General features: G+C 58.8%; 60 protein-coding genes (1 of these 60 running past the window's edge). 45 read left to right on the plus strand and 15 right to left on the minus strand.

All coding sequences use genetic code 11. The features are described 5' to 3' along the window. The first annotated feature begins 99 nt into the window (after positions 1 to 99). The 5 genes from NSND_RS14470 to NSND_RS14490 all read left to right on the plus strand — a co-directional run bounded on the left by NSND_RS14470 (position 100) and on the right by NSND_RS14490 (position 4191). The gene (locus tag NSND_RS14470) at positions 100 to 1125 is read left to right on the plus strand and encodes an energy transducer TonB family protein (RefSeq protein ID WP_080879677.1); all 1026 of its coding nucleotides are present in this window, start codon (positions 100 to 102) and stop codon (positions 1123 to 1125) included. A gap of 2 nt (positions 1126 to 1127) precedes the next feature. Continuing rightward, positions 1128 to 1739 carry a YceI family protein gene (locus tag NSND_RS14475; RefSeq protein ID WP_080879678.1) on the plus strand — a complete coding sequence of 204 codons (612 nt, stop codon included), beginning with the start codon at positions 1128 to 1130 and terminating at the stop codon, positions 1737 to 1739. A 367-nt stretch (positions 1740 to 2106) separates the two neighbouring features. Next, positions 2107 to 2703 (plus strand): hypothetical protein, encoded by a 597-nt coding sequence (locus NSND_RS14480; protein ID WP_080879679.1) that lies wholly within the window; start codon positions 2107 to 2109, stop codon positions 2701 to 2703. A gap of 30 nt (positions 2704 to 2733) precedes the next feature. After that, the gene (locus tag NSND_RS14485) at positions 2734 to 3660 is read left to right on the plus strand and encodes a formylglycine-generating enzyme family protein (protein WP_080879680.1); all 927 of its coding nucleotides are present in this window, start codon (positions 2734 to 2736) and stop codon (positions 3658 to 3660) included. Positions 3661 to 3666: 6 nt separating this feature from the next. Beyond that, positions 3667 to 4191, plus strand: coding sequence for a hypothetical protein (locus NSND_RS14490; RefSeq protein ID WP_143833563.1), 525 nt, complete (start codon positions 3667 to 3669; stop codon positions 4189 to 4191). Here NSND_RS14490 and NSND_RS14495 read toward each other — a convergent pair. Further along, positions 4166 to 5008 carry a uroporphyrinogen-III synthase gene (locus NSND_RS14495; RefSeq protein WP_080879682.1) on the minus strand — a complete coding sequence of 281 codons (843 nt, stop codon included), beginning with the start codon at positions 5006 to 5008 and terminating at the stop codon, positions 4166 to 4168. The two genes, NSND_RS14490 and NSND_RS14495, sit on opposite strands and share 26 nt — an antisense overlap. Before the next feature lie 41 nt (positions 5009 to 5049). Continuing rightward, positions 5050 to 5886 carry a formylglycine-generating enzyme family protein gene (locus NSND_RS14500; protein ID WP_143833564.1) on the minus strand — a complete coding sequence of 279 codons (837 nt, stop codon included), beginning with the start codon at positions 5884 to 5886 and terminating at the stop codon, positions 5050 to 5052. 173 nt (positions 5887 to 6059) lie between these two features. On the opposite strand from NSND_RS14500, the gene NSND_RS14505 reads away from it, so the two are divergent. The 5 genes from NSND_RS14505 (at position 6060) to NSND_RS14530 (ending at position 11452) form a co-directional block, all read left to right on the plus strand. Further along, complete coding sequence (locus NSND_RS14505) at positions 6060 to 6491, plus strand: VOC family protein (protein WP_159450799.1); 432 nt, start codon at positions 6060 to 6062, stop codon at positions 6489 to 6491. 5 nt (positions 6492 to 6496) lie between these two features. Beyond that, positions 6497 to 8119 (plus strand): MBL fold metallo-hydrolase, encoded by a 1623-nt coding sequence (locus tag NSND_RS14510; protein ID WP_080879684.1) that lies wholly within the window; start codon positions 6497 to 6499, stop codon positions 8117 to 8119. A gap of 265 nt (positions 8120 to 8384) precedes the next feature. After that, positions 8385 to 9407, plus strand: coding sequence for an NAD-dependent epimerase (locus tag NSND_RS14520; protein WP_080880892.1), 1023 nt, complete (start codon positions 8385 to 8387; stop codon positions 9405 to 9407). A 491-nt stretch (positions 9408 to 9898) separates the two neighbouring features. Next, complete coding sequence (locus NSND_RS14525; protein ID WP_080879686.1) at positions 9899 to 10855, plus strand: IS5 family transposase; 957 nt, start codon at positions 9899 to 9901, stop codon at positions 10853 to 10855. Positions 10856 to 11065: 210 nt separating this feature from the next. Beyond that, positions 11066 to 11452 carry a hypothetical protein gene (locus NSND_RS14530; protein WP_080879687.1) on the plus strand — a complete coding sequence of 129 codons (387 nt, stop codon included), beginning with the start codon at positions 11066 to 11068 and terminating at the stop codon, positions 11450 to 11452. A 56-nt stretch (positions 11453 to 11508) separates the two neighbouring features. On the opposite strand, the gene NSND_RS14535 is transcribed toward NSND_RS14530, so the two are convergent. After that, positions 11509 to 12180, minus strand: a complete 672-nt coding sequence (locus NSND_RS14535; protein WP_080879688.1) for an HAD family hydrolase — start codon at positions 12178 to 12180, stop codon at positions 11509 to 11511. A 177-nt stretch (positions 12181 to 12357) separates the two neighbouring features. Between NSND_RS14535 and NSND_RS14540 the strand changes: the two genes are divergently transcribed. Then, on the plus strand, positions 12358 to 14382 hold the full coding sequence (locus NSND_RS14540) for a monovalent cation:proton antiporter family protein (RefSeq protein ID WP_080879689.1): 2025 nt from the start codon (positions 12358 to 12360) through the stop codon (positions 14380 to 14382). 9 nt (positions 14383 to 14391) lie between these two features. On the opposite strand, the gene NSND_RS14545 is transcribed toward NSND_RS14540, so the two are convergent. Next, positions 14392 to 15480, minus strand: coding sequence for an aromatic ring-hydroxylating oxygenase subunit alpha (locus tag NSND_RS14545; RefSeq protein WP_080879690.1), 1089 nt, complete (start codon positions 15478 to 15480; stop codon positions 14392 to 14394). A 244-nt stretch (positions 15481 to 15724) separates the two neighbouring features. Between NSND_RS14545 and NSND_RS14550 the strand changes: the two genes are divergently transcribed. The 5 genes from NSND_RS14550 to nth all read left to right on the plus strand — a co-directional run bounded on the left by NSND_RS14550 (position 15725) and on the right by nth (position 19172). Then, positions 15725 to 16255, plus strand: a complete 531-nt coding sequence (locus tag NSND_RS14550) for a DsrE/DsrF/DrsH-like family protein (RefSeq protein WP_080879691.1) — start codon at positions 15725 to 15727, stop codon at positions 16253 to 16255. A gap of 23 nt (positions 16256 to 16278) precedes the next feature. Then, on the plus strand, positions 16279 to 16521 hold the full coding sequence (locus NSND_RS14555; protein WP_080879692.1) for a sulfurtransferase TusA family protein: 243 nt from the start codon (positions 16279 to 16281) through the stop codon (positions 16519 to 16521). 139 nt (positions 16522 to 16660) lie between these two features. Continuing rightward, a complete protein-coding gene (gene ftcD / locus NSND_RS21040) occupies positions 16661 to 18223 on the plus strand; it encodes a glutamate formimidoyltransferase (protein ID WP_143833565.1) in 1563 nt (520 codons plus the stop codon). Between the two features lie 23 nt (positions 18224 to 18246). Then, positions 18247 to 18441: a 30S ribosomal protein S21 gene (gene rpsU / locus NSND_RS14565; protein WP_013250651.1), complete on the plus strand. Its 195-nt coding sequence runs from the start codon at positions 18247 to 18249 to the stop codon at positions 18439 to 18441. A 71-nt stretch (positions 18442 to 18512) separates the two neighbouring features. Next, a complete protein-coding gene (nth, locus tag NSND_RS14570) occupies positions 18513 to 19172 on the plus strand; it encodes an endonuclease III domain-containing protein (protein ID WP_080879693.1) in 660 nt (219 codons plus the stop codon). 66 nt (positions 19173 to 19238) lie between these two features. Here nth and NSND_RS14575 read toward each other — a convergent pair whose 3' ends face one another. Next, positions 19239 to 19658: a hypothetical protein gene (locus NSND_RS14575; protein WP_080879694.1), complete on the minus strand. Its 420-nt coding sequence runs from the start codon at positions 19656 to 19658 to the stop codon at positions 19239 to 19241. Between the two features lie 5 nt (positions 19659 to 19663). Continuing rightward, on the minus strand, positions 19664 to 20059 hold the full coding sequence (locus NSND_RS14580) for a hypothetical protein (RefSeq protein ID WP_143833566.1): 396 nt from the start codon (positions 20057 to 20059) through the stop codon (positions 19664 to 19666). A gap of 93 nt (positions 20060 to 20152) precedes the next feature. Between NSND_RS14580 and NSND_RS14585 the strand changes: the two genes are divergently transcribed. The 4 genes from NSND_RS14585 to NSND_RS14600 all read left to right on the plus strand — a co-directional run bounded on the left by NSND_RS14585 (position 20153) and on the right by NSND_RS14600 (position 24856). Further along, positions 20153 to 20584: a PGPGW domain-containing protein gene (locus tag NSND_RS14585; protein ID WP_013250647.1), complete on the plus strand. Its 432-nt coding sequence runs from the start codon at positions 20153 to 20155 to the stop codon at positions 20582 to 20584. Positions 20585 to 20641: 57 nt separating this feature from the next. After that, positions 20642 to 23287 (plus strand): DNA polymerase I, encoded by a 2646-nt coding sequence (polA, locus tag NSND_RS14590; RefSeq protein ID WP_080879696.1) that lies wholly within the window; start codon positions 20642 to 20644, stop codon positions 23285 to 23287. A 249-nt stretch (positions 23288 to 23536) separates the two neighbouring features. Further along, the gene (locus tag NSND_RS14595; RefSeq protein WP_080879697.1) at positions 23537 to 23923 is read left to right on the plus strand and encodes a metallopeptidase family protein; all 387 of its coding nucleotides are present in this window, start codon (positions 23537 to 23539) and stop codon (positions 23921 to 23923) included. Between the two features lie 114 nt (positions 23924 to 24037). Continuing rightward, positions 24038 to 24856, plus strand: coding sequence for a putative signal transducing protein (locus tag NSND_RS14600; RefSeq protein ID WP_080879698.1), 819 nt, complete (start codon positions 24038 to 24040; stop codon positions 24854 to 24856). Positions 24857 to 25018: 162 nt separating this feature from the next. On the opposite strand, the gene NSND_RS14605 is transcribed toward NSND_RS14600, so the two are convergent. The 5 genes from NSND_RS14605 to NSND_RS14625 form a co-directional block, all read right to left on the minus strand. Beyond that, positions 25019 to 25501: a nucleotidyl transferase AbiEii/AbiGii toxin family protein gene (locus NSND_RS14605; protein WP_080879699.1), complete on the minus strand. Its 483-nt coding sequence runs from the start codon at positions 25499 to 25501 to the stop codon at positions 25019 to 25021. Further along, positions 25480 to 25683 (minus strand): hypothetical protein, encoded by a 204-nt coding sequence (locus NSND_RS14610; RefSeq protein WP_080879700.1) that lies wholly within the window; start codon positions 25681 to 25683, stop codon positions 25480 to 25482. Before NSND_RS14610 ends, NSND_RS14605 begins: the two co-directional genes overlap by 22 nt. Positions 25684 to 25847: 164 nt before the next feature. Continuing rightward, a complete protein-coding gene (locus NSND_RS14615) occupies positions 25848 to 27101 on the minus strand; it encodes a hypothetical protein (protein ID WP_080879701.1) in 1254 nt (417 codons plus the stop codon). A 72-nt stretch (positions 27102 to 27173) separates the two neighbouring features. Beyond that, positions 27174 to 27731 (minus strand): LPP20 family lipoprotein, encoded by a 558-nt coding sequence (locus NSND_RS14620; protein ID WP_080879702.1) that lies wholly within the window; start codon positions 27729 to 27731, stop codon positions 27174 to 27176. Further along, on the minus strand, positions 27731 to 28912 hold the full coding sequence (locus NSND_RS14625) for a hypothetical protein (RefSeq protein WP_080879703.1): 1182 nt from the start codon (positions 28910 to 28912) through the stop codon (positions 27731 to 27733). Before NSND_RS14625 ends, NSND_RS14620 begins: the two co-directional genes overlap by 1 nt. A gap of 185 nt (positions 28913 to 29097) precedes the next feature. On the opposite strand from NSND_RS14625, the gene NSND_RS14630 reads away from it, so the two are divergent. From NSND_RS14630 to NSND_RS14655, 7 genes are all read left to right on the plus strand, one after another. Beyond that, positions 29098 to 30147: an alkaline phosphatase family protein gene (locus tag NSND_RS14630; RefSeq protein WP_159450800.1), complete on the plus strand. Its 1050-nt coding sequence runs from the start codon at positions 29098 to 29100 to the stop codon at positions 30145 to 30147. A gap of 7 nt (positions 30148 to 30154) precedes the next feature. Then, positions 30155 to 30646, plus strand: coding sequence for a hypothetical protein (locus NSND_RS21045; RefSeq protein ID WP_143833567.1), 492 nt, complete (start codon positions 30155 to 30157; stop codon positions 30644 to 30646). After that, a complete protein-coding gene (locus tag NSND_RS14635; protein ID WP_159450801.1) occupies positions 30627 to 31997 on the plus strand; it encodes a HEAT repeat domain-containing protein in 1371 nt (456 codons plus the stop codon). Before NSND_RS21045 ends, NSND_RS14635 begins: the two co-directional genes overlap by 20 nt. A 187-nt stretch (positions 31998 to 32184) precedes the next feature. Next, positions 32185 to 33267 (plus strand): HEAT repeat domain-containing protein, encoded by a 1083-nt coding sequence (locus NSND_RS14640; protein WP_080879706.1) that lies wholly within the window; start codon positions 32185 to 32187, stop codon positions 33265 to 33267. Between the two features lie 95 nt (positions 33268 to 33362). Continuing rightward, positions 33363 to 34463, plus strand: a complete 1101-nt coding sequence (locus tag NSND_RS14645; protein ID WP_080879707.1) for a HEAT repeat domain-containing protein — start codon at positions 33363 to 33365, stop codon at positions 34461 to 34463. Continuing rightward, positions 34456 to 35217 carry a HEAT repeat domain-containing protein gene (locus NSND_RS14650; protein WP_080879708.1) on the plus strand — a complete coding sequence of 254 codons (762 nt, stop codon included), beginning with the start codon at positions 34456 to 34458 and terminating at the stop codon, positions 35215 to 35217. The genes NSND_RS14645 and NSND_RS14650 overlap by 8 nt, the downstream gene beginning before the upstream one ends. Before the next feature lie 20 nt (positions 35218 to 35237). Further along, complete coding sequence (locus tag NSND_RS14655) at positions 35238 to 35948, plus strand: HEAT repeat domain-containing protein (RefSeq protein ID WP_080879709.1); 711 nt, start codon at positions 35238 to 35240, stop codon at positions 35946 to 35948. A gap of 21 nt (positions 35949 to 35969) precedes the next feature. On the opposite strand, the gene NSND_RS14660 is transcribed toward NSND_RS14655, so the two are convergent. Next, entirely contained in the window at positions 35970 to 37289 is a 1320-nt protein-coding gene (locus NSND_RS14660) for a UDP-glucose dehydrogenase family protein (protein WP_080879710.1), read from the minus strand. A gap of 229 nt (positions 37290 to 37518) precedes the next feature. Between NSND_RS14660 and NSND_RS14665 the strand changes: the two genes are divergently transcribed. The 3 genes from NSND_RS14665 (at position 37519) to NSND_RS14675 (ending at position 40282) form a co-directional block, all read left to right on the plus strand. Next, entirely contained in the window at positions 37519 to 37890 is a 372-nt protein-coding gene (locus NSND_RS14665; RefSeq protein ID WP_159450803.1) for a CBS domain-containing protein, read from the plus strand. Between the two features lie 93 nt (positions 37891 to 37983). After that, a complete protein-coding gene (locus NSND_RS14670; protein ID WP_080879712.1) occupies positions 37984 to 39528 on the plus strand; it encodes a fused MFS/spermidine synthase in 1545 nt (514 codons plus the stop codon). 274 nt (positions 39529 to 39802) lie between these two features. Further along, positions 39803 to 40282, plus strand: a complete 480-nt coding sequence (locus NSND_RS14675) for a hypothetical protein (RefSeq protein ID WP_080879713.1) — start codon at positions 39803 to 39805, stop codon at positions 40280 to 40282. A 106-nt stretch (positions 40283 to 40388) separates the two neighbouring features. Here NSND_RS14675 and NSND_RS14680 read toward each other — a convergent pair whose 3' ends face one another. Together NSND_RS14680 and NSND_RS14685 are read right to left on the minus strand one after the other, a co-directional pair. After that, positions 40389 to 40724, minus strand: coding sequence for a hypothetical protein (locus tag NSND_RS14680; RefSeq protein WP_080879714.1), 336 nt, complete (start codon positions 40722 to 40724; stop codon positions 40389 to 40391). A 204-nt stretch (positions 40725 to 40928) separates the two neighbouring features. After that, positions 40929 to 41276 (minus strand): 4Fe-4S dicluster domain-containing protein, encoded by a 348-nt coding sequence (locus tag NSND_RS14685; protein ID WP_013250628.1) that lies wholly within the window; start codon positions 41274 to 41276, stop codon positions 40929 to 40931. Between the two features lie 247 nt (positions 41277 to 41523). Here NSND_RS14685 and NSND_RS14690 point away from each other — a divergent pair, with 247 nt between their 5' ends. From NSND_RS14690 to NSND_RS14760, 15 genes are all read left to right on the plus strand, one after another. Further along, positions 41524 to 42021 (plus strand): DUF192 domain-containing protein, encoded by a 498-nt coding sequence (locus NSND_RS14690; RefSeq protein ID WP_080879715.1) that lies wholly within the window; start codon positions 41524 to 41526, stop codon positions 42019 to 42021. A 16-nt stretch (positions 42022 to 42037) separates the two neighbouring features. Then, the gene (locus NSND_RS14695; RefSeq protein ID WP_080879716.1) at positions 42038 to 42355 is read left to right on the plus strand and encodes a Rieske (2Fe-2S) protein; all 318 of its coding nucleotides are present in this window, start codon (positions 42038 to 42040) and stop codon (positions 42353 to 42355) included. Between the two features lie 38 nt (positions 42356 to 42393). Then, positions 42394 to 42726 (plus strand): protease inhibitor I42 family protein, encoded by a 333-nt coding sequence (locus NSND_RS14700; RefSeq protein WP_080879717.1) that lies wholly within the window; start codon positions 42394 to 42396, stop codon positions 42724 to 42726. A gap of 27 nt (positions 42727 to 42753) precedes the next feature. Continuing rightward, positions 42754 to 43593 (plus strand): D-amino-acid transaminase, encoded by an 840-nt coding sequence (dat, locus tag NSND_RS14705; RefSeq protein ID WP_080879718.1) that lies wholly within the window; start codon positions 42754 to 42756, stop codon positions 43591 to 43593. A gap of 90 nt (positions 43594 to 43683) precedes the next feature. Next, a complete protein-coding gene (rimP, locus tag NSND_RS14710; RefSeq protein WP_080879719.1) occupies positions 43684 to 44202 on the plus strand; it encodes a ribosome maturation factor RimP in 519 nt (172 codons plus the stop codon). A 42-nt stretch (positions 44203 to 44244) separates the two neighbouring features. Beyond that, positions 44245 to 45384 (plus strand): transcription termination factor NusA, encoded by a 1140-nt coding sequence (nusA, locus tag NSND_RS14715; protein WP_013250622.1) that lies wholly within the window; start codon positions 44245 to 44247, stop codon positions 45382 to 45384. A gap of 63 nt (positions 45385 to 45447) precedes the next feature. After that, the gene (gene infB / locus NSND_RS14720) at positions 45448 to 48045 is read left to right on the plus strand and encodes a translation initiation factor IF-2 (protein ID WP_080879720.1); all 2598 of its coding nucleotides are present in this window, start codon (positions 45448 to 45450) and stop codon (positions 48043 to 48045) included. Beyond that, complete coding sequence (locus NSND_RS14725) at positions 48042 to 48257, plus strand: DUF503 domain-containing protein (RefSeq protein WP_200810540.1); 216 nt, start codon at positions 48042 to 48044, stop codon at positions 48255 to 48257. Before infB ends, NSND_RS14725 begins: the two co-directional genes overlap by 4 nt. A gap of 75 nt (positions 48258 to 48332) precedes the next feature. Next, on the plus strand, positions 48333 to 48731 hold the full coding sequence (gene rbfA / locus NSND_RS14730; RefSeq protein WP_080879721.1) for a 30S ribosome-binding factor RbfA: 399 nt from the start codon (positions 48333 to 48335) through the stop codon (positions 48729 to 48731). Between the two features lie 3 nt (positions 48732 to 48734). Further along, entirely contained in the window at positions 48735 to 49766 is a 1032-nt protein-coding gene (gene truB, locus NSND_RS14735) for a tRNA pseudouridine(55) synthase TruB (protein WP_080879722.1), read from the plus strand. Between the two features lie 6 nt (positions 49767 to 49772). Further along, positions 49773 to 50042, plus strand: coding sequence for a 30S ribosomal protein S15 (gene rpsO, locus NSND_RS14740; RefSeq protein ID WP_080879723.1), 270 nt, complete (start codon positions 49773 to 49775; stop codon positions 50040 to 50042). 196 nt (positions 50043 to 50238) lie between these two features. Further along, a complete protein-coding gene (pnp, locus tag NSND_RS14745; RefSeq protein ID WP_080879724.1) occupies positions 50239 to 52356 on the plus strand; it encodes a polyribonucleotide nucleotidyltransferase in 2118 nt (705 codons plus the stop codon). Positions 52357 to 52362: 6 nt separating this feature from the next. Then, positions 52363 to 53616 carry a M16 family metallopeptidase gene (locus tag NSND_RS14750; RefSeq protein ID WP_080879725.1) on the plus strand — a complete coding sequence of 418 codons (1254 nt, stop codon included), beginning with the start codon at positions 52363 to 52365 and terminating at the stop codon, positions 53614 to 53616. A 374-nt stretch (positions 53617 to 53990) separates the two neighbouring features. Beyond that, positions 53991 to 54503, plus strand: a complete 513-nt coding sequence (locus NSND_RS14755) for a hypothetical protein (RefSeq protein WP_013250612.1) — start codon at positions 53991 to 53993, stop codon at positions 54501 to 54503. A gap of 60 nt (positions 54504 to 54563) precedes the next feature. Beyond that, a complete protein-coding gene (locus NSND_RS14760; RefSeq protein WP_080879726.1) occupies positions 54564 to 55238 on the plus strand; it encodes a hypothetical protein in 675 nt (224 codons plus the stop codon). A 105-nt stretch (positions 55239 to 55343) separates the two neighbouring features. On the opposite strand, the gene mutS is transcribed toward NSND_RS14760, so the two are convergent. Beyond that, positions 55344 to 55936: the final stretch of a DNA mismatch repair protein MutS gene (mutS, locus tag NSND_RS14765; RefSeq protein WP_080879727.1), read on the minus strand. Its footprint extends 2056 nt past the window's final position; 593 of the gene's 2649 nt are visible here — the last part of the coding sequence; the start codon falls outside the window, past its right edge; its stop codon occupies positions 55344 to 55346.

Here is a 55936-nt window from a genome sequence, read left to right on the forward strand (position 1 = left end):
AGTTTAGGCGGTTTCCTGCCTGAATGTGAGCATGCCGTTCGTCCGAATGGCGGGGGCAAAATACGGGTTGAACTGGGTAGGGCTCCTGGGTAGGATGCGATGATGCGATACACGTTCGGCAGGGTTCCGGGCCCGGCTCTCGGCGGATTTTGGCTCGTACTAGGCCTTCTGATCATGGCTGCCCAGGCCGCAGCCGGTGCCTCTCCTGCCTCGACGCCGACGCCCGCGAAGCGGTGGGCGCAATTCGAACTGGTCAGCACGGAGCCGGATGGATCCGTCCAGGTCGGCAAGGACGTCGTGCTCGGCATCACCCTTGGCGGGGTGCCCGCAGGAACCGAGTCCGTCATGGCGATCATCGAGTCTCCCGGCTTTCAGAGTCAGACGGTATCGTTGAGCGAAGACGCCGCTCCCGCGGTCTTTCAGGGCACAGCGATTCTGGAGCCCAATTCCATATTGAAGAGCCGGACCACCGTGCATCCGAAGGCCGTGCGGATTCGGGTGTCGTTCGCTCGCGCAAAAATCACGGGGCTCGAAGAGTTTCTCAAGCGTGATGTCTATGTCACGCTCGGCGACCGGCCGGTCGAAGAAGCCGAAGCCGAGGTGGTTCCCGGGCCGCCTGCCGAGAGCCCTGAAGCCGATGCCGAGGCCGTACAAAAGGCGACGGAACAGGTGATGGCGGTGAACGCGACCATCGCCGAGGAAGATCTCTTGCCCCTACCGCCTCCAGGAGAATCCAAAGCCTATTGGAAACAAGTGAGCGATTTAATCAGCCGGAACTGGAGCCGGCAGATACGCTCGATACGCCGGGCTCCCAGCAGCGAGACGGTGCGTGTGCATTTCAAGATGTATGCAAGCGGTGTGGCGCAGTTGATTCAGTTGGAGAAAGGCTCGGGAGCGCGGGATGTCAACGACGCCGGGTTGCAAACGATCATCCACGCCCATCCGTTCCCTCCGATACCGCCGGATATCAACAGCGATGTCGTCGATGTGCATGTGCGCATGCGAACGGGGGCGAAAGTCGCGACCCGCGACGTGCAGATGACGGTCGAGAAAAAACCGTCCAAGCCTGTCGTGCCCCCATCACCGAAGGAAGGCACCGCCGCAAGCGGTCCTGCAAAGGAGTAGTTATGACGAATCGGATCGGTCGTGCGATGGCCATGTGGAGTATTGGTGCAACGGTACTGTTCGGCGCGACGCTCGGGCATGCCGAGACGGCGCGATACGATGTGGATCTGGATCATTCGATCGTGGAGTTCAAGGTCGCCCATATGGTGATTTCAAAAACCACCGGGCATTTCAAAGACTACACGGGATTTATCGAAATGGACCCCGATGCCGGGACGGTCAAGGCGCTCGAAGCGACGATCAAGTCGGCCTCGGTGACGACCAACCATGAAAAGCGCGACGCGCATCTGCGCAATCCCGATTTCTTCGATGTCGAGAAGTATCCGACGATCACGTACAAAATGAAGAGCCACAAAAAGACGGGCGACGGCTATACCGCCGTCGGTGATCTGACTCTGCATGGCGTGACCAAAGAGGTCACGCTCACAGGCAATTTCAACGGGGTGACCAAGGATCCGTGGGGGAATACCCGGGCCGGATTTACGGCCGAAGGCAAAGTGAACCGGAAAGACTTCGGCATGGTGTGGAACAAAGCCCTCGATAGCGGAGGGCTGGTAGTTGGAGACGAGGTCTTTATCAAGCTGGACATCGAGTGTATTAAGGCCAAGTCGTAAGTCGAACACCCCCTCTCTCAGAGGCCGCACGCCTGCCCGGTCACCATGCCGGGCAGGCCGATCCAGCCGCGGCGCATGCAGCGAGGTCTCTCTGAATCAGCGCTGCGGGCCGCCCTTCCGTGATACCGGTTGTTACCGACACAGCAGCTGGTTGAGGCGCAGGGAGGATGTCCACGGGCATCTGGTTCTCTTGTTGGGCTGGTCCTGTGCCTGCCTCAGTGGCGGCTCGGGGCTGTATGCCGATGGGTGGTGTGGGTGATGGATCAGCAAGGGTACTAAGGGTAATTCGGAGGCCGAGAGTAGGAGCATCGTCATGTGTCGCAAGCGGGCTGGAAAAATCGGACCTGGCATCGGTAGGATACGCGGGATGTGGGTGGGCAGGCTGGTGACATTGCTGGCGATGCTCTGGAGCCTGGCCGCCGCGGAGGTCGGGGCGCTGGAGTTTACGGCCGATCAGATCACCAAGATCAATGGTCGAACCCAGAAGTCCAACATCTTCTATCGTGACAACATGTGGCGGATCGAACATCACACGATGGGGCCCGTCAACATCAGCATCGTGCGCAAAGATAAGAAGGTGGTCTGGCTCCTGTTGTCGCGTATGAAGCACTTCAAGACCGTGCCGTATCAGGCGGAGCAGGATCTGAAAGTGTCGGAGCGGCTGGAGGGGGAGGTGTCGCGCGAAGAGATCGGGACGGAAACGCGCGAGGGGCATCCGACCACGCTCTATGAAGTGACGGTGAAGGAAGGCGAGCGGACGGAGGTCTACTATCAATGGCTCGCGACCGATATCCACTTTCCGATGAAACTGGCCAAGAAAGACGGGAGCTGGATTGTCGAGTACCAGCACGTCAAATTCAGGCCTCTGATCGATTATCTGTTTCAGTTGCCGCTCAATTTCGAGCCATTGGAAGAGTTCGATCACCAGCCGGCTGCCGCAGACTCCAGTCAGCAGCCGATGTAAGCGATGATCGGTAAATAAAGGAGCAGCATTGTGCGTAAGGCTGGAATGACTGTATGGGCTCTGGGTGTCGCGGTATTAGGAATGACTGGTTCCCTTTATGCGCTGGATGTTGCCGATGTCGTTCGTGAATGGACGCCGGAAGGCAAGAAGCTGGCGATGGAGCGCGCCAAGTTGCCGGCGCATGACGAGATGATCCGTATCCCGGCGGGCGAGTTCCTCATGGGGAGCGATAGAAAAGTCGACAAGAATTCTTACCTGGCCGAATTTCCTCAGCGGAAGATCTATCTCGATGCCTATGAGATCGACAAGTATGAAGTCACCACGGTGCAGTTCTTGAAGTTTGTCCTGGCGTCGAACCGCGACCCCCTCATCGATTGGCAGTACGACGGCGGGAATTTTCAGGAGACGATGGTCAGTCACCCGGTCATGCACGTGTCCTGGTTCGACGCAGAGGCGTACTGCAAGTGGGCGGGGAAACGGTTGCCGACCGAGGCGGAATGGGAAAAGGCCGCGCGCGGTGAAGATGGGCGCATTTATCCCTGGGGCAATCAGATGGCCGGACTCTCTAGGGCGAATTTTGGCCGTACGGGCCTGTCAGGACCGGTGCGAGACCGCCCCGAGCGGCTGTTGCTCTATCCGCCGATCATTTCTGTCGACAAGTACGACAATGCCGCCAGCCCCTATGGCGTGTTTCAGATGGCGGGAAATGTGGCCGAGTGGGTCGCAGACTGGTACGACCCGAAATACTACACCACCGGACCGGATAAGAATCCAAAAGGTCCGGAGACCGGCAGCCAACGGAGCTTTCGCGGTGGTGGCTGGATCGATAGCACCCCCAGTGTGCGTGTCGCGCAGCGCAATGGCACGGATCCCAATACCAAAATGAATTGGATGGGGTTCCGCTGTGCAAGGGACGTGAACGAAGCGACCTCAGGGCAGCCGACCGAAGCGAAGTAGTCGGAGGTGCCTCACCTGGCAATTCCCACACAGCGAAGGACCAATCAGCTCGTCTCAGGCCTGATGAGCCTTGTTCTGCTGCTGGCAGCCTGTCAGATTGAGGATCTCAACATCGAGATTGTGAATGAGGACGGATCAGTTCTATTCATCGTTCACGAAAACGATGCACCGGATCCCGCACCTCTAAGCCGGTTCGGAGTCGTCTCTCACTACTCCGGCGCGAGATGGGAGGTTTCGACCTACGAAGAGTCATCGCTGTACAGGATGCAAGACGGCAAGAAGCTGCTCAAACCGCTGGATGAGTTGCCCGAGATCAAGGCTCTCGCAGCGGGAGCGATTCGGTTCGGCGAGGTGCCGCGCGGGTTTTTCATCCAGGGCTCCTCAGGCAATCACCTCGTCGCGTTGGAGGAAGGCAGAGTCTACGAAGCCTATGCCAACCGAGGCGCACACCGAGGGCACATATCATTCACGATTGAGCATGGAGTAGCCGTCAAGCTTCCTCCCGTCACGAGCCCGCTTTCCTCGCCATAAGCGAGTGGGCCGTCTCGCTGCATTCTTTCACCAGAATCCCCATCTTTCCGTGTGAGGGCTCGAAGTCTACGGTTAGGCCGTGGCTGCGTATGCGTTCGCTGGCTGTGGGGCCGATTGATGCGATGACCGGTTGCCGGCAGATTGTTTTGAACTGCGTGGTCGTTCCTTCCTGCTCGACGACCAGCATCACGTGATCGATCTGTGCGGCGTTGGTCACCAGCATCACCTGCACCTGCCCGGCCAGAATCTGCTTGATGACCTGTTTGAGTGGAGCCGTGTCTTCCGGGAGCGCCCAGCGGTAGACGGGGACTGAAACCACATTGGCCCCGCGCTGCTTCAACGCTTCCACCAAGTCGCGGTTCGGTACCCCGTATTCTTGCACCGCCACGCGTAACCCTTTGACCGGCCGGTGGGCGTCCAATGTGGAGACGACATCCATCCAGGTGTCGGGCTCCGGGACCGTCAACGTCGGTTGGAATCCCAGAGCTTTGAGTGCGGCCACCGGTTTGGGGCCGCGCGCAATGAGCACCGTCTCTTTTAAAGCATTCTTGATCGTGTCTTTGGCGTGACGGCTGTGCAGGATTTCGAAGAGGGTGGTCGTGCCGGCCCCGGTCAGCAGGACCAGCACGTCGAGGCCTTCAGTCAGCAGCAGCTCGCCGAATTGCAGCGCGGCAGAGTTGTCTTCCAACGGAATTTCCCGCAAGGCCGGCGCCACCAGCGGCTTGCCGCCGTGGCGCTCGATCAGCCGCGTCATTTCCGCCGCCATGCGCGATTCAAATGCGGCGACGGTCAACCCGTTAAACCCTGCACCGGCCATCGTACTCCGTGATTCAACCACCGGTTACCATGCCGACTGAGTTACCTGGCGTCCATCGCACATCGAAACCCGGTTGATTCGTTTCGAATGGTCGGATCGCTGTCCACACGGGTAAAGATACGAACCGTGGGAGTCTCATTCTGCCACCCGGCGCCTCGAATGACCCGCTTCTCGCCGCTGGCCGGTCCCGGGGGATTCTTGTCGGGGCTCTTTTCGTAGTACTTCGCATCGTACCAGTCGTTGACCCATTCCCAGACATTGCCGGCCATGTCATAGACACCGTAAGGACTCTTTCCGCTCTCGTAGCTGCCCACCGGCATAAGCGTTTTTTCGCCGATCCACTTCTGGTTGAAGTTGAGGTGTTTGTCGGTCGGTTCCACATTGCCCCAGGGGAAGCGCCAGTCGTTGTTGCCCTTGGCGGCCTTCTCCCATTCGGCCTCCCGCGGCAATCGCCTGCCGGCCCACTTGCAGTAGGCATCGGCATCGGCCCAATCGACGTTGATCACCGGACGGTCGGCCAGGGATGCGGGAATGCCGATCCCTTCCCAGAGGTTACGGGTCGGGTTCTTGGGATTCTGCGGAACACGGTGGTTCGTGGCCTTCACGAATTCCAGGTAGCGTCCGTTCGTCACTTCATATTTGTCGATATAGAAATCGGTGATCTCGATGACGTGGCGGGGGTATTCATCGCGTCCGCCGTCGCGGTCTCCGGTCGGCACGCCCATCGGGTACGAGCCTGCCGGAATCAGGACCAACGGCGCGCCATCCTTTCCTGTGATCTCTTTGGGGAGCGCCGCCTGTTGCGCTGCGAATGCGTGCGAACTCACATTCAGTCCGATGAGCGCCACCACTATTGCGAGGACGGATCGTGCCACCATAGCTCAACACTCCTTTGGTTCGAAAAAGACGATGGCAGATCGTACCACAGCGGCGAAGAATTCAGACACGGCTTGGGCAGAGAATGTGCGCACTCGGGGTGGGCCGATGCAGGAGAATGAGGATTGACGAGGTGACAGGCCCCCACCTACTATACGGCCAAGGAGATTCCGACGTGCCGACCCATCGAGGCTTGCGACATCTGGCCCTTCGTGTGACCGATCTTGCCCGGTCGCGCGCCTTCTATGAGCGGTTCCTGGCCATGAAAGTGGTGTGGGAACCCGATCCGGACAATGTGTATTTCAGTTCGGGGTCCGACAACCTGGCCCTGCATCAGATCGCGCCTGCCGAGCTGGCTCAGTACCAGCCGTTGCGTGGACAGTTGCTCGATCATGTCGGTGTGATCATGGACAGCCCGGCGCATGTAGATGACCTGTTCCGGGACGTCCAACAGGATGGGGCACGCTACGGGGCCACCGTCGCCAAGCCACCCAAGCAACATCGCGACGGCAGCTACTCCTTCTACTTTACTGATCCGGACGGGAATGTCATTCAGGCGTTATACGAACCGACGATCAGCAGGATGGAATTCTTGCCTCCCGCCTGACCACCATGGGTATTTGGGATACATTGCCGCGCGATCAGTATGTCGGGTTGGCCCCCTGGGTGTGGGTGCAGCTTGAGAGTAATCAGCCGCCGGGGCCATTCCCCTTCATCGGCGGTGTGGCCCCGGAGGTGGTGGCGAGTTTGCACGAAGCCCACAGCCTCTTTCTTGCCTGTGTGGAAACCGCCATCAGCGATGTGTTCTCCCGTCGCGCGACACTCGGCGACCCACAGACCAGGGTACGGCTGGAAGACGCCTATGCCGAGCTGGTCAATTCCCGACAACAGCTGAGTCAGCACATTACGGCCCGGCGTCAGCCGGATGGGCAGTTTCACTGGTCGCATCCCTTCGATGCGACGAAATCCGCGACCGTGGTCAACAGCGGCCTGCGAATCTTCAATGCCGTGAAACGTCAGGCGATTCCTGTGCCGTTTGAGCGTCCTATGGGACCGGTGGTCGGAAAACTGCTGGGGATGTTGGATGGCACGCAGCAGGCCGGGGCGATTCAGACGATCGTGGCGACGGCCGGACGGGACGGTGAACGGCTGTTGACCAAGTTGGTGGAGCTGTTGGTTCAATACGAATGCCTCACGCCGACGAAGCACGCCTCGATTCGAGACCAGTGGTTGGCCAATACCCAAGATCGGGACATGATTCATCTGGGCCATGCCGCGTTGATGTATCGACAGCAGGACCGGTTCCTGTTGTTTGACCCCTGGCTGTTGCCCTGGTTCGCGGAGTCGAATGTGCCGAGCCTCTGGGGCTCGATGTTGCCGAAACCGGCCGCGATCTTTTTGACCCATGACCACGATGACCACGTGGATCCCCGGACCCTGCTGCATGTGCCGAAAGACGTGCCGATCGTGATTCCCAGCCGGCGCAATAGGAAGAAGTTTTTCTACGACTACCTGCCGCTGCTTCGGGAGCTGGGATTTACTCACATCGTCGAACTGGCGCACGGGGAGACTTGGAACTTCGACGGCGGCGCCGTGGTCTCCGTCCCGTTTTACGGCGAAGATCCCTGCGATTTGGAGATGCCGAGAAACTGTTACCTTGTGACCGATCGCGGGCAAAACGTGCTGGTGCATGCGGACAGCGGTCCGACCAACAGCGGCCGGTCGGCCATCAAGGAAGAGGTGATTCAGCAGCTCGTCCAGAAATATGGTCCTATCTCGTTGGTTCTGGCTTCTCAACAACAGCTGCAGGAAATCCGTAGTTATGCCGCCCATGCGCCCCTCTCCCACCCTGGTCTTTGGCTCGAAGTCGGGGAGAACGGGTACCTCACGAACGGGTATCTGGACGAGCTCTGTGCCGTCGCCCAAGCGAAGCTGTTTGTGTCCTATGCCACCGGCGGTGCCGACTGGTATCCCGATCACTTGTCGTTTATGTTCAGCCAGCGCAATCCGGCACGCACGGCACTTCTCACGGCGAACTGGGAGCAGCCGGAAAAATTGAAAGATCTTCTCGGAGTGCGAGGGTGCGGGTATCATCGCGCTCATGCGTTGGATTTGTTCCGGAGCAGCGGTGACGGGACGGTGCAGGTGTCATCCGCGGCCGAGGCCCTGGCGCCCTTGTCGCTCTATCGACTGGATCACGGGGATCCGGCGTTCATGAAGCGTGGCGGACGATAATCGGTGAGCAGGCTGTTCAGAAAGGTCGTCCAGCAAGGCCACAGCAAGCGAAGAGGCGAATCGTGCTCATTCTTACCCGCCCACCCCGAGCCTGCCGAGACAGGCTCTATGCACGTGGCCGTATGGTGAGCTTCTGAGGTTCACGACGCGCTGAATACAGCGCGTCACGTTTGTGAACGCCGTCGAGACGGTGAGGCGGCAGTGTCTTGCGAGAACGATGCCGGCGAGCTTTTTCAACAGCCTGTTAGGAAAGGAAGGGAGCGATATGGGGTCTGGGAAAGGATTAGTGCTCGTCACCGGCGCCGCCGGATTTATCGGGTCTCATGTGAGCCGGCGATTGCTCGATCGCGGTGACACTGTGCTCGGTCTGGACAATCTGAATGATTACTACGACGTGCGCCTCAAAGAAGCGCGGCTCGCGCGCCTGAGTTCTCATCCCCAATTTCAATTCGTCAAACTGGATCTGTCCGATCGTGCGGGTATGGCGGCGCTCTTCGAACAGCATCCCATTCGGCGCGTGGTGCATCTGGCGGCGCAAGCCGGTGTCCGCTATTCACTGGTCAATCCGCATGCCTACACTGCGAGTAACATCGACGGGTTCTTGAACATTCTCGAAGGCTGTCGGCATCACAAGGCCGAGCACTTGGTCTATGCCTCCACGAGTTCGGTGTACGGCGGCCACACGAAGATGCCGTTCTCAGTGCACGACAATGTCGATCATCCCGTGTCGCTCTACGCCGCGACCAAGAAGGCGAACGAGCTCATGGCGCATTGTTATGCGCACCTGTATCGCTTCCCGATTACGGGATTACGGTTCTTTACTGTCTACGGGCCCTGGGGCCGTCCGGATATGGCATTGTTTCTCTTTACGAAGGCGATTCTGGAAGGAAAGCCCATCGACGTGTTCAACCACGGGAAGATGCAGCGTGACTTTACCTATGTCGACGATATCGCCGAAGGAGTGTTGCGTACGCTCGATCGGCCCGCTCAAGCCGACCCGGCCTGGGCGAGTGACAACCCCGACCCCGGCAGCAGCTCCGCACCCTATCGGCTGTACAACATCGGCAATCACCAGCCGGTCGAGCTGTTGCGATTTATCGAGGTGCTGGAACAGACGCTGGGCATGAAGGCCCAAAAGAACTTCCTCCCTCTCCAGGCCGGCGATGTGCCTGCGACCTATGCCGATGTCGCGGATCTCATGCGTGATACGGGCTTCAAGCCCGCGACCTCTATCGAGACCGGCATCGCCCGCTTTGTGGAATGGTATCGGGCGTATTACAAGGTGTGATGGCATGTGGAGCGCGTGTTCCTGCAGCGTCTCTCCCGGGGGGTGGCTGAGAAGCTCGTCAAGCCACTCGGTCACCTCCGCACCCACCTGGTCGCGTAGTGCGATAAAAATCAGCAGAGTTGCTCGAACCCGTGCAAGCGTTCGGTGATGTCCCCGCAGAGGGGATGTGCGACGACGGGTGCAATGGCCCTGAATTGCTTGATCGTGTGAACGTGATGTTCCAGGGTTCCCCGCCAGTGCCGGATCGTCCTTTGTCCTTGCAGTTCTGCGACGCGGTTCCATTCTGCTGTCGGTAAGCGCAGTCAAACCGTCCCGGCAAATTAAGATGAGTCGCGTGGCGCGGCGTCTCGAGTCGTTGCGAGCCGACTTGTCTGGGATGCTGAGTCGGTACTTGTTGCAGCTGGGAGTATGGAGTAAATTAGGGAAGGTCTGATTTATTCCTCGCGCGTGATGTGCTACGGGTAGCGCAACACCGATCAGGAGGCGCCCCCATGTCGCAACAGACTTTTGCAGAAGCGAGCTTTGAACAGTATCGGAAACCGACCCGCCGCGAGCGGTTTCTGGCGGCGATGGAGCAGGTGATTCCGTGGAGCGAACTGGCGGCGGTTATCGAGCCGTACTATCCCAAGGCGGAGGGGGCCGGGCGTCCGCCGGTCGGAGGTGAGCGAATGCTCCGTATCCATTTCCTGCAACATTGGTTCAATCTGTCTGACCCGGCGGTGGAGGAGGCCCTGTATGACTCCCGCGCCATGCGGCAGTTCGTGGGCATTGATCTGGGGCGCGAGCCTGTACCGGATGAGACGACCATCTGCAAATTTCGGCATCTCCTGGAAGTCCATCGGTTGGGCGAGCAACTCTTTGCCTTGATCCGGACGTATCTGGCCGAGCAGGGGCTGCAGATCAGCCGGGGGACCATCGTGGATGCCACGATCATCAGCGCCCCCAGTTCGACAAAGAATCGCCAGAAGGAGCGGGATCCCGAGATGCATCAGACCCAGAAGGGCAACCAGTGGTATTTCGGGATGAAGGCCCATATTGGAGTAGACAGCCGGACGAAGCTGATTCATTCCGTGGCCGCCACCGCCGCCAATGTGCATGACAGTCAGGTGTTGCCGGACCTACTGCATGGACAGGAGACGCGGGTGTGGGGCGATGCCGCTTATAGTGGCCAACGCGACGTGATTCAGCAGCACGTGCCTGGGGCCAAGAGCTTCGTGCAGACGAAAGCGCATCGCCATCGGCCGCTGAGTGAAACCGAGCGCGCCCGGAACCGCACCAAGTCGAAGGTGCGGGCCAAAGTCGAACACGTGTTCTTAGTGATGAAACAGATCTTTGGCTGGGGCAAAGTCCGCTACCGGGGGCTGGCGAAGAATACGAATTGGCTCTTCGTCACGTGCGGCTTAACGAATCTGTATCTGGCGCGACGACGCCTCTTGGCGGGAACGTAGGCGACGTGTGTCCGCAGGGCGGCCGTGGGCCATTGGACAGGGGGTGAGCCCACAAAAAGGCTCACGGACCAGCAGATTCTCACCGGATAGCCCAGAGTGTTCACACCAGTAACTGGTTTCTCAGTGGAAACGTGAATTAATCAGACCTTCCTTAGAAATAGAGTTTCCCCCTTTATGCAAAGGGCTTTAGTGGACGTGAAAAGAAATCGAATGATTTGGTCGTTGCTCGCAGCAGGATGGCTGATGCTGGCGGGGCAGGACCTTGCGCTGGCAGAAGCGCCTTCGACCGAGACAGCGACGTGGAGTGAGTTGCGTAGCCAATCATCGAACGCCTTGTCCCAGGCTCCGGCAACGAGTGAGAGGCAAGTCGACATCTTTCGGCAGGCGCCCATGTTGAGTGGTCGCGTGCAGGTCAGTGAGCAGACTCTGATCCCTTATGTGGGGGCCGGATTCGGCGGTGGATACGTGACGGAACGGGATCGGGCCCTCGGTCCCATGCCGGGACTCCCGCAGCAAAACCTCTTGGGTGACTCGTTAGGTTTGGGCAAGGGCATGATGCCGAACGAATTTCAGATGGGCATTCGCATTCCGTTTTAAGTCCTGCCGGTTGCGCCGCTGCACCACAGCATGAATCATCCCTTCTGGTCCAGTGGCTAAAAGAGTCGCCGGGCGAGGCCTGCCGGGTCGACTCCATCCAGCGTTGAAAGGACCAGGTGCGCCTCCGCTAGTTGGGATGCCGGGTAGGTCGTCGCAATGGCGAGGACGCGCATGCCCGCCTTCAGGCCTGCCAGAACTCCCGCCCGAGAATCTTCGATCACCAGGCACTCGTTTGCCCTGAGCAACGGTGGACGAGGCCTACGGGCGTTCAGCAGTCTGAGGGTGAACTCATAGATCGCAGGGTCCGGTTTCCCTACGGCGCAGTCATCTGCGGACACGATCAACTCAAATGCCTGTTCGATGGGGGTGCCGGTGAGTGCGGCGAGGATCTGTTCGCGTCTGCCTCCGGACGCCACTGCCAGCCGGTACGCTCCCGACGCGCGCTGCACGAACTCGGTGACCCAGGGAAACAATGCGGGTTTGTGCAGAGCCGTATGTGCGCGAAACAAGCCTGCCTTTCGTTCGATAATCCCGGCGTGAATCGCCGGGTCGCAGCTCCCGTCGCGTCGTTCCAATAATGCGGTCGCGCAGGTTCGTTCATCCATACCCAGGTAGGTGCCGTAGTACTCCTCATCACTCAGGCTGAGTCCCGCTTCGGCCAACGCCTGCTGAAAGCAAAGCAGGTGCGGCGTTTCGTCGTCGGCGATGACGCCGTTGAAGTCGAACATGATGGCGCGCAGAGCGGCCTCCCCGGCTCACATTGTCCTACGTGGTGCGCTCTACTCTAACCGAGCGCGGGTGGTCGGACAAGCGGAACTCCTTGTCCCGCTGAGGTCCCTACGGTATGCTGCGTCACGGCAACGTATCCGGACCGTTCGCCACCACAAATCGACTCCCATGACACGATGAGCGACTACGCAGTTCTCGGCGATCTCTTGGTGATCTATGCAGTGTCCACTGCGGTGGTCTTTGTATTTCATCAGTTTCGTCTTCCATCGATTGCCGGGTTCCTGGTGGCCGGAGCCCTGATCGGGCCGCACGGGCTCCATCTGATTCCCGATGTGTCGCAGGTGCAGGTCCTGGCTGAGATCGGGATCGTGCTGCTGCTCTTTACGATCGGGATGGAATTTTCCTCCGCACACTTTGCGGCTGCCCGGCGCATTCTCATGGTTGCCGCGCCGGTTCAAACCGGGGGCGTCCTTGTCCTGGCGTTGCTCGGGGCTTTGGCGGTGGGCCTCTCGTATCAACAAGGGATTTTCTGGGGCTTTCTCCTCTCATTAAGCAGCACGGCCATCGTGCTGAAAGCCCTTTCGGAACAGGGTGAGAGTGATTCGTTTCACGGTCGCGCCACCGTTGCGATTCTGATCTTCCAGGACCTTGCCGTCGTTCCGATGATGCTCGTCACGCCGATCCTGGGCACTCCGAGCGGGAGTGCGATGGGGACGGTACTGATGACCTTGGTCAAGGCGGCGATTGTGGTCGGGTTGATCGTTGCGGCAGCCTGGTATCTTGTGCCGCGGCTCCTGCGCCATATCGTGCGGAGTCGAAGCCGTGAGCTGTTTCTGCTCTCGATCATCGTGCTCTGTCTCGGTATTGCCTGGCTGACGTCGCTGGGCGGACTGTCCCTCGCCCTGGGGGCGTTTATTGCCGGGCTGGTTATTTCTGAGTCGGAATATAGCCATCAGGCATTGGCCGAAGTCCTGCCGTTCCGTGACAGTTTCAATAGCCTGTTTTTCGTGTCGATCGGCGTCTTGATGGACATACGGGTGGTGCTGGAGCATCCGTTCATTGTGCTGGGCCTGTTGTTGGCCGTGATTGTCGGGAAACTGGTCACCGGGAGTGGGGCGATGGTGGCGGCCGGGGCTCCGCCTAGGTCGTCGGTGTTGGTCGGGGTGGCGCTCGCGCAGGTCGGCGAATTCAGTTTTATCCTGGCGCAACAGGGGCAGGATGCCGGTTTGTTCACCGGGGATCAGTATCAGTTATTTCTGGCGGTGTCGGTGCTGACCATGGTGGTGACGCCGTTTTTGATGCAATGGTCGCCCGATCTGGGGCGGCGGATCGAAGCGATGCAGCGCGTCCGGGGCTGGATGCCGACCCGCACCGCCGCGCATGTCGAGCAGATGGAAGGTTCCCAGATCCGGATCAAAGACCACGTCATTATTGTGGGCTATGGGCTCAACGGTCGAAACCTCGCCCGCGTGTTAAGCGAGACCGAAATCCCGCATGTGGCCCTCGACCTGGACGGCGAAACGGTGCGCCGCGAGGCGCGTCATGGCGTGCCGATCTACTACGGCGACGGCTCGAATGCCAACGTGCTGCGGCATATGAAGATCGACGACGCCAAAGTGCTGGTCGTGGCCTTGTCCGATCCGTTCACGGCCCGGAGAACGGTGAAGGTGGCCAAAGGATTGAATTCGAAGCTCCACATCGTCGTGCGGACGCGATATTTGAGAGAGTTGGAAGAGTTGCATCAGTTGGGTGCGGACGATGTGGTGCCGGAAGAGTTCGAGACCTCGATTGAAATCTTTGCCCTGGTGCTGCGCACCTATAGTTTGCCGCAGGAATTTGTGGCACGAAAAGCGGAACAAATCAGGCGCGAAGGGTATGCGCTGTTGCGGCGGAGCGAGATGCCGGAGCTGGCTCATCATCTCCGCGGAGGCACGTTGACCGATGTCGAGGTGGAAACCTGCCGGATCGATGACGAGGCTCCGGCGGTGGGAAAGTCGCTGACGGAACTCTCCATTCGCCCACGGACCGGCGCGTCGGTGATTGCCTGGACTCGCAGCCAGGTCACTCAGTCCAATCCATCTGAAACCGTGCGGCTGCAGGCCGGCGATGTCGTCACGCTGCTCGGATCCCGCGACCAGATTCGTCGGGCCATGGCGCTCTTGACTGAGCCCAATCATGGCACGAGTCACCAACTCAAATAGCGCGGTCGGCTAACTTCTCCAGCGAAGCGTCACGCGGTCTTTCAGCGGATGGTCTAAGGGACGTCCGGTCTGGACGGCGGCGAGATGGGCGGCCTTCAGTTTGTAGTACCACTTGGCGGGCGTATCGGCGTCATCGATCAGCATGAGCGCCGGTTTGTATTTCAGTCCCACGGCTTGCCGCTCCATGGCCTGCTTGTCCTGCTTCATGAAGATGTTGGCGAAATAACGGAACAGCGGCTTGGCAAAGGGCAGCCAGGGCAGGATATTCCAGGCGGCGGCAAAATCGATCCGGCATTGTTGCTCGCCCACGGGCGTGACCGTGGCGCGCGAAGAGACGTACATCGAACCGCACTGCACGAACTCGAAGCGTTGGTTGGGGAGCACAAAGTCGATGGTCGTCGTCAAGGGCCCGCCGTAGAGCCGGTTGAGGAGCTTGTAGGGTCCGCTGTTCTTCGACGGCGCATGGGGAACCATGCGAAACCCGTTGGGGATCGGCTCGAAGGTCTTCGCTTTGTCGTGCATGCTGGCTTTGGTCCGCCACCAGGAACTTTGGTGCACAAAGGGACCGTGGGCCGGGTCCATGAGTCCGACGATGCCGTCGTCGATGGTGCAGTCCAGAATCGTCGAAATCTGGATCATGCGATAGGGTTCGGACGGGAGCGGGAGACGCGGGAGTTCCGGAACCGGTTGTTTCGGCTGTTGCGGATCCGGGAGAAACACCCACACGTACCCATCCTGATCCTGGCAGGGGTAGGACGTGATGCCGATCTTTTCGGGTTGGAGCGGGGACCCTTCCACGAGTGCCGGAATATGGCGGCAGCGGCCACCGGTATCGAACTGCCATCCGTGATAGGCGCATTCGACGCGCTCTCCATCAAAGTGTCCGAACGAGAGCGGCATGCCGCGATGGGGGCATATGTCGCGCATCGCCGCCACCTTGCCTTGGCGGTCACGGCAGACGAGGATCGGTTGTCCTAACATCACCTGGGTTTGCATCTGGCCGACAGCCAGAGCCGTGCTCGTGGTCGCCGGATACCAGAAGCCGTAGAGCGGGGCGCTCTTGGTCGGTTTGAGTTCGGTGATGAGGTCTGTGCTCATGAGTGATGCAGTCGCCTGGTTTGTCGCGATGCGTGAGACGGTTCGCCGCCGAATGGACTATAACGGCGGGCCCGCAACAGGTCAAGCAACCGGCAGTCTAGGGCGAAGGCCGCAGACGGTACGATCTGGATGGCCAAACCCCGCTTCTGACCCGCATTTCTTGACAAGAAAAAGAAGCGGAGACTATAGTCAATTTCCATCGTATGTGACTCCATATCCCTACTCCGAGAGACGAGGTACCCTCATGACAACCGCACAAATCGAGCCCACCGCTGCACTGGCGGAACTCCGCGAGGCGAAACCGGATCGTGTGACGATTGTGTTGCTGAGCGGAGATCTCGATAAGGCCATGGCCGCCTTCATTATCGCCACCGGTGCGGCCGCCATGGGGATGCAGGTCACGGTGTTCTTTACGTTCTGGGGCCTCAATACGATCCGCAAGAAAGGCGCGAGCAGTTCCGCGTCTGACTGGCTGCGTCGGATGTTCGGGTTCCTCAACAAGGGCGGCGCCGAGACGTTGCCGCTGTCCCGCTTCCATTTCTGGGGGCTGGGCACGAAGATGATGCAAGTGGTGATGAAGCAGAATCGTATGCCGGGTGTGCCGGAACTCATGGAGACGGCGCTGGAGCTCGGTGTTCGCTTCATCGCCTGCACGACGACAATGGGCCTGATGGGCATCACGAAAGATACGTTGATCGACGGAATCGACCAATTTGCCGGTGTGACGACCTACCTGGCCGAAGCCAAGCAGGGCAGCGTCAATCTGTTTATCTAAGCGAGGGGTTGAGGAGCGGCACGATGCAGGCTGATGTGAAACTCGATACGCTCGGGTATTTTTGCCCGATGCCGATTATTCTGACGTCCAAGAAAATCAAGGAACTGACGACCGGTCAGGTGCTGGAAGTCGTGTCGGACGATGAAGGCATCAAGAAGGATATGCCGGCCTGGTGTGAGACGACCGGCCACGAAATGGTGGGGCTCGAAGAGGAGCAGAGTGCGTCCAAGCGGATCTATAAGGCCTTCGTCAAGAAAACCAAGTAGGGGCAGCGACAGGCGCGCGAACGCGGGGCCGTCCTGTTAGGCAAAGCCGGAGGGCATGATCACCAGCCTCCGGCTTTTTTGTTGTCTCGGACTTTCAGGGTAAGCGGGGCGGACCGGGTCGGGTGAGAGAGGGAACGTCGTGAGTCAGGTTGTTGAATGTGTCCCGAACTTCAGCGAGGGACGGAACTCCGAGATCGTCGACGCGTTAGCCGGAGTCGTCCGCTCAGTCCCCGGCGTTGTCCTGCTGGATGAAACGAAGGATCCGGACCATCACCGGGCCGTCGTAACCTTTGCCGGTAGGCCCTATGCCGTGGCCGAGGTGGCCTATCAGATGGCGCGGATGGCCTCCCAGTTGATCGATCTCCGAAACCATCATGGCGAACATCCGCGCGTCGGGGCGACGGATGTGATGCCGTTTGTGCCGATTCGTGGCGTCAGCATGCAGGATTGTGTGCAACTGGCTCGCATGGTCGGCCAGCGTATCGGGAATGAATTGAAGATCCCGGTCTTTCTGTACGAACAGGCGGCGACCAGGCCCGAGCGGAAACAGCTGGAGTGGATTCGGAAGGGTGGCTTGAAGGGACTGGCGGATCGGATGGCAAACGACCCTGCGTGGGTGCCGGATTTCGGCCCGAAGCTCCTGCACCAGACGGCCGGGGCCACGGTGGTGGGGGCGCGATGGCCGCTGATCGCCTTCAACGTGAATTTGAAGAGCCGCGATCTTTCGGTTGCCAGGGCCATCGCCAAGGTAGTGCGCCAGTCAAGCGGCGGGCTCCCGTACGTCAAAGCGATCGGCGTGGAGCTGAAAAGCCAACAACTCGTGCAGGTATCGATGAATTTGACGAACCATGAAGAGACGCCGCTCCATGTCGTGTTTGCGGCGGTGCAGCGGGAAGCGGCGGCTCGTGGTGTGGAGGTGGCCGGCACAGAGATCGTCGGGTTGGTTCCCGAACAGGCGCTCATGGAGACGGCGCAGCAGGCGCTCTGTCTCAACCAATTCGACGGACGACAGGTGCTTGAGTCGCGATTGGACCGTCCCGAATCGCGGGAGGCGATCGGGCGGATGGCGGCGTCGCAGCCGGTGAAGGAGCAGTCGCCGTCGCCCGAGAAGGTCGGGGCGCCGGACGGGAAGATGCCGGAGCTTCAGGGGCAGACCGGCGGCAGCGTGGGGGCCCAGTCGGCGGCGTTTGCGGCCGGGTTGGGAATGATGGTGGCGAAGCTGACTCGCGCGCGTGCGATTGAAACGCGCTTATCCGAAATTCGCACCCGCCTCCACGAATTGGCGCAAGCGGATCGAGATGCCTATGGGCGGGTGCTCCAGGCGAGAAAGCTTCCGATCACCCACCCTGACCGTCCGCTCCAACTCTCATCGAACTTGCTGGGGGCGATAGAAACGCCGTTGGAAATTGTGAAGCTGTCTTGCGAACTCATCCCCTTGCTGCGGGGTCTCCTGACGCAAACGAAACCGGAGCTTCAGCCGGATCTGAAGATGGGCCTTCGTCTTGCCGATGCCGTCATCGATGGGTGCCTCGGAATGGTCGAGGAGAACATGAAAGTTCAACCAAATCAGCTGCTTATTGCCTCGATTCGAGAGCGATTCTCCGTTGCGGAACAAATGCTTGTGGATGCGAAATCGCTATGCTACACTCCGCCCTTCGATTCGTGGGCCCAAAACATGTTGAATATCCTGAAACTTCGGTGAAAGAGAGTCGAAGGTAGCTGACGATGGAAATTAAGGTTTTCAATAACAACGTCGAAAAAGCCCTGAAGGTCGCCAAGAAGAAATTGGCGGGCGAAGGATTGTTCCGCGAACTGAAGCGCCGCCGCTATTATGAAAAGCCGAGCGTTCGGAAGAAGGCGAAAGAGCGAGAGGCTCAGCGCCGCCGGCAGAAGTGGCTCGCAAAGAGACGGCCCGAATAGACGTCAGGCGTTCGTTTCCACAGCCGACTAGTTCGACCACTCCCTGTTGAGTTCTCCTCTCCGGCAGCTCCATGCAGGCGCAAGAGATCCACGCCGCCATCCGAACGGTCAAGCGGGAAATCGCTCGCTGGCCAGACCCGGTTGTCGGCGTCGTTGCCAGACAGTCAGGCCGTGATCCCTTCCTCGTGCTCATTTCCTGTCTCCTCAGTCTACGCACCAAAGACAAGACCACGGCCGAAGCCAGCGAGCGGCTCTTCGCCTTGGCGTCCACACCGGCCACCATGCAGGCGCTGACCACCCCGGTCATTGAGCGCGCCATCTATCCCGTCGGGTTCTATCGGACAAAGGCCAAACAGATTCAGCAGATCTGCGCCCAACTCCGTGAGCGGTACCAGGGTCGGGTGCCGGACAAGATCGATGAATTGCTGACGTTGCCGGGAGTCGGGAGGAAGACGGCCAATCTGGTGGTGACGGTCGGGTATGAAAAGACGGGGATTTGCGTCGATATTCACGTCCACCGGATCAGCAACCGATGGGGGTACGTCAAGACCAAGAGTCCCGATGAGACAGAAACAGCTCTCCGCGAGAAACTTCCGCGCAAATATTGGATTACATTCAACGACCTGCTCGTGCCCTACGGACAACACCTCTGCCAGCCGGTCTCGCCATTGTGCAGCCAGTGCAAGATTGCGGCGTATTGCGATCGCGTCGGCGTGACGAAAAGCCGTTAAGCGTGGAGCGCCGATACGCTTCAAGCCACCAGCCCTTTAGTGAGATATGAACGACGAGAGACGTGGTCAGATGAACAATTTGGTTTCCGCCTGCGCAGTGAGCGAGAGGATGGAGGGGAGCCCAAGCACTTCGTCCACGTTGCGTTCCACCGCGCCCGCTGCCACTCCCATATATTCCAGGCCCGCGCTGCAGGCAATGAGGCGGAAGTGCCCGACCAGACGTGCTTCCTGGAACATCTCGGAGATCTTCGGGACCTTCTTTTCCTTCAGAAGCCGGGCGACCTGTTCTGCCGAGTCGGCATATTCGGGTGGAAAGTCGATCTCGTCGATCTTTCCTTCTGCGAGTTTCTTAATTGTCCAGAACAGCAACACCACAATGACGTCCTTGCCCATCGCGGCGGCGGTGAGGCCGAGGGTCGCGACCTGGTGCAGTTTGTCGTAGGTGGCGTTGTGGGCAAAGATGACGAATTTGGGTTTACCCGACATGGGAGCTACTTGACCTTCTGTCTGGTTTTGACGCTATTCACAAAGTCGGCGATGGCTACATCTACTTCAGCGGGTGTCATGGCGCGATCGTGCATCTCGCTCTCGTCGAGGAGGTAGCGCTCCCCTTCTTTTTCCTGTCGCACCACCACGGAGTTTTCCGGTGTGACCTCGACCCGCATGAACCATTCCTTCTTACCTTGTGTAATGACCACTTCTTTACCAAGCCCGATCTTGGTGATGTCGATCTGAAGTTCCGACTCAGTGGTGCCATCAGCTGCCCAAGCTGCGTGGCTGCTGAGCGCAACGGGGCACAACGAGAGGGCGAATCCGAGAACGGCCAGGCCGGAGGCCTGAAGGCAGGCTCTCGTCACTCGTGCGCTGTTGAGTCGCATCGGCGGCATGGTGCGGAATTATAGCTGGCGGAGCAGGCAACGTAAACCGGCTTGGCTTCGCCACCCTTTCCGCCATGCAAAGCCCCATGCTAGGATGCGCCGGTGATAAGCGAACTCCTGACGCAGATCGAATCCTACGTGCCGGCGAATGTGCTGATCTGGTTTGCCGTTTCCTCCGTGTTCATGTTCGTGGGCACCTTGATCGCGATTCCCATCATTTTGATGCGGTTGCCGGCGGACTATTTCGATGTCCGCACTCCGCGACCCTGGATGGAGAACCATCATCCGATCCTTCGCGTGATTGGTCATGTGGTGAAGAACGTCGTGGGGGCGATTTTTCTGTTCGCCGGTTTTCTCATGCTGTTTCTGCCCGGACAGGGCGTGCTGACGATGTTGATCGGCCTCTCCTTGATTGAATTCCCAGGCAAGCGGCGGGTGGAGGCCAAGATCGTGGGGCAGTCCACCGTTCTCAGCACCATCAACGCCATGCGGGCCAAGTTCGACAAACCGCCGCTCATCATTGCACCGGATTGAGAGCGTTGCGGTAAGTTCGACTCCTGCGTGTTGCTCCACCGGTTACATATCTCAGCTATGCCCACACTCTATCTCATCGACGGCAGCGCCTACATCTATCGGGCATTCTTCGCCCTGCCTCCCCTGGCCAATTCCAAAGGCCTGCAGACCAATGCGGTGTATGGCTTCACGACGATGTTGCTGAAGGTCCTGCGGGACCATCGGCCGGACTATGTGGCCGTGGTGTTCGATGAAAAGGGCCCGACCCACCGCCATGAAGCGTTCAAAGACTATAAGGCGCAACGGCCACCTATGCCGCAAGGCATGAGCGCGCAGATTCCCTACATCCATCGTGTGGTGGAAGCGTTATCTCTGCCGGTTATTCGGCAGGCCGGATATGAGGCCGACGATCTGATCGGCACCCTGGCGAGAAAAGGCGAAGTCGAAGGCCTCGACGTCGTGATCGTCACCAGCGACAAAGACATGTTCCAACTGCTCACCCCCAAGACGCGCATTTACGATCCCGTGAAAGATAAATGGTTTGGTGAAGCAGATTCGCAGGCACGGTTCGGCGTGGAGCCGGCGCGGGTGGTCGAGATCATGGGCCTGATGGGCGATACCAGCGACAATATTCCCGGCGTCAAAGGCATCGGCGAAAAGACCGCTGTGAAATTGATTACGCAGTTCGGCACGATCGAGGAGCTGCTGAGTCGAATCGAAGAAGTCACGCCGGTGAAAACCAAGAACCTGTTGCTGGAGCAGGGCGAGCAGGCGCGGATGAGCAGGCAGCTCGCGACGATTCAGCTGGACTGCCCTCTTGAATTTGTCCCGGCCCACTTTCAGGCGAAGGCGCCGCAGGCCGAGATCCTGGTGAGCCTGTTGCGTGAACTGGAGTTTATGACGCTGGCCAAGGCCTTTCAGGGAGAGACTCCTGAGCAGAATCGGCTGGGGGCTGATGTCGAACAGATTCACGATGCTGCAGCGGCGGACGCGTTTCTGAAGGGGCAACCGGCAGCTGCGATGTTGGGTTTAGCCTGCGTCCTGACTGGTGAGCCGGGGGTGCGCGCCGATATTCAAGGCTGCGCGTTGGGTCGGTCTGATGGAAACGCGGCCTTCGTCCAGGGCGAGGCGCGTGACTGGCCACGCCCACTGATTGAATGCCTGCATGATGGGAATAAGCCGAAAGCGGTACAGGATCTCAAACCGCTGTTGTTGGCGCTCCACCGTCAGGGCATCGACATGCCCGGGCCCTACTTCGATACGATGGTGGCGGACTATCTGCTGAATCCGAATCGCCGCGCCCATACCTTGGAAGCGATTGCCATGGACCTGCTGAGTTATCAGCTTGGTGCGGGTGAACAGGAAGATTCAGGCAAGGGCCCGCAATCCCTGTTCGATGTGGATGAGAATCTGGTTCGTCGAACTGGCGAGGCGGCAGCCGTGACAGCCAAGGTGGCCCCGATGCTCCGCGAGCGGCTGCGAGAGCAGGGCAGCCTCCCGCTCTTTCAAGACGTGGAGATGCCGCTCGTGCCGGTCTTAGCCGAGATCGAACGGAACGGCTTTCTGCTCGATGTCGAGGGCCTGCAGACTTTGAGCAAAGAACTAGAGCGTGAGCTGGAGCAGATGGTAGGCAGCATTTACCGTCTGGCCGGCGGTGAATTCAATATCGGCTCGCCCAAACAACTGGCCACGGTGCTCTTCGAAACGCTCGGCCTGAAGCCGCTGCGCAAAACGAAGACCGGCTACTCCACGGATGAAGACACCCTCACGCAACTTGCCTCGCAGCATGAGTTGCCGGCGCAGATCCTTAACTATCGGACCCTGACGAAGCTCAAATCGACCTATGTCGATGCCCTGCCGCAGTTGGTAAATCCCGAAACAAAACGACTCCACACTTCCCTCAATCAGACGGTGGCGGCGACTGGACGTCTGTCTTCGACCGATCCGAATCTACAGAACATCCCGGTGAAGGGTGACTACGGTTTGCGTATCCGCGAAGCCTTTATCGCCCCGCCGGGTCATCAACTGCTCTGCGCCGATTACAGTCAGGTCGAGCCGCGGATTTTAGCGCACCTCTCGCAAGACCCTCGCCTGCTGCAGGTGTTCGAACAGGGAGAAGACATTCACATGGCCACGGCCATGGAGATTTTTAATCTGCCGGCTGGCGAGGTGACTCGGGAGATGCGGCGCGCGGCGAAGAGCGTGGTGTTCGGAATTGTGTATGGCATCAGCCCGTTCGGCCTGGCATCCAACATCGGTGTGCCGCAAGCGGATGCCAAGAAATATATCGAGACGTTCTTCGAGAAGTTTTCGGCTGTGCGGGCGTTGATGGACCGCAATATCGACGACGGCAAGACTAAGGGCTATACGACCACGATCCTCGGCCGCCGCCGCCAGATCCCTGAGTTGCAGAGCGGCGATCCATCGCAGCGCGGCGTCGGCGAGCGCATGGCCGTCAATAGTCCGATTCAAGGCTCGGCCGCCGATCTGATCAAGGTCGCGATGATCAAGGTCCATCAACGCCTCCAGAACGAACTGCCTCGCTGCAAGATGATCCTCCAGGTCCATGACGAGTTGATTTTCGAAGTGCCGGACCAGGAATTGGAACGGGCGAAACAGCTTGTAAAAGCGGAAATGGAAGCCACCGGGGCGGCGTTGGGCCTGTCGGTTCCGCTCAAGGTCGATCTGGGGGTGGGGTTAAACTGGCGAGTCGCCCATCCCTAGCCGGATGTTGAAACAGGCTGCCAGCGGCGTTCTCAGTCGCACGCCTCCCTGCGAAGAGAGGGATGGCACAGGGAAAGCGCTGAGGAGTTTATCCGCTCGCCAAAGCTATGTGATTGGCGAACGGGTCAAACGAAGTTTGGTATGTACCTCCCCAGTCGACGTGCTCCCTGCGGCCTTGCGGACAGCCTGTTTGAACATCCTCAATGGAAGCTGATGTTGCACAGCGCGTGAGTCGATCCAGTTCAGCCTATGTTGCCGCGAAAGCGTACATTGACCATACCCGAACCGGAGTTTCAGGCCTTAGTGCAGGAGGCGCTCGACGGCCTTCCCGACGAATACGCCAAACTCATCACTAACGTTGCTGTGGTGGTGGAGGAAGAGCCCCCTCCGGAAGTGCTCGCCGACCTGGAGATGGAGGCAGACGAGGACCTCCTCGGCCTCTATCAAGGTCTCTCTCTCGACAAGGAATCCTTCTTCCAAGCGGGCGGGCAACTGCCGGCCAAAATCTCCATCTATCGCGGACCGATCCTCCGCCTCTGTCGAACCAAGAAAGAAGTCGTGCAGGAAGTGCGCGATACCGTCGTGCACGAGATCGGGCATCATTTCGGGTTCGATGACGATGAGATGCCTTACTGAGAATAGGGCCATCAGTTACGTTTTTCTAGAGAACCGTATCTCTCCTGGCTCTGCGCTAAAGATGTCATAGCGCAGAGCCGTCGTGCGATAGTTCCTCTCATTCACGGGTGACTGATGAAGAAACTCCATGTCTCCCAATCGCTGGTCGAGGTCGAATCACTGAAAGATTTGCTTGAAGGTGCGGGCATTGCCTGTATGGTGAGGAATCAACAGAGTTCCTCACTGGCCGGATCGGTTCCGTTTGTCGAAGTGTTCCCAGAACTTTGGGTGCTCAACGATCAGGATTATGACATCGGAAAAGAGTTGCTTGCTGGGCAGGCTTCAACGGCCATGCCGGGGTCTGATTGGACATGTGCAGTCTGCGGCGAGTGTCATGCGACGGAGTTTGTCACTTGCTGGAAGTGTGGTGTGGAGAAGGGGGTGGAAGGATCTCAGAAGGTTGCGATTCAGTCAGAGGCGTCGCCTTCAGGAGCCTCGCTCGGATTTGGTGTTTTGCTCGGGGTCTGTCTCGGAGTTGCCGCCACACTGTGCATGTATTGGCTGTGGAGATATTCTTCAATGACAAGCACAGCCTATGATCGGAACGCGGACGGCAAGGACGATGTTGTCTATGAGTATAAGGGGCAATTCCCATGGGCTGCCAAGTTGGATAATGATTTTGATGGGTATTTCGAGACTGCGCTTTTCTACAACCAAGCTGGTGAGGTTATTCGCACGGAAATCGATCGCGGTCGGGCCGGACGGCCGGATCTGATTGAATACAATGCACTGGGAAGGCTTGACTCAGTTGAATTTATTGACCGAACCACAGGCAGAGTCAAAAAGCGCATGTATTACAAGTTGGATGCCAAAGTGCGTGAGGAGATCGATGAAGATGGTGACGGCAAGTTTGAGCGGGTTATTGAGTTTGATGAGTTCGAAAATCCCAAGTGATAAGCAATCGCCGTTACTCCGTCTTCGGCAGTTCTTCTTTGTAATCCACCAGCAGGCACTGGTCTTCGCTCGGGAAACGTCCGGGATCGAATAATTCCACCATACTTCTTAAAATCCTGCCCCACCTAACGGTCAGCAAGTCCGAGCATCGTTTTCCAGCGGTCAACGTACGTCCGTCTGGCGCGTGCGGATTTTCTCCAAATCGGCACGATCCTGGAGTCGTCCCGCCACCATCTTGAGAATGACGAGATCCTCGATCGACAGCATCGGAACCTGTAGCGCGCCGAAGGGAACCGTGTGTCTGCGCTCCAATGCGGTTCGAAGATAGGCCGAGTCGGCCAGCAGGAAGTCGATCACGACTTCCTGTCCGGAGCGGATTCCCACAATTCGCCAAATCGAGATCCCCTGTAAGGCCATAGGGTTCGGATGGATGATGGTGGAGTCGAAGAGGGATGAGACGAGCGCCTGTATCTGTTCGCGTGAAGGCGGATCCAGCAGAATGAGGAGGTCGATGTCCGTGGTGGATCGAGGCTCTACCAAGGCGCTGTAGGCCCAGCCCCCGGCCAGCGCATAGGCCACGCTGCGTCGGTTGAAGTCGGTGATGAGGTCGGAGAACGTTCGGACTAGGATTGGCTCTGCTGCCATGCCTGCTCTTTGGCCAGTCGAATTTCGTGCATGACCTGCGCGATTCCCTCACCCGCGCCCGGCACATTCCGCTGCTCGATCACGGCTTGACGCAAGGCCAGCCCCAACTCCGTCAGTTCGATCGTGCGGCGCAAATTGTCGGCAATACGTAAGTCGTCTGGGGATGGGGATGATGGCGACATAACCGGGGCTCCGAGCAAAGACGGATTCTGAAGGAGAGTCTACTTGACGACTCGGTCGGGAGCAAGCGGGAAGACGCCCGCTGCCTGGGTTCTCCCTCCCGTAGAAGGAGTGCATCGGACATTGATGGGAGATCAACAAACCCGGACGGGGTCAGCGTTCAGGCTTATGAATACAACCGCCCAACGATCTGATTGAAGTTGAAGAGCATCGCGTTGGTGCGGGTGTAGGCGGCGTGGCCGTAGTAGTGGTCGCGGACGTTGGTTGAGCTGGTGCAGTCTTTGTAATCGACCAGCAGACACTGACCTTCGCTCGGGAAGCGTCCGGCGCGTCTGGCGCACTCCACCCAGCGTTCGAATCCATCGTAGGGTTCCAGCAATTCCCACACAGCCTTATTGGCGGCTTTGGCATTTTCAGCGGGCAGGGCATCGCTGCCGGCCACGGCCAGTTCCTGCACGTAGTCGCCGCCCCAGGCGATCGGCATTTCAACGGTGATCTGTGGCAGATCCATTTTGGAGAGCCAGGTTTTTCCGTCGGTGCGCAGATTGCGATGGTTTACGACGTGGAGTAGTTTGCCGATGCCGGACGGATCCCAGCCGTACCGCACCGGTGTGCCGAATGTGACGATATCGAGGGCCACGCCATTGAGTAATGTGCCATTGGTCAACAACGGGTCGATGCGCTGAATGGCCTGCGCATCCGGACCTTGTGGATTCGCGGCGAGGAGAAGATCGAAGAGGGTCTTCCGTCCCGTGATCGGCGAAGGGCAGAGGAGATTAGAGGCCAGCGCAAGGACGAGTCCGGCTTGGCCATGGGCTTGAATCAGGATGCGGTCGCCGGCGCCCAGATGTTGTTCGATGACGAGGGCCCGCAGCCGGTCCAATAATCGGCAGGCGGCCATGGCGCGGCCGAGGTGATGGTGTTCGCTGGACCAGAGCTCCCGGATGCAGGTGATGGGTGTAGCCAGTTTCTGATTCAGGGCTTTCCGGCAATGTTCGACCGTGGTGGTCGTAAAGTTTCCCGCGTCGCCGATTTGACTGTCGAGCAGGGTCTTCGTGGCCTCATCGTTGGACAGCGGTGGCTTCATGCCGCCCGGCAGCGGGGTGATGCCATTCGTGCCTTCCCGCATGAAGGAGAGGAGCGAATCCAGGCCTGAGATGCCGCGTGAATAGCCTCGCTTGAGCCCGCCCACTTCATCGAGCCGTCCTAAGCCGAAGACATCGGTGCCGGGGATGGCGCCATGCAGGAACATGATCAGCCGCACACCGGCTTGTGACAGCTTCTGGCCGAGCTGGCTCATCGCCTCCTGCCAGGCCGGAGAGTCGGCGTCTGGCGGCGTCGTCCAGTCCGCGTAGGTCAGCCGGTCGCCGGGATTTTTGCGGGAGAGCTCGTCGTGCTGAAAATTGTTTTCGATCGGCATGGGAAGATTGTCTTACCCGAAACGGAGCGTGAAGTTCAATGGAGGAGCTGCGGATTCGACCTGGAAGGTGGTTCAGCGATGCGCTGCCGATTCGCGGCCGTTCGAATCCGTGGGTTTGGGTTCGGGCAGGCGGGGCTTCGGCATGACGGCCGTCGCTGAACAGGTTTTAGCTTCCTCGTCGGTGTGGCGTTCGATGATCCGGACACCCTGCAAATACTCCTGAACGATTTCCTCCCGCACGACTTCGATGTCCTGCTCGACCTCGCGACCGGTGCGTTCCCGCAGGCGGTCGGTGGCATGTTCCTTCACCAGCACGCGGATTTGTTTGGCAATATCGGCCCTGGCTGCCAGCTCGGAGACCCGCTGACAGACGAGTTTCCCTTTGCCCAGGTCGCCCTGCCCCTGGCCGGTCAGCAACTCCTCTGAGCTGGATGTCGCTTGCGCAGGTCTAGCCTGGGCTGCGCTGGTCGGCGATTCCGCCCGCCCTTGCATTTGGAGATGTTGGAAGGTCTGGTCTGCGTGATCGCGCACGGCCGGTGGCGTCAGGTCAGAAGCCGGTGCCGGCGATGCGACCAGCAGCGCGTAGAGAGGCCACCATCCTGCTCGAATGGGTCCAGCCGTCAGCGACATTACTGTGTCCCTCCCTGATGGGTTTCGTTTCCGGGGATCTGTTGCGAAGGCGTCGTCGGGATGGGCACCGGTTTCTTCGGTACCTGGTAGATAATCGCCGGCGGGGTTCCGCGAGGTGCATTGATCGATGGTTGTTCCGCAGCAGGAGTGGCCTGGTCGACTCCCGATCGATAGGTATGGAGCGTGCGCGCTGCCGGTCGGCCGGATGGCGGCGGGACTCGTCGATAGGTCGGCATCGTGCCGAGGCTCCCCTGCGGCAGCGGTGCTCCAGGCTGTGCCGGTACTTGAATTGCGCCTGGTTGAGCCGGTTGTTGCGGGGCGACCGCGTAGCCCGGCAAAAATGGAACGGTATGTGGCACGGGCGGCCGCCGGGGTTGCGGCGCCGCCGGGGGTGCTTTCGTTCCCACGGTCTGCTGCGCGATGGCCAGGTGGGGATTGTCGGGATTCAGCCGACTCGCTAGCCCAAGGAGGGCGTGAATTTGCGCGAGGCCGGCCGATGGAGAGGGTTGTGCGAACGGAGTGAGTAGCACCCAGTCGGTCCAGGCTTGGGCGACCATCGCATCGGACTCCGCGCGATTGAGCAACTCGTTCCGTTCGTGGCTCAGTTCTTGGACCTGTTCGGGCGAGGTGGCTGCGGCGAGGGTGTCGTTGGCTGCGTCGAGTTCCTGCTGCAACGATTCCACATCCCGTCTGAGCGCAAGCAACTGCTCCCGCGCGTCCTCGTTCTGCCGTAGGGTGGCAATGGCCTGGGCGACTTCGTCGGTGTCTACCTGTGCCGTCAGCTCGACGCGGACCACAACGAACTCTCCATTCAGGGCGGTCGTCACGTGTTGATCGAGGACCAGCACCATTCCCGCGGTGTAACTGCGGATTTCATCCAGAGTGACATCCAGATCTCGCACGACCGTGACGCTTTCCAGATACGAGGCGACCTGCTCCAACGCCTGCTTCTTCGCTTGTTCGGTGGCGAGTCTGATCCCGTCTGTTTTGGTTTCGTGATCGTTCATTCGATGTTCGCCGGTTCCGGTGACGACTCGAACCTCAGCTTGGCTAGCACTCGGGCGGGTGAGGGACAGGGATAGGGCGATGAAGAGCAGGCCGAGGAAAAGGTTGATGGATCGAGCCCGCGGGGGCTTGTCGGGGATGAAGCGGGAGCCACTGTTGATACGGTTTTGGGGCATCGCCTTACCACCGCGGAGCGTCTGATTGAGCGTGGTTGTCGAGCGAGTTGTCCCGACCGGATCAGGATACCATCGATCCCGCTTCGACGCTATGAGAGGCGGGGTTCGCGCCTTGCCTTCGCGGAAAACAGCATGCTAAGGTACTTTCTCTTCGCGTCTCAAAAGATCGTATGGTGGGGCAGGTTATGAGTCGTATTCGCAGCATTATGACAGTCGTGGCAGTCCTCTGCATGGTCGTCGGTCTGGGGCCGGCACTCGTGGCGCCCTCGTCCCAATCCGTTGCCTTTGCGGCACGCGGTGGGGGCGAAGTGGCCACTCCCGTTCAGGCAGGCATCACAGAACATGTGATTCTCTTCGTATTGGAAGGGTTGGGCCAGGAATCACTCAAGAGTGGCGCGATGCCGGTGTTGTCGTCCCTTGTGAAGGACGGGGCCGTGACCTGGTCTGCTACTGCAGTGGCCCCTGCGCGCCGGTTGCCGACGATGGCTTCGCTGGTGACGGGCATGCCGGTCGCCAAACATGGGATCACCTGGAACGTCTTTGAATTCAGCCGTGGATATCCTCGCGCGCCGACGGTGTTTGATTATCTGGACCTGAGCGGCGGCCGGGACAGTGCCATTTTCTATATGGATGAGTCGTTGTATCAACTCGCGAAGCCGGAGCCCTACACGGATTATCAAATGTGTGGTCCGCTGCGGGCCGAATGTAATCCTGATCGTCTGGTCGGCTACGTCCGGGATTATTTCAAAAAGGCGACGAGTGGTTCAGGGTATGGTCATGCCATTCCAGCCTTGCCGCATCTCCTGGTGGTCCATCTGCCGGCTCCCGGGCGTGTCGGAGAGACGCAGGGCTGGAAATCGGTTGCCTACAAAGACGCGTTGAAGGCGGTCGATAAGGCGATGGGGACCGTGCTCGATCTGTACCGGGAACATGGTTTGATCAAGCGGACCACGGTGTTTGCCACCTCGCTGAGTGCCTTCGGGGAGACGCAATTCTCGGCCGGTGAGGTCTCCGGTGAGCAGGCCGGCAATGTTCCGGTGGTGCCATGGATTGCCTCAGGTGTCGGCATCAAGGCTGGGCATTCGATTCGCCAGCCGGTGTCGATTATCGATACGGGCGCGACGGTGATGCGCGCGCTCGGACTCACGACGTATACCGAATGGGAGAGCCACCCGGTCGAAGAAATCTTCAAGACCGCATTCGCTGCTGCTCCCGTCAGCCCACTCCTGCAATAGAGGACCGATGCGTTCATCATCGCACAAAGCATTCGCCGGGCGGCAGGTGTTTTTCTGGATCGTAGCCGTGACGTGTGTGTTGGTTCTAGGGCCATCCGAGCGGCTCTTGGCGGCCGGTCCTCCCCCTGCCTATGGCAAAGAACACACGATTACAATCGATCCGACTCCATTGGTGCCGCAATCCTGGTGGCAGGTGCCCGGTGTGACACCCCCGCTCTGGGTCTTGGACCCGGAGACCTCGGATGCCTACCGGACAACCGAAACGCGCGAGTTGAAGCTCAAGCCGGGACAATACAAGTTCATCAGTTTTACCTTCGACTTCCCCTTCACGGTGAGTTTGGACGGGAAACTGGAATACTCCAAGTCACTCGATCAATGTGTGGAGGGCCGCGGGACTCAGACCCTGGTGGTACGGTGCAAACGCACCTATCCCCATGGCGGTCAACGTGATGCCTATTACGGGAATAGTGAGGTGGGTGATGGCACAGGCACTCGATGATCTGCTGGATTCCCTCGAAGATGCGGACGACGCCACGCGTGAAGAAGCGGCGAAAGCCCTCGCCGAGTTAGCGAACCCGGCCACGCTGGATGCGCTCATCGGCGCCTGCGGCGATGAGTTTTGGTCTGTGCGGACTCGTGCCGGCTGGGGCGTGGCTAAGATCGGCGGACCGAAGGCGATTGAAGCGCTGATCGTGCTCTTCAACGACCCGATCATGGAAGTCCGCAACGAAGCAGTTGCGGCCGTGGTCTCGCTTGGTGCGGGCCAGCTGGATCGGCTGCTTGCCGCGATGAAGGATGAGCGGTGGCGGGTTCGGGAGCATGCGGCCAAAGCCTGCGGGGATCTCCATGATTCGGGTGCCGTCGATGCGTTGATATTTGCCTGTCGGGATCGCGACGGGGCTGTGAAGAGTGCCGCCGCGGAAGCGCTGGGAAAAATCGGCGATCCGAAAGCCATTCCCGCGCTGGTGAAATTATTCCGTGATTCATCCAAGATCGTCCGTGAAACTGCCGGTATTGCCCTGGTGGCGATCGGACAGCCCTCCGTCGATTTGTTGCTCGAGACGTTGAAGGACAAAGATTTCGTCGTGCGTTGTCATGCGGCTCGCGCCTTGGGAGGCATGACGACGGACTATCAAATCGGCCGGAGCTGGGTGCGGGAGCCGCGTGTCGTCGATGCCTTGATCGAGGCGCTGAAAGATCCGGACCGGGCCGTGCGTGAAGACGCTACGATAGCATTGGGCATGATCGGTGATCCCCGCGCCATCGACGGGTTATTGGAAGCGATGAAAGACGGTGCCGTGAAGCGCCATGCCATCGCCTCGCTGGGTATGATCGGCGATCCTCGAGCCCTTCCTGCCGTCTTGGCGGCGCTCAAGGGAAAAGGTGTGCGTCAGGATGGCACTCCGACGCCCGGGTGCATCGTCAGTGAAGACGCCTTTATCAAGGAAGCAGCGGCCACGGCGCTCGGCCACTTCCGCGATCCGCGCGTGATTCCCGATCTGATCATGCTGTTGAAAGACGGGGTGTTGCGTGAGAAAGCGGCGGCGGCGCTGGTGCTGATCGGTGACTCGGCTATCGAACCGCTCATCTCTTTTCTCTATGATCCGAAAGCGTCGGAAGTTGAAGCCGAGGGCGAACGCGTCCTGTCCTACGCCTCGGTGCGGCTGACGGCCAAAGATTCCCTGCGGCTACTTGTTGTTGAAACACTGGAACATCTTGGGTGGACGCCTCCGGATGAAGAGACGTCGGTGGATTCCAGCCAGGCCGACAATCTTCGTGTCGACCGCCCGCTGGGCGACATCGGACGGTTCGGCCCGAGCGGAGACTTTGCGAAAGGATCGGTGCGGTAATCACCGGCTTCCTCCCCCGGGGTCCGTCCCCAGGGATGAGCATCTCCGGCGCTCCTACCGGCTACTCTCCTCTGTTTAGACCAGATGCGCGGGAACGGTTCGATGCCAGGTCGCACGGCCGACCCTGCGTTGACCCCTCAAAAAATCCTGTGTTAAGGTCGATGGCCTCACCAGGGGCCGAGGTACCATGGCCGACACTGTCAGTGAACAGATCGCAGCGCTGTCGGACGAAGATTGGGCGATTCGGGAAGAAGCTGCGACCTTGCTGGGCAGCCTCAACGACGCCCGGGCAGTTCTGCCGCTGACGAAGTTGCTCCGCGATACCGATCGAGCTGTCCGTGAGGCGGCGATCGGGTCGCTCTCCGCGCTCGGCTCCGCGTCGGTTCCCGCTCTGGCCGGCTGCTTGGCGGATCCGGCGTTGCAGGTGCAGGAAGCGGCTTCGGCCATTTTGGCCTCGATTGCCGATGCGCGGGTTTTCCGCCCGCTGGTCGAGGCCCTGGGCAGTCGCGATTGGATCGTGCGCATGCATGCGGCGAAGGGGCTGGGACGGATCGGCGATCCCGAAGCCGTCAGCGTCTTGATGCCGCTCTTGCAGGACAAGGTCAAGGCGGTTCGTGAGGAGGCCTCCAGCGCACTGGCCGCCATCGGTGCTGCCGCTGTGTTGGGGTTGATCCAAGCCCTGGAACACGATGACTGGTTGGTCCGCCTCCATGCCGTGGAGGCGTTGGGTAAGCTGAAGTCTCCGGATTCTGTCGATCCGTTGCTGCGTGCCCTGTTCAATGAGCGGGACTCGGCGATTCGCGAAGATGTGGTGCGGGCCTTGGGTGCGATCCGGGATGCGCGGGCGGTAGATTATCTGGTGACGGTGATGAAGGAACCGGGGTTGCGGCTGCTGGCGGTCGAGGCGCTCGGCCATATCGGCGACCCTCGTGCCGTGCCTCTTCTTCGGCGGGTTGTGGAGGGGGTACCGCTGGGCGAGCCTCGCGATACGGCCACCCCTTGTGCCGACGGGTGGACGGACGAGATGGCGACCATGGGGATGGCGGCTCGCGCGTTGGGGATGATCGCCGACGGCGTGGCTATTCCGTCTCTGATCGTGGCCTTGCGGAATACCATTACCCGGTCTGAGGCGGCTGCGGCTTTGGCCAAGTTCGGCCCGGCGGTGATTCCGTCCCTGCTCCCGATGCTGGCAAAGGAACAAGACGAGAATATTCGGTATCACGTTCGAGAGACGTTGACGGCTGTCGGCTGGCGTCCGGGACGGGTCTGACAGGGTATTAGTTCGTGATGTGGTGAGGTAGCCACGGCTGATCTTCGCCTCTGGCACTCACCGAATCAGAAAACTTCGCACTCGCCAACGAACACATGTCTAAAGAAAGCATCGATACACTCGTTTCTGAGCTGACTCACGAGGAAGAGTGGCGGCGTATGCGGGCCACAGCTGCCTGCTTGGCCGGTGGGCCTCGGGCGGTGCAGGCGTTGACGCAGGCCTTGGAATCGGGCGATGTTGCTCTCCGCGTTGAAGCGGCGGCGATGTTGTCGCGGATCAAGGATCCGGCAGCCGGACTTTCTTTGGTCGGTTTGCTTCGGGATTCCGAGGAGACCGTCCGGCAAGCCGCTTTTTCAGCGCTGGAACAAATGGCCGGCAATCTGGATGATGAGACAGCCGCGGGTCTGGTGCGCAATCTCCACGAGTCTCCGGATGAGGATGTGCGAAACCGGGTTCGTCAGCTCCTGGGTGTGATCCCCAACGCCATCACTCCCTTGTGCGAAATGTTGACCCATCCGGAGGTCGACGCGCAGACGACCGCGGCGACGATCCTCGAACACTTGCTTGATCCGCGCTCGGCGGACGGATTGATCGATGCCATGTCCTCTCCCGCGGTTCGTGACACCGCCGTGCGCACGTTGAAGAAGCTGGGGGCGATACGGGACCGGATCGATGCGACGTTTAATGCCTTGCGTGACGTGGAGGGGGCGAGCGAGCGTGAAGAAGCCCGCATGTCCACGGTCATGGATTTACTGGGGATCGGGCGACCTGCGGTCGAAATTTTGATCGAGTATCTGGAAGATGACGATTGGGTGGTGCGTGAAGCGGCTGCGGACTTGCTGGGGAAGATCGGGGATGTGCGCGCGGTCGAGCCGTTGATGAAGCGGCTTCAGTTGGATAAGGATACCGGAGTGAAGGAGTATGCCGTGAAGTCGCTGGGGCTCATCGGAGACCCGCGTCCGGCGCAATTGTATATCGAGGCGATCCCGATCAGGCCCTTGCGGGTGATGGCGATCGAGGCCTTGGCGAAAATCAAGGACGTCGAGGTGTTGCGTCCGTATAACGAGCTGTTCAACCGGTTGCGGACCGACCGGGACGGCATCGTGTCGTACAGCGCGGGCCTTATCGCGGACAAACTTGCAGCGCTTGAAGGCGAACAGCCGGTCGGACAGGAGGAATCGGACGATCATGAGTGATGCCGAGCGAATTGCACAATTAATCTCCGCGCTACGCGATGACAACGAGGCGTTGCGGGACCATGCGATGGCGAGCCTCGGGCAAATGGGCATCGAGGCCGTTCCACAGCTGATCGGCCTGATGGCCGATGAAGACGTGGTGATTCGCGAAGCGGCCGCAACGGCTGTGGTGCGAATCGGGCCCGTGGCGTTCGACCAGATGCTGGAGGCGCTGAGTGACGATGAGTGGGCGATTCGCGAGCAGGCGGCGAATGCGCTCGGACGTTTCCGCGATCCGCGTGCGGTGGATCCCCTCATGGTGGCCCTGAAAGACAAGGACGGAGCCGTCCGGACGGCGGCCGTCTGGGCTCTGGAACGGATCGGCGACTCCCGCGCGACGCCGGGATTGATCGAGGCGCTCGGCGACGGGACGGTGCGAGAGGACGTAGCGAGGGTCTTGAAAAAGATCGGTGATACCAGGGCTGTCGATGCGCTGATCGGCGGACTACTGGGCCCCAATTGGATGGTGCGGCGCCATGCCGCGGAAGCACTCGGCAAGATCGGTGATCCACGCAGCGCCGATGCGTTGATTCAGTCGCTCCAGGATGAGGACTGGCTCGTGCGTCGGAATGCCGCCGAATCGTTGGCGCGCTTGGGGGCGAAGCAGGCCATCGAACCGCTGCTTCCCCTCCTGGAAGACGAAAACACGATGGTGCAAGAGACCGTCGAAGGTGTCCTTGCGAGTTTAGGATGGAAACAGGCGACCTCGTCATAACCCGATAAAGGAACTCTACTATGGCAGAAGAAGCACCGGTAAAACTGATTCAGATCGGACCAAAGGGTGGGACCAAGAAGGACGGGTTCAACCTGGTGACGGAACGCGTGGTGGCCGTCAATCCCGAAGCCAAGCAGTTGGAGGTGGAGCTGCTTGCGTACGACGGAAAGACCGTTGTGTTGGATGTCGGCGATGAGGCCCTGGAAGATTTCCTCAAGATCAAGCCCGGCGATGGGGCGACGATCCGTGTGGTTGAGGAGGGCGGCAAGCGCATTGCAAAGAGCTTCCGGATTCGCGCCAAAGACCCGAATGCGGCCAAAGCCGATGCCATGTTGATCGACCTCAAGGATTCCCATTGGCTCAATCGCAAATATGCGGCGGAAGTGCTGGGTGAGTTGAAAGATCCGCGCGCCGTTCTGCCGCTCGTCGAGGCCCTGACCGACGAGGTGGGCGATGTGCGGCAGCGAGCCTATGATTCTTTGATCAAGATCGGCGGGATCGCCGTCGCGTCACTCGTACCGTTGTTGGCTTCTGAGGAAGACGACGTGCGCCAGTCGGCGACGGAAATTATCCGGAAGATCGGTAAGCCGGCCGTCGAGCCCCTCGCCACAGCCCTGGCGGATGCCGATGATCGGCTGAAAACAAGAATCATGAAGGTGCTCGATCGGATGGGCTATAAGCCGAAGGCCAAAGAGGGTGCTCAGGCCGAGCCTGCCAAGCTGCTCAGTTAGTGTGAGCCGTCCGGCCGCCGGTTAGGCGGCCGGATTCTTGGTGGGACGACCGACCGAGACGTGGCGGAATCCGAAGCCGACCACGCGGTCTGATTCATAGGTATTGCGGAGATCCAGCAGGAGTGGTTGCCGCATGGATTTCTTCAACCGATCGAAATCAAGATTCCTGAACTGGTTCCACTCGGTCATGATGATCAAGCCGTCGGCTCCTTCTGCGACGTCGTAGGTGTCCTGGCAGGGTACCATCCCCGGCAAAAGTTTCATCGACTCTTCCATCGAGGCCGGGTCGTAGGCGCGAATCGTCGCCCCTTCCTTCATCAGTTCGCTCAAGATGGTCAGTGACGGGGCTTCCCGCATATCATTGGTGTTGGGTTTGAACGACAGGCCCAACACGCCGAGCGTTTTTCCCTTCACGCCGCCGCAGGCGTCCTTCACCTTCTCGACCATCCGCAGGTGTTGTTCGTAGTTCACCTTGGCCGCGGCCCCTGCGATCTGGAACGGGTACCCCACGCGCTCGCCGGTCTGGACCAGTGCAGCCAAGTCCTTCGGAAAACACGAGCCTCCGAATCCCGGCCCGGCATGCAGGAATTTGTTCCCGATGCGATTGTCGAGGCCCATTCCTTTGGAGACCATCTGCACGTCGGCGCCCACCTTTTCGCAGACGGTGGCGATTTCGTTGATGAAGGAAATCTTGACGGCGAGAAACGCATTGGAGGCGTACTTGATCATCTCAGCAGTTGGGATGTCGGTTACGACAATCGGGGTTTCCAGCAGGTACAGCGGACGATAGAGGTCTTTCATGATCGCGACCGCTTGCTCACTGTCCGCGCCGATCACGACGCGGTTGGGACGCATAAAGTCTTCAATGGCGGATCCTTCGCGGAGGAATTCCGGATTGGAGACGATGTCAAAACGGAAACGGCCCGTTTGGTTGGCCTTGATGACTTCACGCAATTTTTCGCCGGTGCCGACAGGGACGGTGGACTTCGTGACAATGACCTTGTAGCCGGTCATGTTTTTGGCGATGCCACGGCCCACTTCTTCGACATAGGACAGATCGGCTGAGCCGTCCGATTTCGGGGGCGTGCCGACGGCGATGAAGATGACCAGCGCTTTGTCGACGGCCTTGGCGACATCGGTGGTGAAATGAAGGCGGTCTTCTTTGATGCCTTTGGCGACGAGTTCGGTGATACCGGGTTCGAAAAACGGGACTTCACCCTTCTCGAGTCTGGCGATGCGGCGCGCATCCGTGTCCATACAGGTGACGTTCACGCCGAATTCCGCGAAGCAGGCACCGGTGACTAAGCCGACATAGCCCGTTCCAATCACGCTGATATGCATGGAAGCATCTCCTCCTGAAGATAAGCCGTCGAAACTGTGGGTAAGTACGTGTGTAGAGTCGGTAGTATAGCAACGCGTACGAAAGTGAGCAAACATAACGCAGGTTTTGGCAGGGGTGCAGACGGAGCGAATTGCAGATTGCCGCGCACATCCAGTAGAATTCGGCCCTCTTCGAAGGAGAGGCTGGCGAATGGCAGGTTCAGGCGGGCCCATCCAACGACCATTAGCGATGATGATGCGTCCTATCACGAGGACCGTCCATCCCGATGACACCTTGTTGGCCGTGGCCAGGCAACTGCGCGACGCCCGCGTCGGGGCGATGCTGGTCGCTGATCACGGTGACTATGTGGGGATTGTCAGCGAGGCCGATCTTGTCCGAAAAGCCATGGCCAGCGGCGCAGACGCGGAACAGGTCATGGCCCGGTCAGTGATGAGCACCCCGGTCATGACGATCGATATCGCCCAATCCGCGCATGAGGCGAGCGATGTGATGGCCGAGCGGGGAATCCGGCATCTCGTGATTACAGAAGAGGGGCGTGTGGTGGGGATGATTTCGGTGCGCGATCTGCTTCGCTACTTCAAGAATTGGGGAACGCTCTAATATGGCGTGCCTCGATTCCGAACGGCACTGTTTTGCTTCTAGCCTTTCTGTGGTCCTGTGTTGATGATGGCACAGGGAACTTCCGCCTCTCGCATGCCACGTCTGTTTCTGCTCATCACGGCGCTCGTAACTGGTGCCATCGTCATGGCGCTGGAAATTCTAGGAAGCCGTTTGCTGGCTCCGGTGTTCGGGAATTCGCTGTTTGTCTGGGGGGCCTTGATCGGGATCATCCTGGCGGCCATGAGTTCAGGGTATGCGTTTGGCGGCTGGGCGTCGGATCGGTATCGTGTCGCGGCAGTGCTGGCCTGGCTCCTGCTCGGTTCCGGCGCCTGGACGTTGCTGATGTCCTGGATGGGGCAGGTTGCCATTTTTAAGGTTGCCAAGCTTGTCGAGGACCCGCGGTGGGGCCCCAGCCTTGCGGCCTGCGTGTTATTGGCCCCCCCGGCATTCGGATTGAGCGGCGTCATGCCGGCATTGCTTCGGTTGGCCGTGGTCGATATGGGGTATCTCGGCCGCCATACCGGCAGCATGATTGCGCTGTCCACCGTCGGGAGTCTGGCTGGGACCTGGGGTACGGCGTTCTTCCTTCTCTCCTGGCTGGGGACCCAGACGCTCGTCGCTTCATTGGGTGTGCTCCAGCTTTTGTTGGGTTTGTTGTGGTTGCAGCAGGGGAGCGGAAAGGTCACGAAAGTGACGGGTTTGTTGCTGGCCGGTCTGCTTGTTTTGAGTTGGCAATTATTCGGGCAGGCGGCTCCCGTTGCCGGGCTGGTGTACCAGGAGGATAGCCCTTATCAGCAGGTGCGTGTTCGTGACGACGATCTGTTTCGTTATCTGGTCCTCGACCGCACCTGGCATGCGGTCATGTGGCGGTCCGACCCTGCCACGCTCTTTCTTCCCTATAGCCAACTCATGGTTGCAGCGGTCGCGTTGACCCCGGACCCCAAACGCGGGCTCATTTTGGGGCACGGTGGTGGATCACTCGCCAAGTGGCTGGCCCAGGTCTGGCCGGAGTTGGAGCTGGATGTCGTCGAGTTTGACCCGGTCGTCGTTCGGATGGCCCAGGAGTATTTTGAGTATCACCCCCCCGCGAACCATCATGTCTTCGTCAAAGATGCCCGTGTGTTTGTGCGCGATACAGGGGTGAAGTACGACGTCATCTGGGTCGATGCGTTTGCCCGGCACCTCATCCCCTTTCATTTGACCACGGTTGAGTTTTTCTCAGAACTCCGGAGTCGACTGAATCCCAATGGCGTGCTGGCCCTCAATCTGGCGTCATCCGGCGAGGGTGGAGATCTCCAGCGTGCGAACGCGGTCGTGCAGACGTTGAAGACGGCGTTTCCCACACTCGAGTCCTTTGGAGTGAAAGGACCTTGGCGGGCGCATCAAACCACGGCGGAGAATTTGATTTTTTTCGGCGGCGGTCCCATCGATACTATGCCGTACGACGAGGTTGTGAAGCGTATTCAATCGCATGTCGAAGCTCGGCGACTGCCATCCGAAGCGACTGCCTTGTTGGCGGCGCGACGCACCCAGCCCTGGTCGCCTGGCCTGACCTTGACCGACGACTATACGCCCTACGATTTGCTGATCGGATCGCATGCGGTAGAAATGTCGCCGGAGGGAAAGGCTTTGCCGTAAACATATGAAATTATGAATGGAATGAAGCCTGTCGAGTCTTTGGTCCGTAAGACATTTCGTGGGGTAACTAGGTCCGCTTCACGTCCAAGAACTTTCTTGCTTCCTTTTTAATCCCTATGCTATAAGGTGTCCCTCATCAGCCTATTATTTAGGACATTTTCGAGTAGTAGAGCTAGGCTCCTGGGCGGAGTGTCTAGCAGATGGTTCAGAGCGCGGTGGTCATTATTCACCAACCTAATCGCATCTCTTCTTAATCTCTTTAAGGAGGTAGGTCATGGGTAAGACGATGGTAGCAGTGTTTTTTGGCCTGGTCATGCTGGTGGCTGGGGCATCAGGCGCATATGCGCTTCAAGCTGGTGGTGTCGAAATCGGTGATTTGGATACCGGTTCTGTCGTCGGTCAGCCGTTTAAGGAATTGGTCGTGGACGCGGAATTGTATGCCGTCGAAATCGGCAACATGAAGGCGTGGTATCCGCCTGTCACGGTGATCGACTTTAAAGTTCGTCCGGGCCGTCCGGTCGTTTTGAAAGTCACGAACAGCTCGACCGCAGAGCATGGGTTCCAGATGACCGATGCTGCGAATTCCGGTTCCCCGTTCGTGATGAAGGCTGAAGTCGTGTTGAAGCCGGGAGAAACCAAGTACATCGGTGTTCCCACCAGTGACATGTTTTATGCCACCCAGGGTAACACGTTGACCTATCGCTGCCATTTGCATCCGGCCCACGTCGGTGGCAAGATCTTGATGATCAAGTAGTCGACGTTTCAAATACGTGTAGTGCAACGCCCCATCTGCAGTGATGCAGATGGGGCGTTGTTGTATCAGGCGCATCGCCGACTGGTATCGATAAAATGTTTCCTTCCTAGGCTTCCTGCTCCTTTTGGCATTCGGCTTCGGCGTCCAAAGGAATATTCTGAATGCCTCTGAGTCTCCCGTCTACGATGAGTAGCAAAAAGCGGCTTGCTGTGGGGACATCCTGCCGCCGCTCGGTGACAATGGCGTTCATGTCCACGATCATTTCGTCGCCGTCCCATTGCGTGTCATTGACGATCCAGAAGTGATTGGCTGCATCCGGAAACTGTCTCGTGACGAAGCTTTCGATGATGGTTCCGATGTCTCCGGTATCGGCCATGGTTTGGACGGGAAGCAGGGCGAGGCCGAGGCTGGCGAATAAGATGAGGCGACTTACGCGTGTCATGAGCACCTCCCGCTGAGAGGGTGACGAATGGGCGGAGTGCAGCAAGGCCTTAAGGGTGGGGGCCTGCGCAGGCCGCCTCGCTCTTAAAGTCTACAGCTGTTGGCCAGTGAAAGCCAGGGAGTTATCTCTTTTGCAGCGCAGAAACGCCGAAGGCTCCCGGAGGAGCCTTCGTGGTGCCACCTATACGAGAATGACGTATTCTGACTAGTTTCGAACCCCGCTCCACACCTTGGCCGGATCAATTTCTTTATCCGGATTCAAGGTCTTGGCCTTGTCGAGCAACACCTCGGTGGTTTCGGGGTAGGCCGGATCGGCAATGCAGCAATTGTCTACCGGGCAGACCGCCGCGCACTGAGGTTCGTCAAAGTGCCCGACGCATTCCGTGCAACGATCATGAGTGATGACATAAATGTTGTCACCGACTCCCTGACCGTCGCCGACGTGGTTGCCCTTGCCTTCAGCATCGCTGCGGGTTTCAAAGATCGCTTCATTGGGACATTCTGGCAGGCATGCCCCGCAGGAAATGCACTCATCGGTGATCAGAAGCGCCATGGCCTGTGCCTCCTTCTCAGTTTCTTTAATGACGGATAAGATGTTGACAATTTCGTGCCGCCGCGACCATAGTTCGCGGCGAAACAGGTTCGCATTCTATGCCGCCGTTCTTCGGCAAGTCAACAGAGTGAGACTCGGGAAGAAGGCCTAGCACTCGGAAAGTCATGGGGCTTTGGGCCCAATGTACATGCGGCTCTGCGCGTGTGCGATCACATGAGGATGCATCCATGTTCGACCGCATTTGGTTATGGTGAAGCGCGCGAGTACGGCTGAGTCGGAGCAGCGTCGCAAGAAAATTGTGACGTTCGTGCTCTTGGTTATTTTGTTGGTCAGCGTGAGCCTGTTTCTTGGGGGGCCGAAGGAGTCCGAGCTCATCATCGTGGAATTTACCAACGGAAAGACCATGGAAACGGAAGTGGCGAGCACCCCTGAGAAATTGTTGTTCGGTCTGGCGTTTCGAGAAGGATTGCCAGCCGATACGGGGATGCTTTATATCTTTGAGTCGACGGGTTTGCATCGCGTTCAGACTCGGCAGTTTCGCATCGCCGTTGATATGGTGTGGATTAATGAGAGCCACCACGTGGTCCACATCCTAGAACAGGTGCCGCCCTGCGAGAAGGATCCGTGTCCACTCTATGGGCCTCCGCCCGAACCGGTTCGCTACCTCATCGAGGCTGAAGCGGGCTCTGTCCAGCGCGCAGGCATCACGACGGGGATGGAACTCAAGTTTACGCTTCGTATGTAAAGAATCGGAGTCGTTTATGGAAGGGTTTCAGTGCGTGGCCAAGGTCGAAGAGATTCCTCCTGGGCAGGTCAAGGTTGTGAAGGTCAATGAGCGGGGCATTGCCGTATTTAATATCGACGGTCAATTTCACGCGATCTACAATTCCTGCCCTCACGAGGGCGGGCCTTTAAATAAGGGCCGGGTGAAGGGGCATGTTGTCTCCTGTCCCTGGCATGACCTGGCGTTCGATGTCCGAAATGGGCAAGGCACGGATGGGGGCGGCTACTGTGTCGGGAGCTATGATGTGCGGGTGGAAGACGGGCAGGTGTTTGTCGGGGGGCGGCGCAAGGTATAGTCGGGCGAGTGATTGCCTCGGGGCAGCATGAGAATAGTATGAGTCCATTAAGTAAGGTAGTTCCCACCGGTGCAGAGCAAGAGCCGGGGGCCAAGACGCTCAAGGCGAGAGTGGGGGCATCGGTTCACATTCGGCTGTGGGAGGATCGCACCCGCGGGGAGTTGTGGGTTCCGTCCTACGACGCGACCGTTATGCCTCTGGTTGAGGACGATTTTCTTCGCACTGCCAGTAACAATGCGGTCGACGCGGGGCAGCGTACGTTTGAATTCAGGCCTATGGCCGCAGGAACCCACCGATTGGTGTTTGAAAAGCGGATGGGGTGGAAGTTCACGGCTGAGGACCGACAGATTTTTTACGTGACCGTATCCTGAGGTTCGAAAGGTGCTGAGAAATGAGTCATGCCTGACATTGCGTATGTGAATGGCCGCTTTGGTTCGCTGGCTGATGCGGTCGTCAGTATTGAGGATCGAGGCTTTCAGTTCGGTGACGGGGTCTACGAAGTTATTCGGACCTATCGCGGACAGCCCTTCGCCATTGAAGAGCACATGGCTCGATTGGAGCGGAGTGCTCAGGCGCTGCAACTTTCAATCGGGCAGACGAGTGCTCAGTGGAGTTCCTTGATTCGAGAAGGTCTGCGGCTGAGCCAATTCGCTGAAACCAAAATTTATCTGCAGATCACTCGCGGGCAGGCTCCCCGCGATCATCCATTCCCTGTATCGTCCGCCCCCACCACTGTCCTGACCTTTCGCGAACTCCACCCGCTGGATGTCTCCGTTCGCAACGCCGGGGTTCAGGCTATGTCGATCGAGGACATTCGATGGGGACGCTGTGACATCAAGAGCGTCAATCTTCTGGCCAACGTCCTGGCGCGGCAGCGAGCCAAGGAGGCGGGCGTGTTTGAAGCGATTCTGGTCCGAGAGGGGACGGTCACGGAAGGGTCGGTCAGCAATGTCATGGTGGTGCGGAACGGCGCCGTTCAGACGGCGCCGGAAGGGCGCAGGATTCTGTCCGGGGTCACGCGCGCGATCGTTCTGGATCTGGCGCGCAAAGAAGGTATTCCGGTGGCGGAATCGTTCGTCACTCGGGAAGAATTACTCGCGGCGTCGGAGGTATTTCTGACAGGAACGACCGTGGAGGTATTGCCCGTGGTGCGTGTCGACGGACATATGATTGGGGGCGGATCGCCCGGCCCTGTTTCTCAGTTATTGTCTCGCCGTTTTGAAGCGCTGGTCGGCTAGCCGCCCCTTGCTTTCACTACTATGGCATGGTAAGGTTCTCGCGCTGTAAGTGGGCCAAGGCCCACTTTTTTGTTTGAGCAACTTTTTTCTATGAGTGACGCGGGAGCAGTGTCGGCAGGGAAGCCGTCGGTGAAACGCGCTGAGGCGCTGAACCTTCGCGTCCAAGAAATTGCCGCTCCTATTTTGCAGTCTTATGGTCTGGAGTTGGTCGAGGCCGTCTGCGTCGGCCAAGGGCCCAGGACCGTGATTCGTGTTTTTATCGACAAGCCTGGAGGGATCACCCTGACAGACTGTGAGCAGGCGCATCGCTCGTTGAGCCCGGCGCTCGATGTGATTGATCCATTCCCGCATGCCTATACGCTGGAAATTTCGTCTCCCGGGCTGGATCGTCCCTTGCGGAGCGTGCAAGACTATCGGCGTCTGATCGGGAAGCCGGTCACACTCAAATTGTGCGAACCTATTCAGGCGCAGTGGCGGCTGGTTGGCGCAGTGGTTGAGGTGGACGACCGGGGGGTGACCCTTGCCATTCAGCAGAAGAAAACCACGGAGACAATCCGAGTTGAGTTTGATCAAATCGCTCTGGCGCGGCGGAAGGTGGAGTTCTCGTAACAGCAGGTGCCAGGGTGGTGTGTTAACCATGAGGTGTGAGCTATGAACCGAGAGTTGATCGCCGTCATCGATGAAATCGGCCGTCAAAAAGGGATCGATAAGGCCAGGGTCATTGGCGCGATCGAGTCAGCGCTTCAAACTGCTGCCAAGAAACGATTCGGCCAGGCCGAAAACATCCAGGTGGAAATCGATCCGAAGACCGGCGAAATCTCGGTCGTTTCAAAGAAAATCATTGTCGATACGGTGGCCAATCCGAAAGCGGAAATCTCGCTAAAGGAAGCGCGCGAATATGACGAAGGCGCGGAGGTTGGCGATGAGATCGGTTCATTGATCGAGATGGACGAGTTAGGCCGGATTGCGGCCCAAACGGCCAAGCAGGTGATCTTTCAGAAAGTGCGCGAAGCCGAGTGGGAAGCTGTTCAGAAGGAGTACTCGACCCGTCAGGGTGATTTGGTGAACGGCATTATTCTCGGCATGGAGCGCCGAAACTTTCTGGTCGATCTCGGCAAGACCGAAGCGATTCTTCCCATTCAGGAACAGATCCCGCGCGAAACCTATCGTCGCGGAGACCGGGTGAAGGCCCTGCTCTTGGAGGTGCGTCGCACCCCCAAGGACGTGCAGGTCATTCTTTCCCGCAGCCACCCGCAGTTTGTGGCGAAGATGTTTGAGCTCGAAGTGCCGGAAGTCGGTGAAAAGATCGTTGAAATCAAGTCGATCGTGCGTGAGCCCGGCGACCGTACCAAAATTGCGGTTTCCTCGCGGGACAAGGCTGTCGATCCGGTAGGGGCTTGTGTCGGCATCAAGGGATCGCGTGTGCAGGCTGTGGTTCGTGAGTTGCGCGGGGAAAAGATCGACATTATTACGTGGACACAGGATCCGCGTGTCTTTATCGCCGAGGCGCTGAATCCCGCCACGATCGAGAAGGTCGGGATCGACGAAGAAAAGAAGTCGGCCCTGGTGGTGGTGGCCGATTCGCAGTTGTCTCTGGCGATCGGGAAGAACGGGCAAAATGTGCGACTCGCCGCGCGCTTGACCGGTTGGAAGATCGATATCATCAGCGCGACCGAATACGAGAAAGAAAAGGCGGAGCGGGATCGGGATATCAAGGCGGCCCTGGCAGAGGAAACCGAGGCGCAGCGCCAGCAGGATGAAGCGCGGGCTGCTGCGCAACAGGCGGAGTGAAGCGGTTCGATATTCACGGGCTGAATGGCAATTATTTAAGCGGGTGGAGCTGAGCGGTACTGTATGCGCGTGTACGAATTAGCAAAGCAGCTGGGGATGGAAAATCGGGAGCTGATTCCTGAACTGAAACGGCTCGGGATTCCGGTGGCGTCCCACAGCAGCGCCTTGGATGACGATTCGGTTCGCGTTGTCTTGGAGAAGCTGAGCTCGAAGGCTCGGGGCGGTGAGGCTGTCTCCGGTGGGCATGAGGCGAAGAAAATGGTTCGCTCGTCGAAAGAGCCCGGTGCGTCTCACGAGAGGGGGCACGCGGCGGCGCACGAAGAGTCCCCGAAGCCGGACAAGAAACGGATTCTCATCAAGAAGAAGAGGGAAGAAGGTGCGGAGGATGTTGCGGCCTCTCTGGCGGCGGCAGAAGCGGCGTTTGCGCCCGTCGCCCCTGCAGGAACCGAAGCGTCGGTGGTGGCGTCGACGGCTGGTCCTGACGCAGAAGCGATTGAAGCCGCCCCGGTTGAACCTGCCCCACCCGAAGAATTAGTGTCCCCACCGCCTGTCGTGACCGTTTCGGAGGAGCCGCTCGTCAAGCCGGTCCAGGTTCCCCAGGTCACGGCTCCCCCGCTTGATGCGCTGGCGACGGCAAAGAAGAAGAGTGCGGCCACGGAGGCCATGGAGAGCGAAGCGGCGGCTCGAGAAAAATTGAAAAAAGCCAAGAAGGCTCCGCGGACCCGTGAGGAAGATGAAGCCAAGTTTAAGAACGACGCCACTCGATGGGGAGATCTGCGGGCAATCCCGGTGCAGCGGCGCGAAGACCGATCCAAGCATATTCACCATGCCTCGCCAACGGAAGTCACCAAGCCGAGAAAGAAAAGCGTGAAATTGAGCGCAGGAGTGAGCGTCAAGGAATTCGCAGAACTCATCGGTCAGCGGCCTGCGGACGTGGTCCGGAAGCTGATGGAGATGGGGCAGATGGTGACCTTCAATCAGTCGATCAATCTGGAGGCTGCCTCCTTGATCGCCGAAGAGTATGGCACCAGGGTGGAAGTGTCGACAGAAAAGGTTGGCGAAGCGTTGCTGGAAGAAGCCGCCCAATCATCGGGTGAGGAGCATGCGGTCTTGCGGCCTCCGGTCGTCACGATCATGGGGCATGTCGATCATGGGAAAACGTCTTTGCTCGATGCGATTCGCCTGACAAAGGTGGCGGAAGGTGAGGCCGGAGGGATTACGCAGCATATCGGCGCCTATATCGTCGGAGTTCGCGGTAAGCAGGTGACCTTCCTTGATACCCCGGGTCACGAAGCCTTTACGGCCATGCGTGCCAGAGGCGCGAAGGCCACGGACATCGTGATTCTGGTCGTGGCTGCCGATGATGGCGTCATGCCGCAGACGGTGGAAGCCATCCATCATGCCAAGGCTGCCGGAGTGCCATTGATCGTCGCCATCAATAAGGTCGACAAGCCGGGAGCCAATATCGATCGTGTCAAGAATGCCCTGACCGAGCATGGGCTGGTTCCTGAGCCCTGGGGTGGCGACACGATTATGGTTGAGGTGTCCGCGAAGCAACGGACCGGCCTGGACCAGTTGTTGGAAATGATTCTTCTGCAGGCGGAAGTCTTGGAGTTGAAGGCGGATCCATCGCGCATGGCCAAGGGCCTGGTGATCGAGGCGAAGTTGGACCGCGGGCGTGGACCGATCGCGACGGTGCTGGTGCAGAGCGGGACGCTCCATGTCGGGGATGCATTTGTAGTCGGCAATTTCAGCGGCCGCGTGCGCGCGCTCGTGACTGACACGGGGAGCAAGACGACTGAAGCTGGCCCGTCTGTTCCTGTCGAGGTGATTGGTTTGCCGGGCGTGCCGTCGGCCGGCGATTTGTTCACCATCGTGAAAGATGAACGGGTTGCCCGTGAGATTGCGCAGGAGCGGGCGATGAAGCAGCGGGCGGCGGACCTGGCCGGGCCGGCGAAGGTGAGCCTGGATGATCTGTTTGCCAAGATTCAGGAAGGCAATGTCAAAGAATTGCCCATCGTCATCAAGGCCGATGTGCAGGGGTCGGCCGAGGCCTTGGCTGCCGCGGTGGAAAAAATGCCAGCCGGCGCAGTCAAGTTGCGCGTAATGCATACCGGGGTGGGCGGTATTACCGAAACCGACATTCTCTTGGCGGCCGCGTCCAAGGCCATCGTGATCGGATTTAATATTCGTCCGGAACCGAAGGCGGCGGCGTTGGCCGAGCGGGAGGGCGTCGATGTGCGCCTGTACAGCATTATTTACGATGCACTCAACGATATCCGCGCCGCGATGGAGGGCTTACTCGAACCCACGCTCAAGGAGCGTGTCCTTGGGCGGGCTGAAGTACGGCAGATGTTTACGATCCCCAAGGCCGGTCTGGTGGCCGGCTGTTACGTGGTGGATGGCGTCATCTCTCGGGCCAGCGTCGGCGTGCGCGTGATTCGGGATAGTGTGGTGGCCTATGAAGGCAAGCTGGGCTCGCTCCGTCGCTTCAAGGATGATGTGCGTGAAGTGCAGCAGGGGTATGAGTGCGGTATCACGGTCGAAAACTTCAATGATCTCAAGGCCGGGGACATTATCGAGGCCTACGTCGTTGATAAGATTGCCGCCAAGCTTGAGCCTGCGAACCGTGGCACGTCTCCGCAAAGTCATCGGGCATGACCGTCGGGCTCTGCACGGTTGAGTTGTTCATTCCCGACGGGCATTCGTTGAAAGAGAAACGCCAGGTCCTGCAAAGCCTGAAGACCCGGTTGCGAGACAAGTTTAATCTATCGGTCGCGGAAGTCGGAGACCAGGATTTGTGGCAGAAGGCAATTTTAGGTATGGCCTGCGTGGCGAATGAATCCGCGCATGTGAACCAGGTGTTGGATTAAGCCGTGAATTTGATTCAGTCCGTGCCTGTGATCCAACTAGTACGCTCGCGAATCGAGTTGCTGTAAGGCGGCGTCATGACCAAATCGACGTACAGCCGGGCCGATCGTGTGGCAGACCAGATCCGCATGGAAGTGGCCGACATTCTGATGCGGAAGATTAAGGATCCGCGTGTGCGCTCGGTCACCGTGACCGATGTGGAGTTGACCAAAGATCTTCGCATCGCGCGCGTCTTTGTGACGACCATGGAGCAGAATAAGGATGAGCGGTTGGTGTTCGACGGGCTGGCGAAGGCCAGCGGTTTCGTTCGGGCGGAGTTGGGGCGGCGTCTGGCATTACGATACCTGCCGGAGCTGATCTTTATGAAAGACATCAGTGGCCCTAGAGCTGACCGAGTCCTGGAGCTGTTGGATGGACTGCACCGCGATCAATCCCACGAAGAGATGTTGGCAGAGCCCCCCCACACCGATGTCTAGCAAATGACCATGATCGCCTCGATGGAGCCACGCGCGACTACTGTGCTTCAGGACGGAGTGTTGAATGTCCGCAAGGAAGCCGGGTGGACGTCGCACGATGTGGTGGCTCGCATTCGTGGGAAGTTGCGCGGCATGAAGTTGGGCCATGCCGGAACGCTGGATCCGGCGGCGGCCGGCGTCCTGCCGTTGCTCGTCGGGCGTGGAACGCGCATCGCTGAATATTTGCTGGAATGGGACAAAACCTATCTCGCCGGATTGCGCCTCGGTGAAACAACCGACACGCAAGATGCCACCGGGACCGTGCTCCTGCGTTCACCGATTGAGTCGTTGTCCGAAGCCCGCATCCGTGAAGTGGTAGCTGGGTTTGAGGGGCGCATTCAGCAACTCCCTCCCATGTATTCTGCGGTAAAAGTCGGCGGGGTTCCGTTATACAAAGCGGCGCGAGCCGGGCGGGAGGTCTCCCGGCAGGTTCGTGAAGTGACCGTCTTTCGCCTCGATATCGTGGATGTTCAGATTCCTGAAGTGGCGCTCCGGGTGGTCTGTTCCAAGGGGACGTATATCAGGACGCTCTGCGCGGATATCGGCGACAAGTTAGGGGTCGGCGGTCATATGGCGACGTTGGTCCGCGAGCGCGTGGGGCCACTGACCCTTGAGCAGGCGTTGACGGTGGACGAAATCGAATCACGCTTGGAGCAAGGCACGCTGGCGGCGTCGATGTTGACGTTGGATCAGGCGCTGTTCGGACTTCCGGTTTGTATCGTGGGGGCGGCGACGGCCGGCCGGGTCCTGCACGGCATGCCGGTTCCTGCCTCAGAAGTGCTGGCCTGGCATGGCTTGTCTTCGCCTCTCTCTGAGGGGGCGAATCGGGCCATTCGCATCAAGGACGGAGCGGGGCGGTTATTAGCCATCGGCACGATGCCGGACGGCATGAATGCTGAGGCGCCGGGGGCGAATGCGCAGTCGATTGCTGTATCGAAAGTATTGGTCACAGAAGAATCACAGGGTGGTAGTATCGCGAACTCAATAGAGGAGTAGAGACGTATGGCACTGGTAAAAGAAGTGAAAACGGAATTGGTCAAGGGTTTCCAGCAGCATGACAAGGACACCGGATCTCCGGAAGTGCAGATCGCGATCCTGACGAACCGGATTACGTACTTGACGGAACATTTCAAGTTGCACAAGAAGGACCACCATTCCCGGCGCGGGTTGTTGACACTGGTCGGACGTCGTCGTCGGTTGTTGGACTATCTCCGAAAAGTTGAAGAAGCCCGGTATCGCGCCATTCTGGAGCGACTGGGTATTCGTAAGTAGTCGTGTGAGCGAATCGGCTGCCACCTTCGTGGGTGGCGGCCGAACCATTTGTTGTCCCCGCAGGTGAACACTGAAACAAGTTCAACGGCACGGGTCGACATTCAATCGAGGGCAGGCGCTTGTCGTTGGATGTGTAGATGGCCAGTTGAACTTATCTCTGTGGGCATCTGTGGGATTTAAACGGAGGAGACCATAGATGAAACATGTTGTAGGCATTGAGCTGGCAGGGCGTCGGTTGACGCTGGAGACCGGTCGTATCGCGAAGCAGGCGGACGGCGCCATCTGGGCCACCTACGGTGATACCGTCGTGCTCGCAACGGCCGTTGCGTCACAAAATGCCAAGCCGGGAGTGGATTTCCTTCCGCTGACCGTGGATTACCAGGAAAGGACTTATGCAGCCGGTAAGATTCCGGGCGGCTATTTTAAGCGGGAAGGTCGGCCTTCGGAGCGGGAAGTGCTGACCAGCCGGCTGATCGATCGGCCGCTTCGGCCTCTCTTTCCGGAAGGGTATTACTTCGAGACGCAAGTCATTGCCTCGGTATTGTCTGCCGATAAGACGGGCGTGTCGGATGTCATCGGCATCATCGCGGCATCCGCGGCGTTGGCGGTCTCGTCGATTCCATTCAACGGGCCGATCGCAGGCGTGAAAATCGGCCGCGTCAACGGGCAGTTGGTGGTGAACCCCGATCTGGAAACCCTGGAAACCAGCGATCTTCATCTCGTCGTGGCTGGGACTGCCGATGCGGTGATGATGGTCGAAGCCGGGGCCAATGAATTGCCGGAAGCGACCATGCTGGAAGCCATTGAGTTGGCGCACAGCGAAATCAAGAAAATCGTCGCGAAGATCGAAGAATTGCGCAAGCTGGCCGGCAAGCCGAAACGGACGGTGCTGCAAGAGCCCATCGATGCCGCATTGACCGAACAGGTGCGTGCGCTGGTGGCCGGTCCGATCCGTGAGGCCATCCTCATCCCCAATAAGAGCGCAAGGCAGGAGCGCCTGGATCAGGTGCTGGCCGAGACGGTTGCGAAGCTCAAATCGGACGAGCCGAATCGGGACCGGCATGTCAAGATCATTTTCCATGGTCTGGAGTACACCGAAGTTCGCAACATGATTCTCGAAAAGCGGGTGCGCGCCGACGGGCGTGGTCCAGCGGACATTCGTCCGATCACCTGCGAAGTCGGTGTGCTGCCTCGCGCGCACGGATCCGCAGTCTTCACTCGCGGAGAAACGCAGAGCCTGGCGGTGGTGACGCTGGGTACGACCGACGACGAGCAGCGCATTGATGCCTTGGAGGGCGAATACATGCGCACCTTCATGTTGCATTACAATTTCCCGCCCTTCAGTGTCGGCGAGGCACGGCCGCTCCGGTCGCCGGGCCGCCGCGAGGTCGGGCATGGAGCTCTAGCCGAGCGAGCGCTCAAGTCGATTCTTCCCGGCAAGGATAAGTTTCCTTACACGGTGCGAATTGTATCGGAAATCCTGGAGTCGAACGGATCCTCTTCCATGGCCACGGTCTGCGGCGGTACGTTGGCGCTCTTGGATGCGGGCGTTCCGATTAAGGAGCCGGTGGCGGGGATCGCGATGGGGTTGATCAAGGAAGGCAATCAGGTGCTGGTTCTGTCCGATATTCTCGGATTGGAGGATCACCTGGGCGATATGGACTTTAAGGTCACGGGGACGAAAAACGGCGTGACGGCGCTTCAGATGGATATCAAGATCGGCGGCATCACCTCCGAATTGATGCGCGAAGCGCTGGCTCAGGCGAAGGCGGGAAGGCTCCACATTCTCGGGTGTATGGCCCAGGCGTTGACCGAACCGCGCACCAAGCTGTCAGCCTTCGCTCCGCGCATATTCCCAATGAAGATCAAGCAAGACAAGATCCGCGATGTCATCGGCCCGGGTGGAAAGATGATCCGCAGCATCATCGCGGAGACCGGTGTGAAGATCAATGTCGAAGACACCGGCGATGTGACGATTGCCTCTTCCGATGAAGCCTCGGCACAGAAGGCGATCGATATGATCAAGCGCCTGACCGAGGAAGTCGAGGTCGGCAAGATCTATCTTGGAACCGTCCGCAAGATTATGGATTTCGGCGCATTTGTCGAAGTGCTTCCCGGCACGGACGGATTGGTGCATATCTCCCAGCTGGCTCATCATCGCGTCAAGGCGGTCACCGACGAGGTGTCCGAAGGCGATCAGGTGATGGTGAAGGTGCTGGAAATCGATAAGCAGGGGAAGATTCGTTTAAGCCGGAAGGAAGCCATGCCGGCACCGGCTGGTTCTCCTGCCACCGAACCAACGCCCGCGGGATAATCGATTGTGTATCGCAAGATCGTTCTCGACAACCGGTTGCGCATTGTGGCCGAACTGCTCCCGACGTTGAAGTCCGTCACGATCGGCATATGGGTCAACGTCGGATCGCGCGATGAGCAGCCGGGGGAAGAGGGGCTGTCTCACTTCCTGGAGCATATGTTCTTCAAGGGAACGCGCAGCCGCACGGCGACGCAGATTTCCCGTGAGATCGATGCGCTGGGGGGTGAGATGAATGCGTTCACCACCCGAGAAACGACGACCTTTTATGTGAAGGTGCTGGATCAACAGTTGGAGGCAGCGTTGGAGCTGCTCTCGGATCTGTTCTATCGGTCCCGGTTCGAGTCGAAAGAAGTTGAAAAAGAAAAGCAGGTGGTGCTCGAAGAGATCCGGATGGTCCAAGACGATCCAGAGGATCTGGTTCAAGAGCTTCACATGAAGCACACGCTCGGAAGCCATCCGCTGGGCAGGCCAATCCTGGGGCAAGCTCCGAGAATTCAGGCTCTTGGGCGTAACGATCTGGTGTCCTACGTTGGTTCGCACTATGATCCGGAGCGCACCGTCGTCGCGGTGGCCGGCAACTTTACCTGGCGCCGCTTGGAGCAGTTGTTGGCGCGGTATTTTTCCGACTCCCATAAGGGTGTGGCCGCCCAACCAAGCCGTCGTCCGCCTGAAGTGAAGGGTGGGGTGCTGGTCAAACGTAAGGCTCTTGAGCAGGTCCATCTGTGTTTGGGCCTTCAGGGTCTGAGTGCCGGGCATAAGGATCGATATGCGGCGCATGCGCTCAACGGGGTGCTAGGCGGGAGTGTCAGCTCGCGCCTGTTTCAGGAGGTGCGGGAAAAGCGTGGCCTCGTGTACTCGATCTATTCGTTTCTGTCCACTTACTCCGATGGCGGAATGACCACGGTGTATGCCGGTACGCGCCCGAAAGAGGTTGAGCGTGTCGTGGAAGTTGTCTGCCGGGAGCTGAAGAAGCTCCGCACGCATGGAATCGATGCGAAGGATTTGGCCCGGGTGAAAAACCAAATGAAGGGCAGTCTGATGCTCAGCCTGGAGAGTTCGCACAGTCGCATGAGCAAGTTGGCGAAGGACGAACTGACGCAAGGCAATCACGTGTCGCTCGAGCAGATGATTGCGGAAATCGATCGCGTGACGACCGATCAGGTGTATCGGGTGGCGCAAACGTTACTGGATCAGCGCTGTCTTTCAATTACGGCACTTGGCCCGATTCCGACCAAGAGTCTGCAGTCGTTTGCGTCATAACCGGTCAATTGCGGGGCACCCGTAGGCGGGGCGCAAGGGCTGGTCGGGCAATGAGTAGCGGTGATTTGAGCGCCATTGCAGGACTAACTCTTTGCTACGGTACTCATTTTAGGGCGCGAATCATGGCTGGATTTCGGCAAAACATTTTCTTGACACGTTTCGTGGATTTAAGTACCATGGTCGCGTTTTCATCATATAAGTCTGAATTTATTTCGGCTGCATTACAGGGGAAGGTAAGCAGAGAGAAAGGGGGTGTGCGTCGCACTTCCTCCTCCTAGCGCGTTCTCTGGAATTTTGTTTTTTTCTGAGCTCTTTTTTTGGATACTGTGATTCAACGGTTCTCTGGTCATCATTTTTCCAAGGAGGGTAGGGTTATGAATAGGGTCGGAATTCTAGCCGCACTTGCAGTCTCCTCCGTTGTCGGCTTGTTGACCGCCGGTGTTACGTTGGCGGCGGATGCTCCAGCCGGGGGCGGACCGAGCGAAGTCACCACGGGCAGCGGAAAGTTTTTTAAGGGTGAGACCACCAATACCTTGAAGGGTCGGGTGTGGTCGCAATGGGCAGACAATCCTGATACCGAATTGCTCTTCGGCATCCAGTACTGGAACACCGGTGATCCGGCTTCCGGTGAAGGGGGCGGTCGGTCTTCAACATCCATGGATGTGAAGCCGCCAGATCCTTTGTTTACCTGCTGCGGCTGGGGCTTTACCGGAGGTACGGACAAGAACAATCCTTACGCCGGCTGGCACCACGCGCAAACCACCGTTCGTTTGTCTGTTAAGGATAAGAGTTTGATGGATCAAATCATCAAGGCATCGCAGGAGCTTGTGGCGATGGAAGTAACCCTTGATGGTCGGACCATTACCGGATTCAAGGTCTTGAAATAGAATTTATACGCGAGGCGACATTCTTGAGACTTTTTTGTCTTCTTTAAGGAGGATGTGATTATGAAGCTTCAAAAGCAGGGGTGGACCTTTATGGCTGCCGTGGCTTTGGTGGTGGGTTTTGCCTCCACTGCGCTGGCCATCGAGGCGTTCCAGGAGCGATTCGAGTGGGGAGATCTGAGCAAGCCCACTACGCTGCAGGGGCGTGTCATCATTCTAGATCCATACGATGAAGCGGTCTGGCTCAACATCGCTGTGTTCGGCGGCAACGCAGAGAGCGGTTTATTTTGGCAGAGAATTCACCCAGGGAAGAACCTCAAGTTCTATCCCGCGGACAAGAATGTGTGGGAGCAGTTGAAGTCCATGGCGCGTCCGCATTCCGGACCGGCTGCAGCGAAGGAAGTTCCCCCTGGATCCCCGACCACTCTGGTAGAGTTCGTGGCTCAGGAAGTCGAGCAAAATCGCCGCGTGATTTCGTCAGTCAAGAAGTTGGCCGACAATGCCGGCGAAATGGGTAAGCCAAAGAGCATCTCCTCCCTTCGCTTGAAGGAATGTGAAGGGAAGACGGAAGTGGATGCTCCTTGCCACGCCGCGAAGACGTTGCTGAACACGTCCCCAAAGACTCCGGATGGAGCGAATTTGCCGTTGCAATATGATGTGTTGTTGCCAAATGGCAAGCCGCTTGCCAACCTGATTCCCTGGACTGCCAAGTACAATCAGGGTGGTGGACATCACTGAGTAGTAGAAGGCCATTGGCCTGAAGTAAGAAGGCGGCATTCCGAAAGGGATGCCGCCTTTTTATTTGCGACGTCGAGGGAGGAACTGTCTAGGCCGGGATGTGAGCTATTCCTGTAATAGCCGTTGTTGCAGTTCAGCAAGTCGATTGAGCGCATCGAGGGGGGTCATGGAGAAGAGATTCATTTGGCGAACTTCCTCAAGCATAGGATGAGGCGCAGGGAGCGTGGCATCAAATTGAAGCGACTGCTGGTTCTCCTGCACTGACCGTTCGGATGACGAGGAGGACTCAAGTTGAGCAAGGACGGCCTTGGCCCGGTGTATTACCTGATCGGGGAGACCTGCCAGTTCAGCAACATGGATTCCGTAGCTGCGATCGGCGCCCCCTCGAATAATCTTTCGCAGAAACAGCACCTTCCCGTCACGTTCCTGTACCGCAACGCAATAGTTCGTAATCCCTTCCCGTAGACTCTCCAATTGCGTCATTTCATGATAGTGAGTCGCGAAGAGCGTGCGCGCGCCGAGACGCCGAGGATCCTGGATGTATTCTGCAATTGCCCAGGCAATGCTCAGCCCGTCATAGGTGCTCGTGCCGCGTCCGATTTCATCGAGGAGGATCAAGCTGCGAGGTGTGGCGCAGTTGAGGATATGGGCTGATTCCGTCATCTCAACCATGAAGGTACTCTGGCCACCTGCGAGAT

It is taken from the genome of Nitrospira sp. ND1 (assembly GCF_900170025.1).
In the GTDB taxonomy this organism is placed as follows: domain Bacteria; phylum Nitrospirota; class Nitrospiria; order Nitrospirales; family Nitrospiraceae; genus Nitrospira_A.

Coding starts and splice junctions, on each gene's coding strand:
- NSND_RS14470 (WP_080879677.1), top strand. CDS start 100: ATGATGCGATACACGTTCGGCAGGGTTCCGGGCCCGGCTCTCGGCGGA.
- NSND_RS14475 (WP_080879678.1), top strand. CDS start 1,128: ATGACGAATCGGATCGGTCGTGCGATGGCCATGTGGAGTATTGGTGCA.
- NSND_RS14480 (WP_080879679.1), top strand. CDS start 2,107: ATGTGGGTGGGCAGGCTGGTGACATTGCTGGCGATGCTCTGGAGCCTG.
- NSND_RS14495 (WP_080879682.1), bottom strand. CDS start 5,008: ATGGCCGGTGCAGGGTTTAACGGGTTGACCGTCGCCGCATTTGAATCG.
- NSND_RS14500 (WP_143833564.1), bottom strand. CDS start 5,886: ATGGTGGCACGATCCGTCCTCGCAATAGTGGTGGCGCTCATCGGACTG.
- NSND_RS14510 (WP_080879684.1), top strand. CDS start 6,497: ATGGGTATTTGGGATACATTGCCGCGCGATCAGTATGTCGGGTTGGCC.
- NSND_RS14520 (WP_080880892.1), top strand. CDS start 8,385: ATGGGGTCTGGGAAAGGATTAGTGCTCGTCACCGGCGCCGCCGGATTT.
- NSND_RS14525 (WP_080879686.1), top strand. CDS start 9,899: ATGTCGCAACAGACTTTTGCAGAAGCGAGCTTTGAACAGTATCGGAAA.
- NSND_RS14530 (WP_080879687.1), top strand. CDS start 11,066: ATGATTTGGTCGTTGCTCGCAGCAGGATGGCTGATGCTGGCGGGGCAG.
- NSND_RS14535 (WP_080879688.1), bottom strand. CDS start 12,180: ATGTTCGACTTCAACGGCGTCATCGCCGACGACGAAACGCCGCACCTG.
- NSND_RS14540 (WP_080879689.1), top strand. CDS start 12,358: ATGAGCGACTACGCAGTTCTCGGCGATCTCTTGGTGATCTATGCAGTG.
- NSND_RS14545 (WP_080879690.1), bottom strand. CDS start 15,480: ATGAGCACAGACCTCATCACCGAACTCAAACCGACCAAGAGCGCCCCG.
- NSND_RS14550 (WP_080879691.1), top strand. CDS start 15,725: ATGACAACCGCACAAATCGAGCCCACCGCTGCACTGGCGGAACTCCGC.
- NSND_RS14555 (WP_080879692.1), top strand. CDS start 16,279: ATGCAGGCTGATGTGAAACTCGATACGCTCGGGTATTTTTGCCCGATG.
- rpsU (WP_013250651.1), top strand. CDS start 18,247: ATGGAAATTAAGGTTTTCAATAACAACGTCGAAAAAGCCCTGAAGGTC.
- nth (WP_080879693.1), top strand. CDS start 18,513: ATGCAGGCGCAAGAGATCCACGCCGCCATCCGAACGGTCAAGCGGGAA.
- NSND_RS14575 (WP_080879694.1), bottom strand. CDS start 19,658: ATGTCGGGTAAACCCAAATTCGTCATCTTTGCCCACAACGCCACCTAC.
- NSND_RS14580 (WP_143833566.1), bottom strand. CDS start 20,059: ATGCCGCCGATGCGACTCAACAGCGCACGAGTGACGAGAGCCTGCCTT.
- polA (WP_080879696.1), top strand. CDS start 20,642: ATGCCCACACTCTATCTCATCGACGGCAGCGCCTACATCTATCGGGCA.
- NSND_RS14595 (WP_080879697.1), top strand. CDS start 23,537: ATGTTGCCGCGAAAGCGTACATTGACCATACCCGAACCGGAGTTTCAG.
- NSND_RS14600 (WP_080879698.1), top strand. CDS start 24,038: ATGAAGAAACTCCATGTCTCCCAATCGCTGGTCGAGGTCGAATCACTG.
- NSND_RS14605 (WP_080879699.1), bottom strand. CDS start 25,501: ATGGCAGCAGAGCCAATCCTAGTCCGAACGTTCTCCGACCTCATCACC.
- NSND_RS14610 (WP_080879700.1), bottom strand. CDS start 25,683: ATGTCGCCATCATCCCCATCCCCAGACGACTTACGTATTGCCGACAAT.
- NSND_RS14615 (WP_080879701.1), bottom strand. CDS start 27,101: ATGCCGATCGAAAACAATTTTCAGCACGACGAGCTCTCCCGCAAAAAT.
- NSND_RS14620 (WP_080879702.1), bottom strand. CDS start 27,731: ATGTCGCTGACGGCTGGACCCATTCGAGCAGGATGGTGGCCTCTCTAC.
- NSND_RS14625 (WP_080879703.1), bottom strand. CDS start 28,912: ATGCCCCAAAACCGTATCAACAGTGGCTCCCGCTTCATCCCCGACAAG.
- NSND_RS14630 (WP_159450800.1), top strand. CDS start 29,098: ATGAGTCGTATTCGCAGCATTATGACAGTCGTGGCAGTCCTCTGCATG.
- NSND_RS21045 (WP_143833567.1), top strand. CDS start 30,155: ATGCGTTCATCATCGCACAAAGCATTCGCCGGGCGGCAGGTGTTTTTC.
- NSND_RS14635 (WP_159450801.1), top strand. CDS start 30,627: ATGGCACAGGCACTCGATGATCTGCTGGATTCCCTCGAAGATGCGGAC.
- NSND_RS14640 (WP_080879706.1), top strand. CDS start 32,185: ATGGCCGACACTGTCAGTGAACAGATCGCAGCGCTGTCGGACGAAGAT.
- NSND_RS14645 (WP_080879707.1), top strand. CDS start 33,363: ATGTCTAAAGAAAGCATCGATACACTCGTTTCTGAGCTGACTCACGAG.
- NSND_RS14650 (WP_080879708.1), top strand. CDS start 34,456: ATGAGTGATGCCGAGCGAATTGCACAATTAATCTCCGCGCTACGCGAT.
- NSND_RS14655 (WP_080879709.1), top strand. CDS start 35,238: ATGGCAGAAGAAGCACCGGTAAAACTGATTCAGATCGGACCAAAGGGT.
- NSND_RS14660 (WP_080879710.1), bottom strand. CDS start 37,289: ATGCATATCAGCGTGATTGGAACGGGCTATGTCGGCTTAGTCACCGGT.
- NSND_RS14665 (WP_159450803.1), top strand. CDS start 37,519: ATGATGATGCGTCCTATCACGAGGACCGTCCATCCCGATGACACCTTG.
- NSND_RS14670 (WP_080879712.1), top strand. CDS start 37,984: ATGCCACGTCTGTTTCTGCTCATCACGGCGCTCGTAACTGGTGCCATC.
- NSND_RS14675 (WP_080879713.1), top strand. CDS start 39,803: ATGGGTAAGACGATGGTAGCAGTGTTTTTTGGCCTGGTCATGCTGGTG.
- NSND_RS14680 (WP_080879714.1), bottom strand. CDS start 40,724: ATGACACGCGTAAGTCGCCTCATCTTATTCGCCAGCCTCGGCCTCGCC.
- NSND_RS14685 (WP_013250628.1), bottom strand. CDS start 41,276: ATGGCGCTTCTGATCACCGATGAGTGCATTTCCTGCGGGGCATGCCTG.
- NSND_RS14690 (WP_080879715.1), top strand. CDS start 41,524: ATGGTGAAGCGCGCGAGTACGGCTGAGTCGGAGCAGCGTCGCAAGAAA.
- NSND_RS14695 (WP_080879716.1), top strand. CDS start 42,038: ATGGAAGGGTTTCAGTGCGTGGCCAAGGTCGAAGAGATTCCTCCTGGG.
- NSND_RS14700 (WP_080879717.1), top strand. CDS start 42,394: ATGAGTCCATTAAGTAAGGTAGTTCCCACCGGTGCAGAGCAAGAGCCG.
- dat (WP_080879718.1), top strand. CDS start 42,754: ATGCCTGACATTGCGTATGTGAATGGCCGCTTTGGTTCGCTGGCTGAT.
- rimP (WP_080879719.1), top strand. CDS start 43,684: ATGAGTGACGCGGGAGCAGTGTCGGCAGGGAAGCCGTCGGTGAAACGC.
- nusA (WP_013250622.1), top strand. CDS start 44,245: ATGAACCGAGAGTTGATCGCCGTCATCGATGAAATCGGCCGTCAAAAA.
- infB (WP_080879720.1), top strand. CDS start 45,448: ATGCGCGTGTACGAATTAGCAAAGCAGCTGGGGATGGAAAATCGGGAG.
- NSND_RS14725 (WP_200810540.1), top strand. CDS start 48,042: ATGACCGTCGGGCTCTGCACGGTTGAGTTGTTCATTCCCGACGGGCAT.
- rbfA (WP_080879721.1), top strand. CDS start 48,333: ATGACCAAATCGACGTACAGCCGGGCCGATCGTGTGGCAGACCAGATC.
- truB (WP_080879722.1), top strand. CDS start 48,735: ATGACCATGATCGCCTCGATGGAGCCACGCGCGACTACTGTGCTTCAG.
- rpsO (WP_080879723.1), top strand. CDS start 49,773: ATGGCACTGGTAAAAGAAGTGAAAACGGAATTGGTCAAGGGTTTCCAG.
- pnp (WP_080879724.1), top strand. CDS start 50,239: ATGAAACATGTTGTAGGCATTGAGCTGGCAGGGCGTCGGTTGACGCTG.
- NSND_RS14755 (WP_013250612.1), top strand. CDS start 53,991: ATGAATAGGGTCGGAATTCTAGCCGCACTTGCAGTCTCCTCCGTTGTC.
- NSND_RS14760 (WP_080879726.1), top strand. CDS start 54,564: ATGAAGCTTCAAAAGCAGGGGTGGACCTTTATGGCTGCCGTGGCTTTG.